The sequence below is a fragment of the Faecalibacterium sp. IP-1-18 genome (genome assembly GCF_023347355.1).
In the GTDB taxonomy this organism is placed as follows: domain Bacteria; phylum Bacillota; class Clostridia; order Oscillospirales; family Ruminococcaceae; genus Faecalibacterium; species Faecalibacterium prausnitzii.
On the sequence record NZ_CP094472.1, the window covers coordinates 2,689,123 to 2,746,793 of the forward strand.

Genomic DNA, 57,671 nt, shown 5'->3' on the forward strand with positions numbered 1-57,671 from the left:
ATGGGGGTCAGCACCGTGATGTCCGGGATCTTGAGCACATCCACAAAGTCGTTGAACAGCATCTTGGTGCGGCTGTATGTAAACGGCTGGTGGACGGCGATCAGGCGCTTGTAGCCCATTTCTTTGGCGGTGTTCAGGGTGGCGCGCAGTTCGGTGGGGTGGTGGGCGTAGTCGTCGATGACCAGCGCACCGTTGCACTCGCCGTACACCTCAAAGCGGCGGCCTGCGCCCTTGAAGTTCAGGGCAGCTTCGGCGCACTGCTCTGCGCTCAGGCCCACAAAGCGGCACACGGCGCACATGGCCAGTGCATTATAAATGTTGTGGCGGCCGGGCACGGACAGGCGGATACGGGTGGTGTCGGTCGTATTCCACTCCTTCAGGTCGAACTCGAAGAAGCCGGGCTTATACTCGTTGATGTTGACAGCGCGGTAGTCGCCGTGGTTGTCGATGGCAAAGGTGCGCACCCGGCGGTCCAACGTGTACATCACGTCCATGGTGTTCTTGTCGTCAGCGTTGGCAAAGATCATGAACTGGGTCATCAGGGCAAAGCGCTTGAAGGCGAACTTCAGCTCGCCCATGCTGCCGTAGTAGTCCAGATGGTCGTTGTCGATGTTCAGCACCACGGACAGGTAGGGGGTCAGCTTCAGGAAGGTCTCGGCGAACTCACAGGCCTCGATAACGATATCATCGCCCTTGCCGGCCTTGCCGTAGCCGTTGATGAGGGGCAGCTTACCGCCGATGACGGCAGAGGGGTCGCGGCCTGCCAGTTCCAGCGCAGTGGTGATCATGGAGGTGGTAGTGGTCTTTCCGTGGGTGCCGGACACGCAGATGCTCTGCTTATACAGGCGGCTCACATAGCCCAGCAGCACGCTGCGCTCCACGGTGGGAATGCCATAGGAGGCGGCTGCGTTCAGCTCCACGTTATCCTTGGAGATGGCGGCAGAGTACACCACCATGTCCGCACCGACAACGTTATCCGCATTGTGGCCAAGGCTGACCTTCACGCCCATCTCCCGCTCGTAGCGGATGATGCTGCCGTCCAGCACATCGCTGCCGGACAGCTCGTAGCCCTTGGCGGCAAGGATCTGGATCAGCGGGTACATTCCGCTGCCGCCGCAGCCGATAAAATGGATTTTCTTTACATGGTCCAGCAGATGCTGGCTATAATCCGAGTACATGAACATAGTAAGGCTCTCCTCCAAATATTAACGGCTGCAGCGCAGACCGATTCCTTCCAAACATAGGGACACACTCTTATTATATAATTTTTGCAGCATAAAATAAACAGGTAAGGCCGAATTTTCGGAAAGAACCATAATTTTTTTGTGAATTTTGTGATATGTGTACAACAAAATCCCGGCAGTATTACTTTGCCCGCCGCCGCAGGATCTCGTCCAGAATGGCATCAGCCACGTCTGCCTTGCTCATCAGGGGCAGCTCCCGGGTGCCGTCCGGGGTGATGAAGGTGACCACGTTGGTGTCCACCCCAAAGCCTGCACCGGCCACCTTGAGGTTGTTTGCCACCACCATGTCCAGATTCTTCTTGGCAAGCTTCGCGGAGGAGTTTTCCACAAGGTCCCGGGTCTCCATGGAAAACCCGCACAGGAACTGGTGGGTCTTGCGGGGGCCGATGGTGCCAAGGATATCCTCGGTGCGCTCCACCGGGATGGAGAGGTCGCCTTCCTTCTTTTTGATCTTGTCGTTGGCCACGGTAGCGGGGCGGTAGTCCGCCACGGCGGCGGCCATGATGAGCACATCGGTGGTGTCAAAGCGGTCAGTCACCGCCTCGTACATCTGCCGGGCGGTGGTCACCGGCACATCGGTGGTGAACTTGACCGGCGGCAGCGCGGTCTGCCCGTGGATCAGGGTCACTTCGGCGCCCCGCATGGCGGCGGCGCGGGCAAGGGCGTAGCCCATCTTGCCGGTGGAGTGGTTGGTCAGGTAGCGCACCGGGTCCAGCGCCTCCTGCGTAGGGCCGGCGGTCACCGCGACGCGCACCCCGGCCAGATCCTTCGGGCGGGCGATGGTGTGCAGGATGTGCTCCAGCAGTACCTCCTCCTTGGGCAGGCGTCCGCTGCCCACATCCTTGCAGGCCAGCACGCCGCTTTCGGAGGGGATGACGGTAAAGCCGTACCGCTCCAGCGTGGCAAGGTTATCCTGCGTGATGGGGTTTTCCAGCATGCCGGTGTTCATGGCGGGAGCCACCAGCTTCGGGCACTTGGCAGCCAGCACCACGGTGGTAAGCATATCGTCCGCAATGCCGTGCGCCATTTTGGCAATCACGTTGGCGGTGGCGGGGGCGACTAAAATCACATCCGCTTTTTTTGCCAGCGAGATGTGGGTGACCTCAAACTTGAAATCCCGGTCAAAGGTGTCCACCATGCACTTGTGGCCGGTCAGGGTCTCAAAGGTGAGAGGGGTAATGAACTGGGTGGCGTTTTTGGTCATGATGACCTCCACATCCGCACCCAGCTTGCGCAGTGCACTGGCCACGTTGGCCATCTTATAGGCGGCAATGCCGCCGCTCACGCCCAGCAGGACGCACTTGCCGTTCAGATCCATGGTTCGTTTACCTCCCGGAAAAACAGTTCTTTTCCACATATCTTACCTTAGTATAATGCAAAACTTCCACCAGCACAACAAAATCTTTGCCGGGAACTTGTATCCGGCGCAAAAATGCGGTAAAATACGCTTGACAAAGAGCAAACCGGTTCTTTTCTTTTATTTTGAAAAGGAAAACAGAATTATGATCTTAGCCATTGATATAGGCAACACCACCGTCGCCCTTGGGGGCATCCGGGACGGACGTGTATGCTTTGTGGCGCGCATGGACACGGTGCGCACCCGCACGGCTGCGGAATATCGTGCCGAAATGGATAAAATATTTGCGCACCGCCGCCATCCGGAGCGTCCCATGCGCTTTGAAGGTGCAGTGCTTACCAGCGTAGTGCCCCAGATCACCGGGGCACTGGCCGAGTGCGCCCGCCACTACACCGGCAAAAAGCCGGTCATCGTTTCGCCGGACATCCGCACCGGGCTGACCATGGGGGTGGACGAGCCCCGCGCCGTGGGCAAGGACCGGCTGGTGGATGCCGCCTATGCGGCGGCAAACTTTCCGCTGCCGGTCATCACAGTAGACCTTGGCACCGCCACCACCTTTAATGTGGTGGACAAGGATCGGGTGTTCCGGGGCGGCGTGATCTGCCCCGGCCTTTCCACCGGGCTGCGCGCACTGGGTGAGCGCTGTGCCCAGCTGCCGCAGGTGCATCTGGGCTCCCCGAAAAAAGCCATCGGCACCAATACCGAAAGCTGTATGCTGTCCGGCTCGGTGCTGGGCACCGCCGTGCTCATTGACGGCATGGTGCAGCGCATTGAAGAGGAATTGGGCAGCCCGGCTACACTGGTGGTCACCGGCGGTCTGGCAAAGTACGTCACCCCGCTGTGCCGCCACCCCCTGACCTATGACCCGGAGTTGCTGATGAAGGGGCTGGCACTGCTGTACCAGCTGAACGCCCCGCAGGAGCACGGCCGCAGCCATGGCGGCGGCAGGCATTACGGTCAGCAGGGACGCCTCCGGGCAAAGCACCCGCACCCCAACCGCCGCACCCGCCGCGAGCCGGAGGCGCTGGTAGGCTGAGGGAACAAGAGGATAAGGGAGAGCATTATGAAACTGGGCATTCTTGGCACGGGTAAGATCGTGCAGGAATTTTTGCCATGGCTTGTGGAGCACACGCCGTTTACTGTGCAGGCGGTGTGCAGCACCCCGCGCTCGGCGGCAAAAGCCGCAGAGCTGTGTGCACAATATCAGATTCCGCAGCACACTACCAATTATTTTGAGCTTTTGCAGTGGGTGGACGCGGTCTACATCGCCGTGCCCAACTTACAGCACGCCCGCTACGCCCGGGTGGCGCTGGAGGCAGGCAAGCACGTCATTGTGGAAAAGCCCATGGCGGTGACCGCCGCCGAGACCGAGGAGCTGGCTGCGCTGGCACAGCGCAAGCGGCTGTTCCTCTTTGAGGCGATGACCACCCAGTACCAGCCCAACTACGCCAAACTCCGGGAGCTGCTGCCCCGGGTGGGCACGGTGCGCATGGTACAGTGCAGCTTCAGCCAGTATTCCAGCCGGTACGACGCCTTTTGCGCCGGGCAGACCCCGCCGGTGTTCGACCCGCTGTGCGCGGGCGGTGCACTGATGGATTTGGGCGTGTACAACGTCAGCTACATCGTGGGTCTGTTCGGTGAGCCCAACAAGGCGGTGTATGCCGCCAACATGGAGCGCAATATCGACACCAGCGGTGTGCTGATGATGGATTACAGTGGCTTCAAGGCGGTAAGCCTTGCTGCCAAGGACTGCGCAGCCCCTGCCCGCTGCATCATTCAGGGCACGAAGGGCTACATCCTGCAAAAATCCACCCCGAACTACTGCGGCGGCGTGACCTTCCATCCCAACGAGGGCAAGGAGGAGCACTACAACCTGAACGGGGATCGTCCCCGGCAGGCGGCAGAGTTCGAGGCCTTTTACCGCGCCATGACCGCCGGAGACCAGGAGCTGTGCGCCCGCATGCTGGATACCAGCATCGCGGTGAGCCGGGTACTCACGGTGGCGCGCCGCAGCGCCGGGGTGCGCTTCCCCGGTGACAGATTTTAACGCATTTTTCTCTGGAACACGCCCTGACAACCACGCGCTTCCAAAGATTTGAATATTCACCTAAAACCCGCACAGAGCGGGCAGATTTGCGCCGTATCCGACAACAAAGGGCGGAACGGCAGCAGGAGGAAAACTGAATTATGAAGAATACCAATACCAAGACTCTGACTCGTGTGGCCCTGCTGGTGGCCATTGAACTGGTGATGAAGCTTGTCGGTCTGGGCAGTGTGCCCGTGGGCCCGCTGTACATGAGCTTCCTCACCCTGCCCATCGCCGTGGGCGCCATCACCATGGGCCCCGCCGTGGGTGCCCTGCTGGGCGGCGTGTTCGGCGCTGTGAGCTTCTACGATGCCATCACCGGCGCATCTGCCATGACCGGTGCACTGTTTCAGGTCAGCCCGCTGAACACCTTTATCCTGTGCGTAGGTATGCGTGTGCTCATGGGTCTGTGCTGCGGCCTGATCTTCAAGGCTCTGCAGAAGCTGGACAAGTCCCGCACCTGGAGCTACATCCTCAGCGCCATGACCGCACCCGCCCTGAACACCCTGTTCTTCATGGGCTACATCGTGCTGGCTTTCTACGGCTGCGACTATGTGCAGAATCTGGTGTCCGTCAAGGGCGCTGCCAACCCCTTCATGTTCGTAGTGCTGCTGGTTGGCGTGCAGGGCGTAGCCGAATTTCTGGTGTCCGGCATTCTGGGCGGCATCGTCGCCCGCGCCGTGGCAAAGTTCCTGAAGTAAGCCCGGCTGCGCACCATGTCAGGGCGGCGCATCCGTGTTTAGAATAGAAAAATGAATGCTCCTCCGGCAACTGCCGGAGGAGTTTTTTGTTGGGAACGGCTCCAATATCCTTCCTGTGAAAATGCAATGCCGGAGCGTCCTCAGACGCTCCGGCATTGCTCTATTCACAAAAATATCGTCCCGCCTGCCCGGCAGCCTTTACTTCTTTTCCCGCAGCTGTTCCAGATAGCCGTCGGCCTTGATGGCCTCCGGGGTGAAGGAGTTATTCTTCCACCAGTTCACAAGGGCGGCGGTCACGGTCAGGCCGGTGGTCACCAGCTGCTCCACGGTGGCACTCTCGATGGGCAGCATGGGCTTGCCGCAGGCGCTCAGCACCTGATTGGTCAGTGCCAGCGCCAGCGCAGCCGTGCGTGCCAGGGTGGCGGCAGAAATTTTGCAATGGGTATCGTTCATAGGTTCAGTTCCTCTCTTTCTCTAAATCTGCGATGCGGTGGTTGGCCACCTTCATCTGTTCTTCTAAAATGGGTACGCGGCGGGCAAAGTTGTTATGCTCCCGCACCTCCCGGGTCAGTTCTTCCAGCTTGGTGTCGGTCACCGCCTGGCTTTTTCCGTTGGCGATCAGCACGCCGATCAGGGTCACCGCGCCTGCAATGATGGCTGAGATGATGCCTGTCATCGCGCTCACCCCCTCCACCGGGCTTTGTCTGCCCGGGTGTCCACGTGCACCCAGCCGGCGGCGCGGCCCGCCTTGACGGGGTAGCGTCCCACGCCGCCCCGGTCCGGCATCAGGCTTTCAGCGTAGGCGGCCACAGCCTCCACGCTCACGCCCTGCACCCGGATGTCCGCTGCCCGGCCATACAGGTGCTGGCTGAACTTTGCCCCGCCTGCCTTGGCGTTGTGTGCCGGGGTGCGGTAGGCGCTGGTGATCGTCACCGGTTTTCCGAAGTGCTCCCGGATACGCTCCAGCAGTTCTGCCAGCGCCGTGTCGATGAAGACAGGGTCGCTGCCGTCCTTGCAGCGGAACTCCCGCACACAGAAGTGCGGCGAGAGGGCGGTGCTGCCGTCCCGGGCAAGAGAATACGCTTGCAATGCCATCGTGCGCCCCCTTACAGCCGTTTCAGCAGCGCTGCGATGGGCTCTGCATAAAACCGCTCGTAGCCCGCTGCGTTGGGGTGGGTGCCGTCGCTGGTGTACTTATCGCCCAGTTCGCTGACGCCGTGTTTTCCCATAGGCGGGGTGGTCTCCGCAATGTCAACGTAGGGCACGCCCCATTTTTTCAGCGCCGCAAGGATGGCAGGCTTATAGGTCTTGTACCAGTTTTCGCTGCCTGCAAACATCCCGCCGTGCGGGAACACATAGGCCACGCGCTTGTCGCTGTGATTCGTTGCCAGATCGTCCAGCATCTTCTCCAGTGCGCCGGTCATGGTCGTTTCATCGTAGGCAGCGGCAAACCCATCGGTCAAGGTGCCCACAGGGGCGTTGTTCCAGGCATCATTCACGCCGCCCTCCAACAGGATGTAGTCTGCCTTTGCAAGCGCTGTGGAGTTTGTCACCACTGTGCTGATGCAGCCACGGGTGCCGCCGTATACCTTATCGGTAATATTCGGGGTCAGCGTTGCGCCGTCCACCGCTTCATTGGTCAGGGTCATGCCGTACTTGTCTGCAATACATTTGCCGTAGCCGCCTGCGCTGCTCTTGCCGTAAGCGATGCTGTCGCCTGCAACGTACAGCGTTTTTCCCGCCAGCGGGCTGATGATCTGACCGCTGATGTCAAACACTTCCATTTTACCACCCCTTCTCGATGTAATCGTTCACCTTGTCGTCACTCAGCAGGCCTTTATACACTCTGCACTGATACAGCGTACCCAACCAGAACTGCTGCTTTTTGCTGCCGTCCGCGCTCTGCGCCGCACCGATCAGGAAGGTCTGGGGCACATCTATGATTGTGCCGTTTGTGGTTTTCCACTCCGTCAGCGGGCAGTAGGTACTGCCGCCGCGATATTTTCTGCCGTCGATCTGCACTGCATACCGCGTACGGGTCTTGAGGTGTTCGATGCTGTCTGACAGGGTCACGCCGCCGTAGTTGTAGTAGGCAAACTCGGTCTTATTGTTCAGCGGGCTGCTGGTGGAGTTGAAGCCGGGCAGATTGTCGGTATCGCCGGTCTCGGTCAGGCAGTGCAGGAAGGCAGGCCATGTGTTTGCATTAAAGTCGTCCCCCGCTTTCGCATCCACTAGGATCGTGTATTGCGGCGTCTCGGTGGAGGCGTGCTCCAGCAGCTTCAGGCCGGTGTCCAGTCCCTGGGTCAGCACGGTCTCGCCGGGCAGACTGTAGATCAGCTGTGCTGTCTCCACTACTTCCACCGTTACCGCGCAGCTTGCACTCTTACCGCCTGCTGTGGCAGTCACGGTGCAGTTACCTGCTTTGATGCCTGTTACCACGCCGTTTGTCACAGTGGCAAATCCGGTAGGCAGAACGCTCCACACCACCGCCCTGTCGGTTGCGTTCGCGGGCAGCACGGTGGCCGTCAGGGTCTTGCTCTCGCTCTCGTTCAGGGTCATGGTCACGGCGCTCAGGCTCACGCTCTGCACCGGAACTTCCTGTGCACTGCCGCCCCACTCTGCACGCAGAGCATTCAGGGTGGGCTGCATCGTGTCGGTCTTATAGGCTGCATTTTCAAACAGGTTCAGCAGCAGCGCCTTTGCGTTGGCGGTAAAGCCCTCGCCCGGGTCACCTTTTGCACCCGCCGGGCCGGGGTCGCCCTTTTCTCCCTTGTCGCCTTTTTCGCCCTGCGTTCCGGCAGCATTGGCAATGCCTGCTTCCATGTGGTTCAGCTGGGCGGCCGTCAGGGTCTGGCCGTCCACAAAATTCTGTTTTACGTAGCTCATTTGTTCCTCCCTAAGATCATTTTTCCAAGGATCGCCTGCCCCAGCACGGCAAAAACGTTCTCCTTCGGCGGCTGCGGGTTGTCCCACAGCGTCGCCAGACGGTCGCAGGCATCCATAGCTGCGTCATTGCCCGCCGCCAGCATGCGCAGTACTGTCAGCAGCGCCTGTTTTTCCGCGGTGGTAATACCGCTGCCTGTGCCCAGCAGCCCCACCAGCGCCTCCCACGCAGGCGTAGCCGGGGCAGGCATCGCGCCCTCTGCCGTGCCGCTGTTGGCGCATACTTTGCACCGCACATCAGCGCTGGTCACGGTGCGGCTGCCGTCCGTGCCCTCAAAGGTGAGGCAGCCCGCGCCGGGCACTGCCGTCACCGCCGCCGGTACGGTCAGGATTCCGTTTTCCACCAGCGTAGCCGCGCTTGCGCCGGGGGTGTGCCAGTGGGCGCACACGGTCAGCCCCTTCCACTCGCCCCGCTGCTCGATGCGCAGCCGGTAGTTGCCCCGGTTGCCCGCATACCCCAGCAGCAGCTGTCCGCCGGGCACCGCTGCCGCGCCGTTGCGTTCCAGCCGGATGGTCATCTCGTTCATGCTGCACCGCCCTTACACATACTGGTAGCCCTCCACGTTGAAGGGATAAGCGTTGTCATTGCTCGCCAGGTTTACATCGACCACGCCGATGTTCACCGTGCCGTTCGCAGCAAAACTCACCTTCACCAGTGCTTCGCCCTTGCAGTAAACGCCGTCCCGCAGATTGTAGGTGTTGCCGCCGCCCACTATGGCCACCGCCGTACCGCCCCGCACGATGCGGGTGCAGCCGTAGTCCGCAGCCGCCGCTGCGGCTACTCCGCCGGTGGTAGCGATCGTGGTACATTCCAGAGGGACCGCCATCCTTACCACAATATAATCCACCTCGTCCGGCACAGTCATCGTCTTGTTGCTTTTGCCCGCCGCACCGTCGCTTGTGTAGACAAGCTTTCCGTTCATGTCCGTCACTCCTCTCAGTTGATTCAGTTTTTCTGCCAGGCTAAAGCCCAGCACCGTGTCAAGGTTTTCCGCCGTCATTTCCAGTGTGCCGTCTGCGCTCACGGTCAGGCCCCGCCCCACCTTCACGCCGCCCAGCACGGCTGCGGTGGCACACGGCAGGGTGCAGCCCATGCCGAATTTCCGGTCTGCCTCAGCCTTGGAGTAAAACCGGTCGTCCGCGCCCAGCTGCAATAGTGCGGCGGCCTTTTCCTGCGCCGACCAGCCTGCTGCTCCGGCGGCACTGGTCAGCGCCTTTTTTACGCCGTAGGGCAGCAGCGCCGGGGTCAGGGGCGCATAGGCCTCGGTCATACGGTCCAGCTGCGCCGCCGTGGCGGGCACGGTGGTCAGGGTGGCATCTGCCCGCACCGCAACGCCGTACTGCCCGTCTGCCCGCACCGCGCCGGGCGTTGCCGCCGTAGGCACGGTCTCGCTGCGCACATAGGGGCGCAGGTCCGGCAGCGGGGTGGTATCGGTCTGCACCGCGCCGGTGGCGGCATCCACGCTGAGAATGCGCACCACCTCGCCGGGCAAAGGCTGCGCCGGGCTTGGCACCGCCCCCACATCCTGTGCGTTCAGCTGCACCGCGCCGCCCTTGCTGTTCACGCTCAGCACCTGCCCACCGGTGGGTGCATAGCTTTCTGCCCGCAGTGCGGCAGCCTCCGCCCGCTTTGCGCTGGCCTCGGCATCGGTACGGTCGGCCAGAATTTTGTCCGCAGTCTTTTGCGCCAGTGCCGCCTGCATGGCGGTATCTGCCGCACCGTTCTCGGCACGGCGGGCGCTTTCCGCTGCGGCGTGTGCGCTTTCCAGCACGCGCGCCACAAACTGCTCGTACACCGAGGGCGGCAGCTCCTCACTGCCGCCGTCCGTAGGCAGGGTGGCGTACGCATCGTAGCTGCCGGGGCGGGTGTAGGCGGTGTAACCGCCGCTGCCTATGGCGGCCAGCATCCACTGTCCCCGCACGCTGCCGGTCAGGCGGCGGTCCACCGTCACACTGTCGTCGGCGTCCAGCGGAATGGCGGCCAGCTGCACCCCATCGCTGCGGCGCAGATACAGCGCCAAGGTGCACCCCGCCCACGCTGCGGGCAGGATGAACTGCAGCCGGTCCACCCCCTCGGCGTTCTGTGCGCCAAGGTGCAGCCGGTGCGGCCGGGGCACAAATTCGGTGCCGCCGCACTGCTGCTCAAGGATTTCGATCTCCATGCAAAACCTCCTTTTCTGTTTGCTGTCCCGATTGTACCGCCGGGGGCGCAAAACTATCCAGTGTGTACTAAAAATGTGAAATTTTCTGTTCTTCGGCATTTTGCTAAACGGGGTTTTGGCACCGGAAATGCGAGCTTTTTCCCCCTGCCGGGACCGGGTAATTCCCCTGCAGGTTTTCCATGCAAAACCCGCGATGTGGGGCAGCTTGTTTTGGGCGCAGCGGCCGCTGCTGCGGCCTTATTCGCAGAGAAAAGAGCCGGTGCAAATGTTAAAAATTCATGAACGAATTGCCCCCAGAAAAAAGGAAAAAATCAGAAGGAAACCACCTAAAAACCAAAATATCAAAAGAAACACTGTGAAAATTGCACAAAAAATAATGTTATAAATCTAACAAAGTGCAAGGCGCAAATTTGACAGATGCTTTACGGTCTGGTAAAATAACGTTTGCGCAACGAACGTTGCAGCGTTTAAATTCTATCTGGATGAAGTAAAAAGCCGTCCTGCGTACGGCACGGCATGGGCAGATGCGGCCTGTGCCGGGGCAGTTTTGTGGTCTGCCCGAAGCGGATTCCAACCTGTAATACGGTGCTCATTCTTTTTACCCGAAGAGAGCATCGTATTTGACTGTGAGACGCTTATACTCAGAGCAGCCACAGTCCGGGCGGCCGGGGTGCTGATGCAATCCAGACCCGCGGCCGCGCCAAATACGACAAAGAGAGGAGTTGTCTCGTATCGCTTCCGTTAAATTGAAGGAAGCAGTTACTGCCGCAAAGCAGGCAGTATCTCCCCGTGTGCTGGCATTTTGTGTCATGGTGGTATGCCTTGTGGCTACCCTTGGCGTCACCGCTGCAAATCTGCGGCTGACCTACGTCACCGACTCCAATGGTGCACGGCAGGTCCTTCTGACCGATGCCGATGCTTCCCCCGCACAGGTCATGCACCTTTCCGGCATCCGCTCTGAAGAGGGCGATGAGGTCTACTACACCGCGTTCAGCGGCAATCTTGCCTCCCTGAACATCGAGCGCGCATTCTCCGTCAGCATCACCGCCGACGGGCAGGAATACCCTGTAAAGCTGGTGTTCGGCACCGTAGCCGATGCACTGGAGCGCGCCGGTATCACCCTTGAAGGGGACGACTACACCGAGCCGGCGCTGGATCACGTTGTGACCGCCGGCAGCAAGATCGTGGTCCACCGCGTGGACTACGAAGAGCGTGTGGAAACTCAGGCCATCCCCTACGACACCCAGTATGTCTACACCAGCCTGTACTTCCGCAACACCGGCCGCACCACCACCCTGCAGCACGGTGCAGCCGGTCAGCAGACCGTGACCACCCGCGACCGCTATGTAGACGGCGAGTTGGAGAACAGCACCGTTGTGGATACCACCACCACCGTGGAACCCACCGACCACGTTATCAAGACCTACGGCGCAGGCGCGCCAGTGTCCCCCCTGACCGGCGCGGACGGCACCACCAACGCCCCCACCTCTTATAGCAAGGTGCTCACCGGCAAGGCCACCGGCTACTATTCCCGCAGCGGCAAAGGCTCTTCCGGTCTGGGTCTGGGCTATGGCACCGTGGCTGTGGACCCGGACGTGATCCCCTACGGCACCAAGCTCTACATCACCTCCACTGACGGCAAGTTCGTCTACGGCTATGCCGTAGCCACCGACACCGGCATCGCCGTCCAGAAGGGGCAGATCCTTGTAGACCTGTTCTACGAGACCTACGCCGAAAGCGTCATCAACGGCGCCATTCAGGTCAACGTCTACGTTGTGGGCTGAGCTGTAAACAAAACACAATAACCACGCAAAGAGACCGCTGTACAAACTGTGCAGCGGTCTCTTTTGATGTTAATCAGAATACTATTTTTATTTCGGGGTCGGGGAAAGTCTGTGGGCTTTCCCCGACCCCTTTTCTGTTTTCGCAACGCTTTCGCTGAAACCGTTTGTCAAATGAGCAGTTTACACGATGTTGAGCTGCAAATTTTGGATGATATGCCCACAACATACAGAGAATGCCAGAAAATTTGTGTTAATTGTATTTGTTTTTCGGACAAAAAGTCTTGCAAAACTGGTCAAAACCTTTTAATATAAAAGAGTACAAAGCTGCGGAAGCCGCTTTCGGCTTCCGCACGGGGAGGAGCAGTCTATGAAACCGACCGAAGAAAAGATTCAGAGCAACACATCGGACCTGCCGGTGTACCTGTTCAAGCAGGGCAACAACTGCGAGGCTTACCGCTACTTCGGCGCACATCTGGAAACACGGGTCGGGGAGTCCGGCGTTGTGTTCCGCGTATGGGCACCGCACGCCGTAGCCATCAGTGTTGTGGGCGACTTCAACAGCTGGAAGCCCGGCAGCCATCCCATGCACAAGGTGGATGGCGATTCCGTGTGGGAATTGTTCATTCCCGGCATGAAGGAATACGATGTTTATAAATATTGCGTGACCACCCGTGCAGGCGACCTTGTCTACAAGGCCGATCCCTACGCCTTCCACGCCGAGACCCGGCCGTCCAACGGCAGCAAGGTCTACGATCTGTCCGGCTTTGCATGGCACGACGCCGCCTGGCAGGCCGCACAGAAAAAGGCGGACGTGATCAACGGCCCGATGAATATCTACGAGATGCACGCCGGCAGCTGGAAGATGAAGGAGGGCGGCAAGCCCTACAACTACTCCGAGCTGGCGGACGAGCTGATCCCGTACATCAAGGATATGGGCTACACCCATGTAGAGCTGCTGCCGGTGATGGAATATCCGTTTGACGGCAGCTGGGGCTATCAGGTCACCGGCTATTTTGCACCCACCAGCCGCTACGGCACCCCCAAGGACTTTATGGCCTTTGTGGATAAGATGCACGCCGCAGGCATCGGCGTCATCATGGACTGGGTGCCCGCCCACTTCCCCAAAGACCAGTTCGGCCTGTACAATTTTGACGGCGAGGCCTGCTACGAGGATCCCAACCCCAAGCGCGGCGAGCACAAGGAGTGGGGCACCATGGTGTTCGATTTCGGCCGCAACGAGGTGCAGAGCTTCCTCATTTCCAGCGCACTGTACTGGCTGGAGCAGTACCACATCGACGGTCTGCGCGTGGATGCCGTGGCCTCCATGCTGTATCTGGATTACAACCGTAAGCAGGGTGAATGGGAGCCCAATAAGGACGGCGGCAAGGAGAACCTTGAAGCCATCGCTTTCCTGCGCAAGCTGAACAACACCGTGCTGGGTCGTCACCCCCACAAGTACATGATCGCCGAGGAGTCCACCGCGTGGCCCATGGTCACAAAGCCCGCTTCGGACGGCGGTTTAGGCTTCAACTTCAAGTGGAACATGGGCTGGATGAACGATATGCTCAGCTACATGAAGACCGACCCGCTGTTCCGCTCCGGCAACCACAACAAGGTGACTTTCAGCTTCTTCTACGCTTTCAGTGAGAACTTTGTCCTGCCCATCAGCCACGATGAAGTGGTGCACGGCAAGGGCAGCCTGCTGAATAAGATGCCCGGCGAATATGACGACAAGTTTGCCAATCTGCGCACCTTCTTCGGCTACATGATGGCACACCCGGGCAAGAAGCTGCTGTTCATGGGACAGGAGTTCGGTCAGTTTGCCGAGTGGAACGAGGCAAAGCAGCTGGACTGGATGCTGCTGGATTACGACAAGCACGCCGAGCTGCAGAACTACGTCCGTACCCTGAACGCCTTCTATAAAGAGCACCCCGCCCTCTGGCAGATCGATTACAGCTGGGAGGGCTTCCAGTGGATCGTACCGGATGACTCGCAGCAGAGCGTCATCGCCTTCCTGCGCAAGGACGCCGCCGGTAAGCAGATCCTTGTCATCTGCAACTTCAACCCCGTCCTGCGCGAGGGCTACACCCTCGGCGCACCGGTGTCCGGCACCTATAAAGAGATCCTGAACAGCGACGATGCCGCTTTCGGCGGCTCCGGTACCGTGCACAACAAGCCGGTGCGTACCCACAAAAAGCCGCAGCACGGCTTTGAGCAGAGCATCACCGTTACCCTGCCGCCCATGAGCACTTTGTACTTTGAGGTGCCCACAAAGCGCACCCGCAAGGCAGCAGAGGACAGCGCGGACAAGCCGGCAAAAAAGACCGCCAAAAAGGCCACCGTCAAGGACGCCGACAAGCCGGTAAAAAAGACCCGCACCACCAAGGCCAAGGCCGCCAAAACGGCGGATGAAAAACCGGAAAAAGCAAAAAAGACCGCTGCCAAGTCCAAGGCAAAACCCGAGGCCGCAGCGGACAAGCCGGTAAAGAAAACCGCCGCCAAGGCAAAGACCGCGGCAAAAGCAAAGCCTGAGACCGAAGCAGAAACCAAACCCGCAAAGCGCACCCGCAAAGCAAAAGCACCCAAGGAATAAGGATGCCCACACGGATGCACGCACGAACATTCTGAACTGTTGACTATCATTTCCAAAAAGGAAATGCTAAAGGGGAGAATAAAGCTATGGCAAAAGAAATCGTGGCAATGATCCTTGCCGGTGGACGTGGCTCGCGCTTATACGCGCTGACACAAAAGACGGCAAAACCTGCGGTGTCCTTCGGCGGTAAGTACCGCATCGTGGACTTCCCGCTGTCCAACTGCGTCAACTCCGATATCGACACCGTTGGTATCGCAACGCAGTACCAGCCCCAGAAGCTGAACGAGTACATCGGTAACGGTCAGCCTTGGGATCTGGACCGTCTGCACGGCGGTGTGCACACCCTGCCTCCTTACGAGCAGGCAAACGGCACCGACTGGTACAAGGGCACTGCAAACGCCATCTATCAGAACATTGGCTTCATCGACAGCTATAATCCCGAGTACGTCATTATCCTGTCCGGCGACCAGATCTGCAAGCAGGACTACGCCGACTTCCTGCGCTTCCACAAGGAAAAGGGCGCAGAGTTCTCTGTGGCCGTTATGGAAGTGGACTGGAAGGAAGCTTCCCGCTTCGGCCTGATGGTGGCGGACGAGACCGACCGCATCACCGAGTTCCAGGAGAAGCCCCCTGTGCCCAAGTCCAATCTGGCCTCCATGGGCATCTACATCTTCAACTGGGATGTGCTCAAGAAGTATCTGATCGAGGACGAGGCTGACCCCAACTCCAAGAACGACTTCGGCATGAACATCATCCCCGCCCTGCTGCGTGACGGCCGCAAGATGTACGCCTACCGCTTTGCCGGTTACTGGCGCGACGTGGGCACCATCGACAGCCTGTGGGAAGCCAACATGGAAGTGCTAGACCCCGAGAACTCCGGCATCGATATCTTTGATAAGACTTGGAAAATTTACAGCCGCAACCCCGTGCTGCCCGCCCAGAAGATCGGCGAGCGCGCCGTTGTGCAGGACTCCCTCATCACCGAGGGCTGCAAGATCTACGGCAACGTCAAGCACTCTGTGCTGAGCGCAGGCGTTGTTGTGGAAGAGGGCGCTACCGTTGAGGACGCCGTGCTGATGGACGGTGTCGTGGTCAAGGCAGGTGCCGTGGTCAAGCGCTGTATCCTTGCTGAGGACGTTGTTGTGGGCGCAGGTGCAAAGGTCGGCGGCGAGGGCGCTATTGCCCACGTTGGCACCGGTCTGACCATCGGCGCAGGCGCTACCGTCAAGGAGGGCGCAAAAGTGTTTGAATCCGTCAAGGAGGGTGTGGAAGTATGCTGAGACAGAACACCAATGCGTTGGGTATCATTTTCCCCAACAGCTATGACAATACCGTTCCCGAGCTGGTGACCGAGCGCGCAATGGCCTCGATCCCCTTTGCGGGCCGTTACCGCATGGTAGACTTTGTGCTGTCCAGCATGGCCAACTGCGGCATTTCCAACGTTTCCATCGTGGTGCGTAAGAACTACCACTCCCTGATGGATCATCTGGGCACCGGCCGCGAGTGGGATATGGCCCGCCGTCACGGCGGCCTGAACATCGTGCCTCCCTTTGCAGAAAAGGGCGTGCGCATCTACTCCGGCCGTGTGGAGGCGCTGGGCTCCATTCTGAGCTTCCTCGAGCACCAGAAGGAGAAGTATGTGGTCATGAGCGATGCCAACATCGCCGTCAACTACGACTTCAACGCCCTGCTGGCTGCCCATCAGGCCAGCGGTGCCGATGTGACCGTGGCCTATCAAAAGACCGAGATCCCCGAGGGCCGCAAGAACGACAACTACACCCTGACCATTGATGCCGATGGCCGCGTGACCGAGCTGCTGTTCAACGACTACCGCTCCGGCGTGCAGAATCTGGATCTGAACATCTATGTGCTGGAACGCGAGACCCTGATCAAGCTGGTCAAGGACGCCACCGCCCGCGGTCTGATCTACTTCGAGCGCGATATTCTGGCACACAACGTCAACATCCTGAACATCCACGCTCTGGAGTACACCGGCTATGTAGCTCATGTCTGCGACATGAAGAGCTACTTTGACGAGAACCTGAAGCTGATCAAGGACGAGAATCTGGAGGCACTGTTCCCCAAGGGCTGCCCCATCTACACCAAGATCCGTGACGATAACCCCACCCGTTACGTCACCGGCTCCAAGGTTTCGAATTCCATTCTGGCCGATGGCTGCGTCATCGAGGGCACCGTGGAGAACTGCGTGCTCTTCCGCGGCGTCAAGGTCAAGAAGGGTGCTGTGGTCAAGAACTGTGTCCTGATGCAGGATACCGTGGTCGAGCCCAACGTGGAGCTGGATTGCGTTGTCACCGATAAGAACGTGAAGATCACCGCCGGCAAAAAGCTGTCCGGCACCGAGAGCTTCCCGGTCTACGTCCAGAAGAACCACACCGTCTGATCGAGCAATATCCATAGGGGCGGCTTCCTCCCCGGTAGCCCCTCTTGAGAGGGGCGGGGGCACTTGTGTGCCCCCGCCTGCTCTTTTGTATGCAAGGTTCGCGCCGCTTTTCATGGCGGCGGGGAGCGCGAACATCTGTCTGTATCATGGAAGGAGCGAATCCTATGAAGATCCTGTATGCTGCTTCGGAAGCCAATCCCTTTGCCAAGTCCGGCGGTCTGGCCGATGTGGCAGGCGCCCTGCCCAAAGCACTGGTCAAGGACGGCGTGGACGCCCGCGTCATCATGCCCCTGTACGGCGATTTGAAGTACCGCGATAAGCTGGAATACGTCACCAACTACTCCGTGCCTGTGGGCTGGCGCAGCCAGTACTGCGGTTTGTTCAAGGCCGATGTGGACGGCGTGACCTACTACTTCCTGGACAACGAGTATTACTTCAAGCGCCGCGGTCTGTACGGCTTCTACGATGACGGCGAGCGCTTCGCCTTCTTCTCCCGTGCGGTGCTGGAGACTTTGTTCTACATCGACTTCACCCCCGATATCATCAACTGCAACGACTGGCAGACCGCTCTGGTGCCGGTGTACCTGAACCTGTACTATCGTCATCTGGACAAGTTCAACCGCATCAAGACCGTGTTCACCATCCACAACATTGCCTATCAGGGCAAGTACGGCACCGATATTCTGGAGGACACCTGCGGCATCGGCCACCGGGACCAGCATATCGTGGAGTACGACGGCTGCGCCAACTTCATGAAGGGCGCTTTCGAGACTGCCGACAAGATCACCACCGTCAGCCCCACCTACGCACAGGAGATCTTGGACCCGTGGTTCAGCTACGGTCTGGACGCCCTGCTGCGTGAAAAACAGTACAAGCTGTGCGGCATCCTGAACGGCATCGACATGGACGCCAACGACCCCGCCACCGACAAGAACATCCCCTTCAATTACAGCATCAAGACCTTTGAGACCGGCAAGGCCAAGTGCAAGGAAGCTTTGCAGGACAGGTTCGGTCTGAATAAAGACGGCAGCCCCGTCTTTGGCATGGTCAGCCGCATGGTGGGCATGAAGGGCTTTGACCTTGTGCAGAGCATTGCCGACGGTCTGGTGGACCGCGGCATCCAGCTGGTCATTCTGGGCAGCGGCGAGAGCCAGTACGAGAACTTCTTCTCCGACCTGTGCGGCCGTCACCCGGGCCGCGTAGGCACCTATATCGGCTTTGAGCCCAAGCTCTCGCAGGAGATCTACGCCGGTGCAGACGCCTTCATCATGCCCTCCAAGAGCGAGCCCTGCGGTCTGGCACAGATGGTGGCCTGCCGCTACGGCACACCTCCCATCGTCCGCGAGACCGGCGGTCTGCGCGACTCCATCCACGACAGCACCATGGGTGACGGCAACGGCTTTACCTTTGCCGGTTACAACGCCCACGAGCTGTATGTGGCCTGCTGCAACGCACAGGATGCCTACAACAACAAGGAAAACTGGAAGAACCTCGTGCGTCACTGCATGGAGTGCGATTTCAGTTGGGACGTTTCCGCCAAGAGCTACGAGGGTCTGTACAACGAGACCGCAAACCTCTGGTAAGCGTCTGAATCCCAAAGTACCCGCCGGGGCTGCCGCACAAACGTGCGGCAGCCCCTTTTGCGTGGGACGATTTAAAATGTGCTCCGCGTTGCTCTGCACATAGTTCAAGGAAGAATTATTTATAGTTTCGGAATTTCGGAGCGTCTGCGGACGCTCCGAAATTCCCTTTTCACCGGAAAAGCCCCAAAGGAAAACGGCAGCTGCCGTTTTTCGTTACGACCCCTCCCGTGAAAATGCGTTTGGAGCGCTCCGCAGAGCGCGACAAACGCGAAATAAAAATTTAATTCCTCTAATTATGGCTAGAGCACAGCGGAAGCCATTTTAAATCGTCCTCCCCGCCGGGAGCCGACCTTTCACTGTTTTTTACACTCTGCACAAACTTTTCTGAAAAGTTTGTGCAATGATGCAATCATCGGCGCACAATGTGTGTTATAGGTGCACATTTATGGAATCAGTCTTAACAAACTATGAAATTTTACTATATTTCGGTGGAGAATTGATTGCAATATCCGACGCTTTGAAGTATACTGAGGGCATAGACTTTTTGGCTGCCTGTCCGTCTCCGGCATTTTTTCCAAATGCTGGAATGCGGGCGGCACCCGCAGAAAGGAGCGGCGCAGAACTTGAAGGGCTGGTACAAGGCTTTGGAAGATCTGGTCTGGCTGACCCAGCTAGGGCTGAATATGCTGCTGCCGCTGGTGCTCTGCCTTGCCGGATGCTGGTGGGCTGTGGAGCACTGGGGCTGGCCGGAATGGCTGTTTTTGCCCGCTGTGGGTCTGGGGCTTGCCGCCGGGGCGCAGAACTTCTGGGTGTTCTGCAAGGAACGGCTGGAGCGCTCCAAACACGAAAAAAATCATCGGGTGGGCTTCAACTCCCACCAGTAATGGAGGTTCGTTTTTATGAAATTGCAGCCGGAATCCAAAAAGGAGCTGCTGCGCATCGCCTGCGGCGTGTCTCTGTGCACTGCCGTGATGTGGGTGGTGTTTGCAGCGCTGCATCTGGTGGGCTGGGTGGTCTTTGACTACCGGGTGCTGCTGGGCGGCATCATCGGCGCGCTGGTGGCTATCGGCAACTTTGCCGGCATCTGCTTCGTGGTGCAGAAGGTCATTGACGAGCCGGACGAAAAAAAGCGTAAAGCGCAGCTGCAGATATCCTATAATACAAGGATGCTGCTGCAGGCGTTGTGGATCATCATAGCCATTGCGGCTCCGTGCTTCCAGGCGTTTGCAGGCGTTCTGCCGCTGCTGTTCCCCAGAGTTACGATCTATTATCTCCAGATAACCGGGAAGTACAAGCCGCTCACACCCCCGCAGGAGCCGGTGGACATCGCTGTGGAAGATGACCCCGCCCCTGCTGAGGCGTCTGCGGTGCAGCCCCGTGACGAAGGGGGTGAACAAGAATAAATGGAACTGAACGGCGCAAAGATCCTGTATACCATTCACACCAATATCCCTCTGCTGGGTGATTTTAAAATTACCCAGACCTTGGTAAGCACTTGGATCGTCATGGCGCTGCTCTCGGGTTTTGCCATCTGGCTGGGGCACGACCTCAAGCTGGAAAATGTGTCCAAACGACAGGCCGCAGCCGAGTTCATCGTAACGCGGCTGGAACAGTTCGTGCACGACAACATGGGCTTCCACTTCGATCAGTATATCCCCCTGGTCGGTGCTATTTTTGCACTGAGCATCGGGTGCAACCTGATCAGCGTTGTCGGCCTGTGGAGCCCCACGGCCGACCTGAACACCGAGGCAGCGTGGGCCATCGTGGTGTTTGTTCTGATCATGTACTACAAGATCAAAACGAACGGCATTCTGGCCTACCTCAAGGGTCTGCTCGATCCGATCTTTATCATGGCACCCATCAATGTGCTGTCAGAGATCTCTACCCCTGTCAGCATGGCGTTCCGTCACTTCGGCAACATCCTGTCCGGTACGGTCATCTCCACACTGCTGTACTGGGCACTGGCAAGCCTGAGCCATGTCATCTTTGGCTGGCTGCCGGGCTTCCTGAGTCAGATCCAGCTGTTCCAGATCGGCATCCCGGCCTTTACCGGTTTGTATTTCGACTGGTTCGGCGGCTGCATTCAGGCGTTCATCTTCTGTACCCTGACCACAATCTTCATCAAACGTGCTGCCGGTGAGGACTAAGGCCTTCCGGCATCCCCCAAAACACAAACACATTTTAGGAGGACAAATCTTATGACTGATTTCCAGTATCTGGCTCGTGGTATCGCTCTGGCAGGCTGCGGCATCGGCGCAGGCTGCGCACTGATCGCAGGTATCGGCCCCGGTATCGGCGAAGGCAACGCTGCTGCTGCTGCCTGTGAGGCCGTTGGCCGTCAGCCGGAGTGCAAGAGCGACGTTACCAGCACCCTGATCCTCGGTGTTGCCCTTTCCGAGACCACCGGTATCTACGGCTTTGTTACCGGCCTGCTGCTGATTTTCCTGGCTCCCGGTATGTTCATGAAGTATCTGGCATAAGCCTCCCGATCCGAAAAAATAACGAAAGGAGACGCTTATGGAACTGTATCAGGCGTTGATCACGCTGGATGGCTGGACCTTTCTGGCCCAGATCTGCAACCTGATGATCCAGCTGGTCATCTTCAAAAAGTTCCTGCTGAAGCCGATCAAACAGGTGATCGCCGACCGCAAGGCCAAGGCCGACAGCGAGATCGCAGATGCGCAGAAGCTGCGCACCGAGGCTGAAGCCATGAAGGCGGAGTACGAGCAGAACCTGCAGAACGCCCGCACCGAGGCCAACCAGATCGTAGCTACGGCGCAAAAGACCGCCACCGCCCGCTCGGAAGAGATCGTGGGCGAGGCCCGCGCACAGGCCGCTGCCCTGAAGCAGAAGGCTGAGGCCGACATTGCGCAGGAGCGCAAGAAGGCCGTGAACGAGGTCAAGGACGAGATCGGCGGCATTGCCATGGAGATCGCATCCAAGGTGGTGGAGCGCGAGATCAGCGAGAAGGACCACAAGGACCTGATCGACGAATTTATCAAAAACGTGGGTGAAGCATCATGACCGAAACTGCAAAGATGTACGGCGGCAGTCTGTACGATCTGGCGGCAGAGGAAGGGCTGGAGACCCGCATTCTGGGAGAACTTGACGAGGTGCAACAGCTTCTCAAGCAAAACCCGGACTACCTGCGGCTGCTCAGCACCCCCAGCATCCCCAAAAAGGAGCGCTGCGGCCTGCTGGACGAAGCCCTGCGCGGGCAGGTCCACCTCTATGTGCTGAACTTTTTAAAGATCCTGTGCGAGAAGGGCACCCTGCGGGAGCTGTCCGGCTGCGCACGGGCTTACCGCATCCGCTACAATCAGGCGCACGGCATTCTGGAAGCCACGGCCATCTCGGCTGTTCCGCTTACCGAGCAGCAGCGCGCGGCGCTGCACGCCAAGCTGGAAAGCCTGACCGGCAAGACCATCGACCTTAAAACCAAGGTGGATGCCAAGGTGCTGGGCGGTATCCGGCTGGATATCGAGGGCACCGAGCTGGACGGCACCGTCCAGAACCGTCTTGCCTCCCTGCGCCGGGATATTGCGGCGGTCACTCTGTAACATTCCCCTGCCCTTTGCAAACGGGGCAGAGCACAGAACGAATTTCCACCCGAAATGACTATTATGAATTGAGTGGTGAACAAACAAAGATGCAACTGAAACCTGAAGAGATCTCCAAGATCATCCGTGCGCAGATCAAGCATTACGAAAATGCCATCGAGCAGAGCGAGACCGGCACGGTCATTATGGTGGGCGACGGCATCGCCCGGGCCAGCGGTCTGGAAAAGTGCATGGCAGGCGAGCTGCTCCAGTTTGACAACGGCGAATACGGTATGGCCCAGAACCTTGAGGAAAATACCGTTTCCATCGTGCTGCTGGGCTCGGATGCCGGCATCAAAGAAGGCAGCATCGTCAAGCGCACCGGCAAGGTGGTTTCCGTGCCGGTGGGCGATGCCATGATCGGCCGCGTGGTCAACGCACTGGGCCAGCCCATCGACGGCGCAGGCCCCATTGAGACCACCGAGTACCGCGCCATCGAGAGCCGCGCTCCCGGCATCATCGAGCGCCAGCCCGTCAAGGAGCCGCTGCAGACCGGTATCAAGGCCATCGACTCCATGATCCCCATCGGACGCGGTCAGCGCGAGCTGATCATCGGTGACCGCCAGACCGGCAAGACCACCATCGCCTCCGATACCATCATCAACCAGAAGGGCAAGGACGTCATCTGCATTTACGTTGCCATCGGTCAGAAGCGCTCTACCGTGGCAAACCTTGTGCAGAGCCTGACCGAAGCCGGTGCCATGGGCTACACCATCGTGGTGTCCGCTACCGCCTCCGAGCTGTCTCCCCTGCAGTATATCGCCCCTTACTCCGGCTGCGCCATGGGCGAATACTTCATGCAGCAGGGCAAGCACGTCCTCATCATCTATGATGACCTTTCCAAGCACGCTGTGGCTTATCGCGCCCTGTCGCTGCTGATCCGCCGTCCTCCGGGACGCGAGGCTTACCCCGGCGACGTTTTCTATCTGCACTCCCGTCTGCTGGAGCGCGCTGCCAAGCTTTCCAACGAGCTGGGCGGCGGCAGCCTGACGGCTCTGCCCATCATCGAGACGCAGGCGGGCGATGTTTCCGCCTACATCCCCACCAACGTCATCTCCATCACCGACGGTCAGATCTTCCTGGAGACCGAGTTGTTCCACTCCGGCGTTATGCCGGCAGTCAACCCCGGTATCTCGGTGTCCCGTGTCGGCGGCAACGCCCAGATCAAGGCCATGAAGAAGGTGGCAGGCACCCTGAAGCTGATCTACTCCCAGTACCGCGAGCTGCAATCCTTTGCACAGTTCGGCTCTGATCTGGACGCCGACACCAAGGCGCGTCTGGCACAGGGCGAGCGCATCGTGGAGGTGCTCAAGCAGAACCGCTCCGCGCCCGTACCTGTGGAAAAGCAGGTCGCCATCCTGTACGCCACCATCCACGATTATCTTGTCAACGTCAAAGTGCCGGATGTGGCAGAGTACGAGAAGAGCCTGTACGAGTATCTGGACAACGATGCCGCCGGGGCTGCCGTGATGGACACCATCCGCACCACCGGCAATCTGGATAAGGACACCGAGGAGCAGCTCAAAGCCGTGCTGACCCGGTATACCGAAAGCTTTGTCAAGGCGCATTAAAGGGAAGGAGGCGTAACGCATGGCTGGTTCCATGAAGGACATCAAGCTGCGCATCAAAAGCGTAGAGAGCACCATGCAGATCACCAAGGCCATGGAGCTGGTGGCTTCCTCCAAAATGCGCCGTGCCAAGGAGCGGGTCGAACACAGCCGACCCTATTTTGAAACGCTGTACAAGACCCTGACCGAGATCGCGGCAGCGGACCCCCGGGCCCGCAACCCCTACCTGCGCCGCAGCGAGATCAAGCGCACGCTGCTGGTGGTCATTGCCGGTGACCGCGGCCTTGCCGGCGGTTACAACGCCAATGTGCTCAAGCTGGCCGCACAGGAAAGCGGCAACGTGGAGGTGCTGCCCATCGGCAAGCGCTCGGCAGAGTACTTTGCCCACCACGAGGCCGAACTGTTCACGCAGGAGGTGCTGCTGGCCGCCGATATTTCGGTGGGACAGTGCTTCCAGCTGGCGCGTCAGATCACCGAAGGGTACCGCAAGGGCGAGTTTGACGCCGTAAAGCTCTGCTACACCCGGTTCGATTCCATGATGACCCAGACGGCAGTTTCCATCGAGGTGCTGCCGCTGGCTATGGAGCCCACCGAGCAGCAGAAGGCGGAGGCACGCCGCAGTCAGATCCTGTACAAGCCCAGCAGCGAGGAAGTATTCAGCGCGATCATCCCGGAGTATGTGGCCGGTGTCGTCTACGGTGCCGTGTGCGAGAGCGTAGCCAGTGAGCTGGCCGCCCGCCGCACCGCCATGGACGCTGCCACCAAGAACGCCGGTGAGATGATCGACCATCTCAACCTGTATTATAACCGTGCCCGTCAGGCTGCTATCACGCAGGAGATCACCGAGATCGTGGCCGGCGCGGAGAACTAAAACCCTCTCAGCCGCCTGACGGCGGCAGCTTCCCCGAAGGGGAGCTTGAGCGGAAAAACCTATCAAGAAGGAGTTGTAGCCTATGTCCGAAAAACATATCGGCAAGGTGATCCAGGTCATTGGCCCGGTGCTGGACATCCAGTTCAAGGATGGCGAGCTGCCGGAGCTGCTCAACGCCATTGAGATCGACAACCACGGCCAGAAGCTGGTGGTGGAGGTCGCTCAGCTGACCGGCGACAATGTGGCACGCTGCATTGCCATGAGCAGCACCGATGGTCTGGTGCGCGGCACAGATGCCGTGGACACCGGCGAGTCCATCAAGGTGCCCGTAGGCGACCAGTGTCTGGGGCGCGTGTTCAACCTGCTGGGCGAGCCTGTGGATAACAAGCCCGCCCCCACCCCGGATGCCTACTGGCCCATCCACCGTCCCGCTCCCAGCTACGAGGAGCAGCAGTCCACCACCGAGATCCTTGAGACCGGTATCAAGGTGGTTGACCTGATCTGCCCCTACGCCAAGGGCGGTAAGATCGGCCTGTTCGGCGGCGCCGGTGTCGGCAAGACCGTTCTGATTCAGGAGCTGATCTATAACATCGCCACCGAGCACAACGGTTACTCGGTGTTTACCGGCGTTGGCGAGCGCACCCGCGAGGGCAACGACCTGTACGGCGAAATGACCGAGAGCGGCGTTATTAACAAGACCGCACTGGTCTACGGCCAGATGAACGAGCCCCCGGGAGCCCGTATGCGCGTGGCACTGTCCGGCCTGACCATGGCAGAGTACTTCCGCGATGTGAAGAATCAGGACGTGCTGCTGTTCATCGATAATATCTTCCGCTTCACGCAGGCCGGTTCCGAGGTGTCCGCACTGCTGGGCCGTATGCCCTCTGCCGTTGGTTACCAGCCCACGCTGGCCACCGAGATGGGTGCCCTGCAGGAGCGCATCACCTCCACCCGCAAGGGCTCTATCACCTCGGTGCAGGCCGTCTACGTTCCCGCCGATGACCTGACCGACCCTGCCCCTGCCACCACCTTTACCCATCTGGATGCCACCACGGTTCTGAGCCGTGACATTGCATCACAGGGCATCTACCCCGCTGTGGACCCGCTGGACTCCACCAGCCGCATCCTCAGCCCGGAGGTCGTGGGTCAGGAGCACTACGAGATCGCCCGCGCCGTCCAGAAGGTGCTGCAGCGCTACAAGGAGCTGCAGGACATCATTGCCATCATGGGCATGGACGAGCTGAGCGAGGAGGACAAGCGTACCGTCAGCCGCGCCCGCAAGGTGCAGCGCTTCCTGAGCCAGAGCTTCCATGTGGCAGAGCAGTTCACCGGTATGCCCGGCCAGTATGTGCCGCTGAAGGAGACCCTGCGGGGCTTCAAGATGATCCTGAGCGGCGAGTGCGACGAGCTGCCCGAGAGCGCATTCCTGTTCGCGGGCACCATCGACGACGTGTTCGCAAAAGCGAAGAAGGGGTAAGCCATGACGACCTTTCATCTGACGGTGGTCACGCCGGACGGCTGCGCCTTTGAAGGTCAGGCCGAGCGCATCGTCTGCCGCGCCATTGATGGCGACCTCGCCATTCTGGCAAAGCACGGCGATTACTGCACGGCACTGGGCATGGGCGAGGCGCACATTGTGGATGCCGACGGTCAGCGCCGCCGTGCAGCCTGCATGGGCGGCCTGCTCAGCGTGCTGGACGGGGACGTGCGTCTGGTGGCTACCACTTGGGAATGGGCCGAGGACATCGATCAGGCGCGTGCGGAGGCTTCCAAGAAGCGCGCCGAGGAGATCCTTGCCCGCAAGAACCTGAACGACCGTGAGTACGAGCTGGCACAGGCGCGCCTCAAGCGCGCGCTGGTGCGCACCTCTGTCCGTTAAACCTGTATGAAAAAAGGCACCCGCAGCCGGATGGCTGTGGGTGCCTTTTGTTTTGTGATGGACAATTGGGAATGCGCTCCGCAGGAGAAGTTACTACCTGCCGTCAGCGTGCAGGGACGCTCCGCTGGGCCAGAGGCAGGGAGGGGTGTTCCGAGTCCCCCCTCCCTACCTCTGGACTCCACCCACCCCACAACGGGCCAAGGGCTGCTCGCCCTTGACAATCCTAAAGAAGAAGTCGAAGCACAAAAAAGCTAGCGCTGCGCCAGTCGGCGCTATCGCTTTAACGCTTTTTCGCTTCTCCATTTAAAGCCCCTCAGTCGCTGCGCGACAGCTCCCCCCCCCGGGAGCGAGCGCTTGCCCGCAGCGCCGCGCTTTCACAGAAAGCGGCGCTGCAAATGCCGTTTTCCTCTACGACCCCACCTGTGGAAATGGGGTTCTGAAAAGCCCGCAGGCTTTTCAGAACCCCAAAATTAAAAATATTCTTTCCGCTGAACATGGCTAGAGCGCAGCGGAAGCCATTCTAAATCGTCTTACCCCCGGTTCGCTTTCTCGATCAGGGTGCGGATGTGGTGCGCAAGCATCTCCACAGCGGTGCTGTTCTCGCCGCCGTTTGGCACAATGATGTCCGCGTTGCGCTTGCTGGGCTCTACAAAGGCCTCGTGCATCGGCTTGACCGTGGTAAGGTACTGGTCGATCACGCTGTCCAAGCTGCGCCCGCGCTCCTTTACGTCCCGTAGGATGCGCCGCAGGATGCGCTCGTCTGCGTCCGTGTCCACGAAGATCTTGTAGTCGAACAGGGCGCACAGTTCCGGCTCTACAAAGGGCAGAATGCCCTCCACGATCAGCACCGGGGCAGGCTCGATGTGCTGCACCTCGTTGCTGCGGTTGTGGTTGGAGTAATCGTACACCGGGCAGTCGATGGCGCGGCCTGCCTTCAACTCCTGCAAGTGGTAGATGAGCAATGCGTTGTCGAAGGCGTCCGGGTGGTCGTAATTCAGCTTGCAGCGCTCTTCAAAGGGCAGCTCGTCGTGACGCTTGTAGTAGCTGTCGTGGGAGATCAAGCGCACCTCGTCCTCCCCAAAGCGCTCCTTCAGCCGCAGTGCAAGGGTGGTCTTGCCGCTGCCCGAGCCGCCCGCAATGCCAATGATCAGATTGTTCATGATGCAAACTCCTTCTGTACAAAATCTGCCGGTTTCTGTGGAAAAACCGGCCGGAATGGATTATAATAGACTTGTATATGCTCTGTTGCCGCCCGGCAGCAGTTCTTCCCCTTTATCATAGCACAAAATGTGTCATTTGGACAGGGCTTGCAGGCTATCCTCCGACACATTCCAAAAAAAGGACGGTCAAAATGTCAAAAGAAACATTGCAGCACACCATGAGAAGCAAGGTCCGGGTATTTGAGGACGGCGGCATCCGTCTGCTCCGTAAAGGCCAGAAAGGGCTCATCCATGCCATCTTCAGCCGCTTTGGGCTAGTGCTGGTACTGCTGGTGCTGCAATTCGGGGCGCTCTTCAGCCTGATGCGCTGGTTCAGTAACCTGCTGCCCCACTACTTGGGCGGCACCTTGCTGGTCACGGCGGCCATGATGGTCTACCTGCTCAATCAGGACATGAACAACAGCGTGCGCATCCCGTGGCTGGTGGTCACGGCGCTTGCCCCGGTGCTGGGCGTGTTGCTGTTCTGCTACACCAAGGAGGATGTCGGCCACCGGATGCTCAAAAAGCGCCTGCTGGAGCTGGAGGGGCAGACCCGCGGCCAGCTGGCGCAGGACAAAAAGGCGAGCACGGCGCTGGACGCGGACTGCCCCGGCGCGGCCTCTCTGGCGCAGTATCTGCGCGGACGGGGCGGCGGCTTCCCGGTGTACGAAAACACGCAGGTGACCTATTTCCCCAGCGGAGAAGCCAAGTTCGCTGCGCTGCTGCCCCAGCTGGAAAGCGCCACCCAGTACATTTTTCTGGAATACTTCATCATTGACGAAGGGCTGATGTGGGGGCGTATTCTGGAGATACTGGCACGCAAGGCCGCGCAGGGCGTGGATGTGCGGGTGATGTATGACGGCACCTGCGAGTTCTCCACCCTGCCCCGGGACTACCCCAGACGGCTGGAAGCGCTGGGTATCCGCTGCAAGGTGTTTGCGCCGGTCACGCCCTTTGTTTCCACCCACTACAACTACCGCGACCACCGCAAGATTCTGGTCGTAGATGGCCGCGTGGGCTTTACCGGCGGCGTGAATCTGGCCGATGAGTACATCAACCACGTTGAAAAATACGGCCGCTGGAAGGACGCTGCCGTCATGCTGGAGGGCGAGGGCGTGCGCACCATGACCGCCCTATTTTTGCAGATGTGGAGCATCCAGCGGGAGCCGGAGTTTGCCCAGTTCCTCACCCGCCCCCTCCCGGAAACGCAGACAAAGGGCTTTGTCACCCCCTACGGGGACTGTCCGCTGGACGGCGAGCGTGTGGGCGAGATGGTGTATATTGACCTGCTCAACCGCGCCCGGCACAGCGTACATATCATCACGCCCTACCTCATTCTGGACGGTGAGCTGGAGACCGCCCTGCGCTTTGCCGCCGAGCGCGGCGTGGATGTGCACCTGATCCTACCCGGAAAGCCGGACAAGTGGTTTGCTTATGCGCTGGCTAAAACGCATTACCTGCCGCTGCTGTCCTCCGGTGTGAAGATCAGCGAGTGGACCCCCGGCTTCACCCACGCCAAGGTGATGATCATGGACGGGCAGGAGGCGGTCGTGGGCACCATCAATCTGGATTACCGCAGCCTGTACCACCACTTTGAAAACGCGGTCTGGATGCGCGGCGTGGACTGCCTGCCCCGCATTGAAGCAGATTTTCAGGATACGCTGGCACAGTGCCGCACGGTGGAACCCACCCGCCAGAGCATCTGGCAGGGCAAAAAGCTGCTGCATCTGGTGGGCATTATGCTCAAATTCATCGCCCCGCTGATCTAAACGAAAAACGCCCCGGAAACGCTGTCAAACGTTTCCGGGGCGTTCTTTGCTTATGCTTTTGCGCCTGCCGGCACTCTTCCCTTTTTCAGCGTGGAGGGCATCGCCTTCAACGGGTCGCCCACCACATGATGATAGACCTCCTCGTAACGGTCTAACATCACCTCATACTCAAAATTTGTATGGATGTACTGGATTTGCTGCTGCCGCATTGCGTCCGGGTACTCCTGTGCACATTCCCGTTCCAGCGCCCGGGCAAGGTCGTCCGTATCCTCCGGTTTGAAGGCCGCGCCGTAAATGTCGGTCACGACCGTATTCTCGGGGATATCGCTCACCAGACACCGTGCCCCGATGGACAGTGCCTCCAGCAAAGACAAGGAAAGCCCCTCGGTGTGGCTGGGCAGAACGAACAGCCCGCAATTGCTGTAAAGTTCCTTCAGCGGGTCGCCCACCACATAGTCGGTCATGATGATATTAGGGTCATTCTGCGCCTGCTGCTGTACTGCTCTGCAATATTCGCTGTCATCCAGCGGGCCGACCAGTACAAGCTTTTTCCCTGTCTTGGCCTTGCGGTATCCCTCCACCAGATCCAGCGTGCCCTTTTCCGGCGAGATGCGCCCCACATACAGGATGTACTCTCCCCTCGCCAGCCCGTATTTTTCCCGGATCAGGCTGCACGCGCGCTTTTCGTAAAAGCGGATGGCATTGGGGATCAGTATGGATGCACGGTCGTATTTCTGCAAAAAATAGTTCCACTCCGTCTCCGAAAGCACCACCAGATCATCCGCATATTTTGCGGCGATCCGCTCTCCCAGCTTCATATAACGGCTTGCAAAGCCGCGCCACTTGTCCACCTTCCAGTTTAGTCCGTGCACTGTACATACGGTGTGCTTGCCGAATATCTTAGCGATCAGCAGCGGTACGCTGGGTCCGATGGCGTGGTAATGGAGCACATCATAGCCCCGGAACAGCGCATCAAAAGTTGCCAGAAAAGAGTAGATCGTGGCATTCAGTGCAGGCTTTTGCAGGGTAAATACCCGCCGCGCGTGAACGCCGTCCACATCGTACACATTATGGTGCTTTTCCAAGCCGCGGTTATACACGGTAACGTCATAGCCTCGTTCCACCAGACTTCTGGCCAGCCCGCCAACCATGACCTCCACACCGCCCGAGCGACTCGGAAAATCCTTGTGCCCGATCATCGCCACCTTCACCACAACTACTTCCTTCCGTTCTGTAATATATCCCCGACCGATCCCATTTCCACCACATTGATATATCTTTATTGTAACATAAGCGTCACTTAGTCGCAACTAATTCCCACGAAATATTTTAACAAAATATGAATTTTCAGTTATATCTTGTTCTATTTGTAGATATTTCATCTTTTTCACTCAAAAAAACGCTCCAGGAATTCTCCTGAAGCGTTTTTGTTAAGTCGGCGACTACCTATTTTCACAAGCCGTTTCCAGCTAACTATCTTCGGCACAAGTAAGCTTAACTTCTGTGTTCGGAATGGGAACAGGTGGAACCTTACCGTCATCGACACCGACCGATTTGACTGAATCAGTATAGCACATTTCTGTGTATCTGTCCAGCATTTCTTAGAAGGACGTGCCTTCAAAACTGAATAATCACTGCTAACATTTTTTCGTTGACTTAAAAGTCTCAAGCGAATTGTGGTCAAGCCCTCGACCTATTAGTACACGCTTGCTGAATGGATCGCTCCACTTACACATCGTGCCTATCAACCTTGTAGTCTTCAAGGGGTCTTACTTGTTTGAAACAATGGGATATCTTATCTTTGGGTCGGCTTCACGCTTAGATGCTTTCAGCGTTTATCCGATCCGTACATAGTTGCCCAGCTATGCCCTTGGCAGAACAACTGGTGCGCCAGAGGTACGTCCGCTCCGGTCCTCTCGTACTAGGAACAGCTCCCATCAAATATCCTGCGCCCACGACAGATAGGGACCGAACTGTCTCACGACGTTCTGAACCCAGCTCGCGTACCGCTTTAATTGGCGAACAGCCAAACCCTTGGGACCGAATACAGCCCCAGGATGCGATGAGCCGACATCGAGGTGCCAAACCTCCCCGTCGATGTGGACTCTTGGGGGAGATCAGCCTGTTATCCCCAGGGTAACTTTTATCCGTTGAGCGATGGCATTTCCACTCACATACCACCGGATCACTAACTCCAACTTTCGTTACTGCTCGACCCGTCAGTCTCGCAGTTAGGCTCGCTTCTGCGTTTGCACTCTTTTGCTTGATTTCCGTTCAAGCTGAGCGAACCTTTGAACGCCTCCGTTACTCTTTAGGAGGCGACCGCCCCAGTCAAACTGCCCACCTAACAATGTCCCCCGCCTTGATTCAAAGGCGCAGGTTAGAATTCCAATATCGCAAGGATGGTATCCCAACGGCCACTCCACAAATGCCAAAGCACTTGTTTCCCTGTGTCCCATCTATCCTGTGCATGCAACATCGAAACCCAATATTAGGCTACAGTAAAGCTCCATGGGGTCTTTCCGTCTTGTCGCGGGTAACCGGCATCTTCACCGGTACTACAATTTCGCCGGGCGGGCTGTCGAGACAGTGCCCAAATCATTACGCCTTTCATGCGGGTCAGAACTTACCTGACAAGGAATTTCGCTACCTTAGGACCGTTATAGTTACGGCCGCCGTTCACTGGGGCTTCGATTCAATGCTTGCACATCTCCTCTTAACCTTCCAGCACCGGGCAGGCGTCAGCTCGTATACGTCATCTTTCGATTTAGCACAAACCTGTGTTTTTGGTAAACAGTTGCTTGGGCCGATTCTCTGCGGCTCCATCTCTGGAGCACCCCTTCTCCCGAAGTTACGGGGTCAATTTGCCGAGTTCCTTAACAACCCTTCTCCCGTTGGCCTTAGAATCTTCTTCCTACCTACCTGTGTCGGTTTGCGGTACGGGCACCGCAGAAATACACACAGCTTTTCTCGCCATCTTCCATCCCGGACTTCGGTACTAACTTCCCTCGATCGCTACCGGAACCAACACCCGGCTCCGAGACTTCAAATGTGTCCCTGTGCTTAACTCTTTTGGTGGTGACGGAATCTCTACCGTCTGTGCATCGGCTACGCCGTTAGGCCTCACCTTAGCTCCCGACTAACCTGGAGCGGACGAACCTTCCTCCAGAAACCTGAGGCTTTCGGCCATGCAGATTCTCACTGCATTCGCGCTACTCATTCCGGCATTCTCACTTCTATACACTCCACAGCCGCTTGCGCTACTGTTTCACCGCGTATACAACGCTCCCCTACCCAATACATTGCTGTATTGCCTAAGCTTCGGTGTCAGGTTTAGCCCCGTTAAATTCTCCGCGCAAAGACGCTCGACCAGTGAGCTATTACGCACTCTTTGAATGTGTGGCTGCTTCTGAGCCAACATCCTGGTTGTCTACGTATCTTCACATCGTTTTCCACTTAACCTGACTTTGGGACCTTAGCTGTAGATCTGGGCTGTTTCCCTTTTGACAATGACATTTATCTGACACTGTCTGACTCCCAAGCATCAATACTCTGGCATTCTGAGTTTGATAAGCTTCGCTAACCTCTCGGCCGCTAGGCTATTCAGTGCTTTACCTCCAGGTATCTAACTTGAGGCTAGTCCTAAAACTATTTCGGGGAGAACCAGCTATCTCCGGGTTCGATTGGAATTTCTCCGCTACCCACAGTTCATCCGCCGCCTTTTCAACGGAGGTCGGTTCGGTCCTCCATGGAATTTTACTTCCACTTCAACCTGACCATGGGTAGGTCACCCGGTTTCGGGCCCATTGTATGCAACTTAACGCCCTTTTCAAACTCGCTTTCGCTTCGGCTCCAGACCTTAAGTCCTTAACCTTGCTGCATACAATCGCTCGCCGGACCGTTCTACAAAAAGTACCCTATCACACATTGACGTGCTCTAGGTGCTTGTAGGCACAGGGTTTCAGGTTCTTTTTCACTCCCCTCCCGGGGTGCTTTTCACCTTTCCTTCACAGTACTATACGCTATCGGTCACTGGGTAGTATTTAGGGTTGGAGGGTGGTCCCCCCGTATTCCGACCAGGTTTCACGTGTCTGGCCGTACTCTGGAACTCGCTCAGCTCTTGTCGTTTTCACCTACGTGGTTCTCACACTCTCTGACCGGCCTTCCCATGCCGTTCGGTTAACAACTTAAGTCCTAAATGCGGTCCGTACCCCGGAAGTATTTCTACTTCCGGTTTGCCCTCTTCCGCGTTCGCTCGCCACTACTTACGGAATCTCGTTTGATGTCTCTTCCTCGCCCTACTTAGATGTTTCAGTTCAGGCGGTTCCCTCGATATACCTATTTTTAAGTTCAGTATAACGTACCTGAGTATGAACCCAGGTGAGTTTCCTCATTCAGAAATCTCCGGATCAATGCTTATTTGCAGCTCCCCGAAGCTTATCGCAGCTTATCACGTCTTTCATCGGCTCCCAGTGCCAAGGCATTCGCCCTGCGCCCTTGTTCGCTTGACCTTTCAAACGTTCTTTAAGAACATTTGGTATCCTCTTGATTCTCTCTTGCCAACGAAGATTATTGTTACCCTTCCTTTTGAAATTGTAATATTTCTTAAAAAAGAACTTACTATAATCTTTGTTTCGCAGTTATTATTCAGTTTTCAAGGTACGTCTTGGTGATGTCCCTCAAAGCCCGGTCTCCCGGAACTCTGATTTTCACCACATGGTGGGCCAAAATGGACTCGAACCATCGACCTCACGATTATCAGTCGTGTGCTCTAGCCAGCTGAGCTATTGGCCCATGTGGTGGAGATTAAGGGAATCGAACCCTTGACCCCCTGCTTGCAAAGCAGGTGCTCTCCCAGCTGAGCTAAACCCCCACATAAGGTTTTGAGTAACCCCTTTTCAGGGCCCTCAAAATCGAACAATATCTACTTAAACTTTAACTTGTCACCTGTTCCAATGACCGATCATCTTAGATGCTCTGTCATTGCCTGACTCCTTAGAAAGGAGGTGATCCAGCCGCAGGTTCTCCTACGGCTACCTTGTTACGACTTCACCCCAATCACCAGTTTTACCTTCGGCGGCGTCCTCCTTGCGGTTAGACTACCGACTTCGGGTCCCCCCGGCTCTCATGGTGTGACGGGCGGTGTGTACAAGGCCCGGGAACGTATTCACCGCAGCATGCTGATCTGCGATTACTAGCAATTCCGACTTCGTGCAGGCGAGTTGCAGCCTGCAGTCCGAACTGGGACGTTGTTTCTGAGTTTTGCTCCACCTCGCGGTCTTGCTTCTCTTTGTTTAACGCCATTGTAGTACGTGTGTAGCCCAAGTCATAAAGGGCATGATGATTTGACGTCATCCCCACCTTCCTCCGTTTTGTCAACGGCAGTCTGGCCAGAGTCCTCTTGCGTAGTAACTGACCATAAGGGTTGCGCTCGTTGCGGGACTTAACCCAACATCTCACGACACGAGCTGACGACAACCATGCACCACCTGTCTCTGCGTCCCGAAGGAAAAACATATTTCTATGTCCGTCGCAGGATGTCAAGACTTGGTAAGGTTCTTCGCGTTGCGTCGAATTAAACCACATACTCCACTGCTTGTGCGGGCCCCCGTCAATTCCTTTGAGTTTCAACCTTGCGGTCGTACTCCCCAGGTGGATTACTTATTGTGTTAACTGCGGCACTGAAGGGGTCAATCCTCCAACACCTAGTAATCATCGTTTACAGTGTGGACTACCAGGGTATCTAATCCTGTTTGCTACCCACACTTTCGAGCCTCAGCGTCAGTTGGTGCCCAGTAGGCCGCCTTCGCCACTGGTGTTCCTCCCGATATCTACGCATTCCACCGCTACACCGGGAATTCCGCCTACCTCTGCACTACTCAAGAAAAACAGTTTTGAAAGCAGTTCATGGGTTGAGCCCATGGATTTCACTTCCAACTTGTCTTCCCGCCTGCGCTCCCTTTACACCCAGTAATTCCGGACAACGCTTGTGACCTACGTTTTACCGCGGCTGCTGGCACGTAGTTAGCCGTCACTTCCTTGTTGAGTACCGTCATTATCTTCCTCAACAACAGGAGTTTACAATCCGAAGACCTTCTTCCTCCACGCGGCGTCGCTGCATCAGGGTTTCCCCCATTGTGCAATATTCCCCACTGCTGCCTCCCGTAGGAGTCTGGGCCGTGTCTCAGTCCCAATGTGGCCGTTCAACCTCTCAGTCCGGCTACCGATCGTCGCCTTGGTGGGCCATTACCTCACCAACTAGCTAATCGGACGCGAGGCCATCTCAAAGCGGATTGCTCCTTTTCCCTCTACCCGATGCCGGGTCGTGGGCTTATGCGGTATTAGCAGTCGTTTCCAACTGTTGTCCCCCTCTTTGAGGCAGGTTCCTCACGCGTTACTCACCCGTTCGCCACTCGCTTGAGAAAGTAAACCTCCTCTCGCTCGTTCGACTTGCATGTGTTAGGCGCGCCGCCAGCGTTCGTCCTGAGCCAGGATCAAACTCTTTATAAATGATATTTATCACTTAAAAGTGTTAAATCTTGTTTCGCTCAGCACGCAATCGCTTGCGTCCTGTGTGAATTACTTTTGTTTGGAATTGTTTACCGTGTTTTTCCAACACGAAAATAGGTTCCGTTACAAGTTCTTTCGATATTGTTCAATTTTCAAGGTCCTGTGCGCCTCAGCCTTTCGGCTGACGACTTGATTATTTTACCACAGAAGCGGTTTTTTGTCAAGCACTTTTTTGAGAAGCTTTTGAACTTTTCTGAACTTGGAGCGCTTCAGGTTTCTCGGTATCAGCCGGAACTTTTCAGCGTCTATTGGTTCTTTTCAAGGGCTTCCTGCTGAGGCTTCAGAAGTCATTCTTTTGTCTCAGCGCTTGGCGCTCAAGTATAATACCACACCCCGGCAATCTTGTCAACACTTTTTGACATCTTTTTTCCAATTTCTTTGCGCGGGGGTAAATGCTCCTGTTTTTCTCCTATTATAATAACCTCCTTTTCTTGACAAGGCGGCGGGTAGAACGTATTATGGAGTCATTCCAGTATCCTGTATTATGTAGCTATACTTATTATATAAAGGAGAAGCACCATGTCCTGTGTCAACATCCGCGGCTGCCGCATCGGGGAGGGCCGCCCCAAGGTCATTCTGCCCATTGTGGAGCGCACCGAAGCTGCTATTCTGGAAAAGGCCGCGCAGTTTTCAACCTTGTCGGCCGATTGTGTGGAATGGCGGGCAGACTGGTTCGAAGGCTTTCAGTCCCCCGCTGCCATTGCCCGCTGCGTACAGAAACTGCGGGTCACCCTGCGGGACAAGCTTCTGCTGGTGACCTTCCGTACCAAGGCAGAGGGCGGCGAGCAGGCGCTCTCCCATAAGGAATACCTTGCCTTTCTGCGCCTGATCCTCGACACTGACTGCGCCGACCTGCTGGACATCGAGTTCTTCACCGCCGGGGCAGACCTGCCCGCACTGATAGAGCAGGCACATTCTGCCGGGGTGGCGGTAGTGTGCTCCAGCCACGATTTTGCCAAAACCCCGCCCCGGGCAGAACTCGTCTCCCGCATGGTACAGATGCAGCAGGCCGAAGCCGACCTGCCCAAGCTGGCCGTAATGCCCCGGTGCCGCACCGATGTACTGGAGCTGCTGGCCGCCACCGTTGAGATGGCCGACCTTCACCCGGAAACACCGGTCATCACCATGAGCATGGGGGCGCTGGGTGCGGTGAGCCGTCTGGCTGGGGAGGCCTTTGGTTCTGCCATGACCTTTGCCAACCCCGGGCAGGCCAGTGCCCCGGGGCAGGTATCGCTGGACATCGTAAATGAAGTGCTGGACGCACTACATTTGTAACCAACAAATCGGAATTCAAGGAGGTTCTGTTATGCGCACGGAGAAGAAATCCCACCGATCCAGGATGGATCCTATTGTTGCTTTAGTTTTGATTTTCGCTGTACTAAAAGTAACAGGATTGATTTCGTGGTCATGGCTATGGGTACTCAGCCCGATTTGGATTACCCTTTTGATTTTCGCTGCTATTTTTTCTTCCATTTTGGTCGGTGGACGAATCGTTAAAGGAAAATGGTAACTTCCAGTTTGTCGCACATCCTGCCTAAAACACAAACCGGAACGATCTTCCCTTTTTCGGGTGGATCGTTCCGGTTTTTATGTTATATTGAAAATCGTTTTATGCCAGCTTGGCTTCCAGACGCTCACGGATGGCCTTGATAAAGCCCTCGCTGTCCACGGCGGTGGGGGTGATGCCCTCTGCCAGACCGCACAGGTCCTTGGTCATGATGCCCTCGTTCAGGGTCTGCAGGCTTGCGGCTTCCAGTGCCTCGCCAAAGTGCACCAGCTCCGGCAGGTTATCCAGCTCGCCGCGCTTCTTGAAGGCGCCCGACCACGCAAAGATAGTAGCCATGGGGTTGGTAGAGGTCTTTTCGCCCTTCAGGTACTTATAATAATGGCGGGTGACGGTGCCGTGGGCGGCCTCGTACTCGTACTTGCCATCCGGGCTGACCAGCACACTGGTCATCATGGCCAGTGAGCCAAAGGCGGTGGAGACCATATCGCTCATCACATCGCCGTCGTAGTTCTTGCAGGCCCAGACAAAGCCGCCCTCGCTGCGGATGACGCGCGCCACGATATCGTCAATCAGGCTGTAAAAGTAGGTGATGCCGGCAGCTTCAAATTTTTCCTTGTACTCGGCATCGTAAGTTTCCTGGAAGATATCCTTGAAGGTGTGGTCGTACTTCTTGGAGATGGTATCCTTTGCGCCGAACCACAGATCCTGCTTCACGTCCAGTGCGTAGTTGAAGCAGCTGCGGGCAAAGCTGCGGATGGAATCGTCCTTGTTGTACTGCCCCTGCAGCACACCGGCACCCTCAAAGTCAAAGACGGTGGCACGCTGCTGGCTGCCGTCTGCGCCGGTGAACACCAGTTCCGCCTTGCCCGCACCGGGAATGCGGAACTCGGTGCACTTATACACATCGCCGTAGGCGTGGCGGGCGATGGTGATGGGCTTTTTCCAGTTCTTGACCACCGGCTGGATGCTGTCGATCATAATGGGTGCGCGGAACACGGTGCCGTCCAGCACAGCGCGGATGGTGCCGTTGGGGCTCTTCCACATCTCATGCAGCTTGTACTCCTCCACGCGCTGAGCGTTGGGGGTGATGGTGGCACACTTGACCGACACGCCGTACTTCTTGTTGGCGAGGGCGGCATCCATGGTCACCTGATCTGCGGTGGCATCGCGGTTGGGCAAGCCCAGATCGTAGTACTCGGTCTTGAGGTCCACAAAGGGGAGGATCAGCTCGTCCTTGATCATCTTCCACAAAATGCGGGTCATCTCGTCGCCGTCCATCTCCACCAGCGGGGTCGTCATCTTGATCTTTTCCATAGCAGGGTTCCCTTTCCTCTATTGGTTGTGTATTTTATGCCCCATGCAGGGGCGTTCCGGTTACTTGCGGTAGGCGGCTGCCAGCTTTTCAAAGGCGGGCAGGCTGCGCTTTACCTTTTCGGTGTCGATGCAGTAGGCAAGGCGCACATAGCCCTTTACCCCAAAGCTGTCACTGGGCACCAGCAGCAGATCAAATTCCCGGGCTTTCTGGCAGAAGGCGTTGGCGTCTTCTTCCAGTGCCTTGGGGAAGATATAAAAGGTGCCGCCCGGGCGCTCCACTTCAAAGCCCAGCGCGGTGAGTTTTTCGTACAACAGTTCCATGTTGGTCTGGTAGACCGAAAGGTCGCTGGTCACCTTCTGGCAGCAGCTGACCGCCCGCTGGATGATGCTGGGCGGGCAGTTGTGGCCGGTAAAGCGGGAAATCTGGCTCATCATGTCCACAAGGATGTCCTCGCCCTCGCACCCCGGGCGCACTGCCACATAACCCAGACGCTCGCCGGGCAGGCTCAGGCTCTTGGAGTAGGAGAAGCAGGTCAGGGTGTGGGGGTAGAACGCCGCCGGGTAAGGCACGGTCTTGCCGTCAAACACGATATCCCGGTAGGGTTCGTCACTGACCAAGAAGATATTGTGGCCGTACTGGGCGCTTTTTTCGGTCAAAATCGCCGCCATGCGGGTCAGGGTATCGGCAGAGTAGACCACGCCGGTGGGGTTGTTGGGGGTGTTGATGAGCACGCAGGTGACCTTTTCGGTCAGCATCTGTGCAAAGGCATCCAGATTGGGCTGGAAGGTGGGCGCCTGCGGCGGCACCACCCGCAGCACTGCGCCGGTGCCCGCCACATAGGGGCCGTACTCCGGGAAGTAAGGCGCAAAGGTCAGCACCTCGTCCCCGGGCTGGGTCACCGCCCGGATGGCGTGGGCGATAGCACCCGCCGCGCCGGTGGTGGGGAAAATGTGCTTTTGCGCGTAGGGCAGACCGAAGGTCTCGGTCAGATGCGCCGCCACAGCGGTGCGGAAGCCCGGGTCGCCCTGACTGGGACAATAGCCGTGCAGGCTTACCGGCTCTTCCTGTGCCAGCAGGGTCTGCATGGCCTCGGTGAACTCCGGCGGGCAGGGCACGCTGGGGTTGCCCAGTGAATAATCGAACACATTCTCGCTGCCGATCTGGGCAGCGCGCTGTCTGCCATACATGAAGGTCTCGCGGATGACGCTTTTGTTGTTCAGCATGGCGCGGTAGGTCTCGTTCAGCATACTACTTTCCCTCTGCTTTCCTTATATCTGCACAGAGCCTGTGCGGGGCGGCTTCCCCTCATTTATGAGCCGCAGCCGTATAGCTCTGTTCCAGCTTGATGATGCAGTTATAGGTGGGATCCTGCTCTTTGATGAACTGCTCCATCTGGGTCAGCAGTTCCACCTTGTCCCCGGCATAGCCCGCGGGGAGCACCAGATCGAAAAGCACATTGGTGTGGGTCTTGCCCGGCACGATGCGCAGATCATGCAGCGAAAGCGCCGGGTCCAGCTGGCGCAGCTTTTCGGTCAGGCGGCTGCGCAGCACCCCCACGGCGGCGTCCGAGGTGACGATGGGGTCATAGTGGATGGTCACCATCAGATGGTCGTGCTTCATAAAGTCCCGCTCGATGTTGTCGATCAGGTCGTGCGCTTCCAGCGGGTCCTGCTCGGCGGGCAGTTCTACATGGATGGACGCAAACTGATGGCCGGGGCCGTAGTCGTGCACCATCAGGTCATGTACGCCCAGCACGCCGGGATAACCCATCACGGTCTGTTCGATATGCTCCACCAGATCCTCGCTGGGGCTTTCACCCAGCAGCGGGCTCAGGGTATCCATCACCAGACCCCAGCCGGAGATCAGGATGAACACCGCCACGCCTACGCCCATCAGGCCGTCCAGCACGTCCCAGCCGGTCACCCGGCAGAGGATGGCAGCCACCAGCACGGCAGCGGTGCTCAGCACGTCGTTGCGGCTGTCGGCGGCGGTGGCGATGAGGGTCTCGGAGGAAATGATACGTCCGATGGCACGGTTGAAGCCGCTCATCCACAGCTTGACCAGAATGGACACCACCAGCACCGCCACGGTCAACCAGCCGAACTGCACCGGGGTGGGGTGCAGCGCCTTGGTGACCGATTCCTTCAGCAGGGAGAAGCCGATGCCCAGAATGGTCACGCTGACCACCAGCCCCGCCAGATACTCAAAGCGGGCGTGGCCGTAGGGATGCTCGGCATCCGGTGCCTTGGCAGCCAGCTTGAAGCCCACCAGACTGACGATATTGGAGGAAGCATCCGAAAGGTTATTCAGTGCATCGGCAGTGATGGCGATAGAGCCGAACAGGGTACCCACCACAAACTTGCCCAGACAGAGCAGGATATTGCACACCATGCCCACCACACTGGCCAGATTGCCGTAGGCGGCACGGACACGGGGATCCTGCGGAGAATTGGGACGGCGTATAAACAGACGAATCAAAAGCTGCGTCATAAAAGCTCCTTTCAGGCTGCGCATTTTCAGCGCACCCAATGTCCTTCTAGTATAGCATTTTACTTTATGGTTTTAAAGGCGTTTCAGAAATTTCATCCCATTACGCCGGATATCAAACCGGGTTGCCGCACAAAAAGCCCCGGCGGCCATGCGGTCGCCGGGGCTTTTCGGAGATTTTGGGACTGTCTGTTCACAGTCTCTTGTAATTAAGGAGGAGTGCGCAGGTTTTTATCACAGGATCGGGCTTTCAAGGTCGCCGGTATCGGCAATGCCGTGCTTCTCGGCGTAGCCGGTCAGCATCAGGGTCAGAGCGCCGTCACCGGTCACGTTGCAGGCGGTGCCGAAGCTGTCCTGCAGGGCGAAGATGGCCAGCATCAGAGCGGTACCGGCGTTGTCGAACATCAGGACACCGGTGATCAGGCCCAGAGAAGCCATGACAGTGCCGCCGGGCACGCCGGGTGCGCCGATAGCGAAGATGCCGAGCAGCAGGCAGAACAGGATCATGGTGCCAACGCTGGGCAGCTTGCCGTACAGGATCTTGGAAACGGTCATGCAGAAGAACACCTCAGTCAGCACAGAGCCGCACAGGTGGATGTTTGCAAACAGGGGGATGCCGAAGCTGACCATGTCCTTACGCAGGACCTTGCTCTTGCGGGCGCACTCCAGCGCCACACCCAGCGTAGCGGCACTGGACATGGTGCCGACAGCGGTCAGGTAAGCGGGGCCGTAGTGACGCACCACTTCCCAAGGATTCTTGCCGGAGTAAGCACCGGCCAGCAGGTACAGCACAGCCAGCCAGATGTAGTGACCGGCCATAACGATGACGATGATCTGCAGGAAGGCGGGCAGCTGATGGGTGATGGTGCCCTCGTAGCTCAGGCCGCAGAAGGTGGCGGCAATGTAGAAGGGCAGAACGGGGATGATGACCTTGCTCACGATGTCCAGCACGATGTTCTGGAACTCGGCCAAAAAGTCGCAGGTCAGCTTGCTGTTGGTCCAGGTAGCAGCCAGACCCACCAGAACGCTCAGCACCAGAGCGCTCATGACGCTCATGATCTGGGGAATGTTCAGCTCAAAGACGACGCCCGGCAGCTCGCGCAGACCGGCAACGTTGTTGTCGATGGACAGGTGAGGGATCAGGCCGTAGCCGGCGCCCATGCTCATGAAGGCTGCGCAGACAGAGGACACATAGGCGATGACGATGGCCACTGCCAGCAGACGGGAGGCGTTTTTGCCCAGCTTTGTAATGGACGGGGCAATGAAGCCGATGATGATCAGCGGCACACAGAAGGTAATGAGCTGACCCATGATGTACTGCAGGGTCACCACAACGCCCATAGTGCTCTCATTGAATATCTGACCAAGGATGATACCAACAAAAATGCCCAGCAAAAGCCGGAAGGGCAGACTATGGAATAGCTTTTTCATAACTTTAGTACCTCTTTCTTTTTCCCCGGAAAGGGGCTGGGTGGGGAGACTTATTCCGTCTCCGGGAGGTGTTTGTTCAGCATCAGATCAAGGATCACGCTGTCGCTGGTGCCGTGGGTGCTCAGGGTGGCAAAGTTGTCCAGCGTATACTCCACATTGTGCTCCACGATGCCGTCGGTGCTCTGCACCCGCACGCCGCGCACACCCATGGCAGCTGCCTGACAGGCAGCGTTGACGCAGGTAGAGATCTTCAGTGCACAGTCGGCCTTTGCGCCGTCGCATACCATGCCGGTGATGTTGCCCACCATGTTCTGGATGGTGCAGCATACCTCATGGTAGCCGCCACCCAGCAGATAGGCAATGCCGCAGGCTGCGCCGGTGGCAGCAACCGTTGCACCACAAAGGTTGCTCAGACGGCCGAATTTAGCCTTGATGCGGATCGCGATCAGGTTGGAAAGGGTCACGGCGCGGAGCATCTTCTCCTCGTCGATGTCCAGCCAGCGGGCAGTTGCCACCACAGGCATGGTAGCCGTGATGCCCTGATTGCCGCTGCCGGAGTTTGCCACCACCGAAACCGGTGCGCCTGCCATGCGGGCGTCCGCACCGGCAGAAGCGATGACCATGGCGTTGGTGGTCAGGTCGCGGGTCATCAGACCCTTGCGGCAGTTCAGCTCCAGATTGCGACCGATAGCAAGGCCGTATTCCTTGGAAAGACCCTCGTTGCTGATAGTCGTGTTCACCTGTACGGCGCTGCGGATGATGTCGATGGGATCGTGCATGGGGTCCAGCTCCTCAGTGCAGTAATCCTAGATGGAGCGGACGGTCAGAAATTCTGCGATCTGCTCCGGGGTCACCACATCGCTGTCCCCTGCTGCGGCGGGGTCGGCGTGCTGTTTGTCCAGCGTAGCCACGCCGTCCTGCTCCACCAGCACCACGTTGGTGTGCAGATCCCGCACCACCGCACGGCCGGTGTGGCCGTCGGCAGTAACAACCACCTCAACGTAGAGCTTCTGCGGCACCTGTGCCACCTCTACCTTGACCTTGCCTGCCTTGACAAGGGCTGCGGCTTCCTCCATCTGCTCCCGGGGCACATAGTTCATGACCTCCAGCAGGTGGACGGGGTCGCCGCCTACGGCACCAATGGCGGCGGCGTAATCCATGCCCTGATACGAGGTGCCCGGAATGCCTGCCGACATGGCGTTTTTGATAATGTTGATGCTGGCGCGGACGGTCACGGCTTCTACCCGTGTGCCGCCCGCCTTGCGGAGTGCTGCGCCCGCCTCTGCGGCGGTGAGAGCGACTGCGCCGGGCTCCGTACAGCCGGTGGCCAGCTCCATCTCACTGTTCAGGATGCGAACGAACATCTGTTTATCCATTTGGTTCACCGTTTCTTTTCTTCCCGTGCGGGGGAACTTACTTTACAGCAATGCACTCGATCTCCAGCGGAGCGTCCTTGGGCAGCTTGCCCACCTGCACCGCGCTGCGCGCGGGGTAGGGCTGCGCAAAATACTCGCCGTACACCTTGTTCATCTCTGCAAAATCGTTGATGTCCGCCAGAAACACCGTGGTCTTGACCACATTGGCCAGCGTCATCTCCTGCTGTGCCAGAATGGCCTGGATGTTCTTGAGGGACTGTGCAGTCTGGGCGGCGATGCCTTCCGGGATCAGGCCGGTGGCCGGGTCGATGGGCAGCTGCCCGGATACATAGACGGTCTGCCCCGCAGCGATGCCCTGCGAATAGGGGCCGATGGCAGCGGGAGCATTGGGGGTAACGATCACCTGTTTCATCCGATTTTTCTCCTTTTCCATTTGTTGGGAAGGGCTGTCCTTCCCTCGCTGACACTATCCTAACGCAATGAGAATATTTTGTCAATAATATTTTCTTACCATGAGAATAAATTGTCGCGCATGACAAAAAGTCCCGATAAATGTCATCACTTTGACGAAACAATGGATACAACGCACCTTCTTATTGTAAAAAACTGTCATTTCTGCTATGATAGCAATAGAACACGCATGAGAATTTTTTCTTACGCGCTCCAGCAGTACAAAAGAGGTGAACGGGATGGATGCAAGACTTGAGCCTTATCGCGTAGTGGTATCTTTTCTGGGGGAGGCGCTGGGTCCGGACTACGAGGTAGTTCTGCACGACCTTACCAGTGAGGACGGTACCATTGTTGCCATCGTCAATAACCACATCAGCGGACGCACCGAGGGTGCGCCCCTTTCCAACATGGCGCTGCGCTTCATTCAGGAGCGGATGTATGAAAAGCAGGATTACCTGGCGGGCTATCAGGGCGCTTCGCAGGCCAAGGGGCGGCTGCGCTCCTCCACCATGTTCATCAAGGATAACGGCCAGCTCATCGGGATGCTCTGCATCAACTTTGACGCCGGCAAGTACAGCCGCATCGCGCAGGAGCTGCTTGCCCTTTGCGGGGCACACACCGAGCCTTCCTCCACCGGCATCGGAGTGGAGAACTTTGTCAGTTCCCTGCCGGATGCCGTGCAGAATGCCATTGCCGAGGTGACCGGCAGCGCCGGGCTGCCGCCCGACCGGCTGACCATGGAGGAAAAGATCCGCATCGTGGAGTCCTTGCACCACGCGGGCATCTTTTATATGAAGGGTGCCGTCAGCGAGGTCGCCGCCCAGCTGGGCTCCTCGGAGGCCACCATCTACCGCTACCTGAGCAAGCTGAAGTGAGCTGTGAACGAACTGCTCCCTGAAAAAGAAATCGCCCACTTGAGCGAAGAGGGGCAGTATCTTTGTGCCAATTGCCACGGCTATGAAAGCCTTTTCGAATTGCAAAATGATTTTTCAGTTGCTATACTGGGCTTATCAAAATTTTTTCGGGAGGATGCCGCAGTGACCGCACAGACAATGCAAATTGGGAACAAACCTTGCCGCATTTACGGCGAGCCCCATGCAGAATACCTACTGCTCCAAATGACCGGCGAACATGAGCTGCAAAGCATGGAAAGTGAGGTTACCGCTATTGCACAAAGTGCGCACCACTTTCTGTTTGCAGCTATTCCAGTGGAAAGCTGGAATGATGCACTTTCTCCGTGGGAAGCCCCTGCTGTTTGGGGAAAGCAAGGTTTCGGTGGCAATGCTACGGAAACCCTGTGCTTTCTGACGGAGCAGGTCATTCCCACGCTAAAGTGGCAGCTTGATCTCCCGGAAAACGTCAAAATCATTCTGGGTGGCTACTCACTGGCCGGACTGTTTGCTTTGTGGGCGTCCACCCAGACTGATCTGTTCTATGGTGTCGCCGCCGCCTCGCCCTCTGTGTGGTTTCCGGACTGGATGGAGTTTGAACAGCAGCACCCGATACAGGCACAGCGCGTTTATCTAAGCCTTGGCGACAAGGAGGAACACACGAAAAACACCGTCATGGCTGCGGTGGGCGATAACATCCGTGCCCTGCACAGCCGGCTTGCAGAGTGTGGCGCAGACTGCACCCTTGAATGGAACAGCGGCGGGCATTTCAAAGACGCCGACCTGCGCACGGCGAAAGCCTTTCGGTGGGTGATGGAGGAAAGTCGATGAATATTTTGATCGATGCCGACGGCTGCCCAGTCGTTAATCTGACGTTGCAGATTGCAAAGCGGTTTGGCGTTCCGGTCATCATCCTGTGCGACACCTCTCACCAAATCGAGCGAGAAGGTGCGCAGACATTGGTGTTCGATAAAGGAGCGGACAGCGTGGATTTTGCTCTCGTCAACCGGGTAAAGTCGGGAGATGTGGTTGTGACGCAGGACTACGGGCTGGCGAGTATGTGCCTTGCCAAGTGTGCCCGGGTGCTGAATCAGAACGGTTTGGAATACACCGCTGATAATATAGACGCTCTCATGCTACGGCGTTATGAAAACAAAAAGCTCCTCCGTGCCGGAAAGCACCCCAAGGGGAGCCAAAAGCGGACGAAGGAGCAGGATGTCAGGTTTGCAGATACGCTTGAGAAAATCTTGAACTACAACCATTGATACATACTTTTGGAAGGCTGGAAAAATCCGGTTGGATATGCAAAAAAGCACCAGCCTGAGCCGGTGCTTTTTGTTGGCGGAGATGGTGGATATTCTCCCGCGGGCTAAGCAACAGCAACGGGTTGCGTTTGCTGATTTTTCCGCAGCCCCTTGGCAGGGCTTTGAAAAATCAGAACGCTGCCCCAACAACTCCTCCCTGTTTCTGCCACAGGCAGCGGTCGTCGTCGTTGCACTGGGCTGATTGCTTGCGGTCTGCGGACCGTCGCCCTGTTCTCATCCTCACCATCTTAGCCGCAAAAAAAGCACCAGCCTGAGCCGGTGCTTTTTGTTGGCGGAGATGGTGGGATTCGAACCCACGTGCCCGGTTAAGGACAAAACGATTTCGAGTCTTTAAAATTGTTGGATGAAGCTGGTCCCGCGCGGCCGTCATTGGCAGCTGAGGGCATTTTTGTAACCTCAAAAAAGGCACGTCACACCGCAATTTGCAGGCAAAAATCAGCCGCTTTTTGCGAAATGACGTTAGAAAAAGCCTTTTTCACACGGGCCGTCAGCGGCTGCATTTCAGGTGTAGTTGTGTTAGATGTCCGTTAGAAATATGCAGTGCTGCCGTTGCTGTGCCAGCTCACAGCAGGCTTCCCTGTCTGAACGCAGCGTTTCCCGAAAGCCGGGAGATGCTGCGTTTTCTCTTGCCCGCATTGGGCTGAAAGGGAAGCCGCCATGTCAACATTCCGCGTCAATAAAAATGTCAACTACACCGTCATGAGCAACCACCACCTGCAGGATAAGAGGCTGTCCCTGAAGGCCAAGGGACTGCTGTCCTATATGCTCTCCCTGCCGGACGATTGGGATTACAGCCTTAAAGGGCTGACAACCGGGTGCAGGGATGGCATCGACAGTGTGAGAAGTGCGGTTCACGAACTGGAAGATGGCGGGTATCTGTGTCGGAGCAAAGTCCGTGATGCCCGTGGCCGCATTATTGACTACAACTATGAAGTCTTTGAACTGCCGCAGAAAGAACGGATTGAAAAACGCCCTGCTCCAGCGCCAAATTCACCATCATTGGAAAATCCAATGTCGGGTTTTCCAACGTTGGAGAATCCAACACAACAAAATACTAATAAACAAAATACTAAAAGACAAAGTACTAATCTATCAGGGCAGACGGACGAATCTGCGGATTTTGACCAGATGGAAGCACAGGTACGGGAGGAGTTCCGGGAACGGCTGGAGATCGACACTCTTGCCCAGCGGTACGACCCCGACAAGCTGGAGGAACTGCTGGACAACATTGTGGAGATGTACTGCTGTCCACGACAGACTCAGTACGTCGGCAAGCAGCCGCAGACCACTAAAGCCATTCGGCTGCGGCTGGACAAGCTGACCAGCCAGCACGTTGAGTACATCTTCGATGTGATGTCCAACACCACCCAGCCCATCAAGAACATCATGGCCTATCTGCGCACCACCATCCTGAACGCACCCACCACGATGGAGCACTACTATCAGGCGCAGGGCAACTGGCTGACCGCACAGAATCGGAAGAAGTAAGCGCTGTTTTCCACAAAGGCCATAACACACGTTGAAAATGCAAAGGAGAATTCCCATGAAGAGCACGAACGCCGTCCGCACCGAGATCCATTACGCACAGGTCGGGGAGTATCAGCTGCCCCTGCTCACCCTGCCGCAGACCGATGATTCCGAACCGCTGGGCAAGTATGGCCGGATGCGGCTGGCCTATCTCAAGAATCAGCGTCCTGTGCTGTACAGCCGGATGTTGCTGAACGGTACGCTCTGGCCGCATTTGCAGGATGTCCAGAAAACGGCCTACGCGTGGCTGGAACGCACGATGACCACTCTGTTAGACAAGTACCCCGCGCCGGACAAAGAGCGCGCACAGCTTCTCTGGGTGGCGCACATGAACGGGCTGAAAGCGCAGGCTGAAGAGGTAGTGGTGAGGGAAGTCGTGTATGCAGAATGATCCCTGATAGCATCCGAATGGTATCAAAATCCGATATTTTAGATTTTATTCTTGATTTTTGCGGAATATTTGCAAATTTCAAAATCAAAATTTGACTTTTCGCCCAGAATAGAGTACACTGGATTCAGAAAATCATCTGGGAGGAATCGCGATGCTGCTTCAATTTTCAGTCACCAACCACCGCTCCATCAAGGACACGGCTATTATCAGCTTGAAAGCATCTACGGATAAAAGTCTGTCTGATTGCCTGATTTCGCCGGACGAGAAGAAACAGCTTGTGCCTGTGCTGGCACTGTACGGCGCAAATGCAGCCGGGAAGAGCAATGTTCTCCATGCCCTCCTGCTCATGCGGGAAATGGTCTGTGGCCGATATGCCAAGCTGCTGAAAGGTGAGTCCCTTCCGCAAGAGCCGTTTGCTTTCACCGACCAGCCTACACAGCCGACCAGCTTTGAAGCCATCTATTTTTATGGCGGCATCAAGTATGCCTATGGGTTCTCGTTTGACAAATCCAAAGTCCTGACCGAATATCTCTATCACTGGCCGAATGGCCGGGAAGCCTTGATTTTTTCCAGAGAGGGAAACGACTACCAATTTCGTGAAAACATCCAAGAACAGCTTACGCTTTCTGGACGCACCGCAGAAAACCGGCTTTACCTGTCCAGCTCCAACGAGTGGAACTGCCCCCAGACTGAAAAGGCGTATCTGTGGTTCTTTGAAAAACTGACAGGCTTTATGGGAACCGAAATGCGGCTGGATGCTACATTGTCTGCCATCCGGCAGGGCGGCTCTGAAAAGAGCCGTATCCTGCATGAAATGCTGTATGCAGACCTCGGTATCAAAGACATCCGCATTACAGGCTCCAAGGAAGAGCCTATCATCTCCGCACTGCACATTCTCGATGCCGAAGATGGCGCTTCTGAGGGGTTCTGGCTCCCGTTGGGTCAGGAATCTGTTGGGACACAGCGTTTCTTCTCTCGCATCGGTATGTGGCTTGCGGCTTTGGAATCCGGCTCTGTTTTGGTAGTAGACGAGATAGAATCCAGTATGCACCCGCTGCTGACAAGGCATCTGATCGAGATGGTGCAGGATGACGCTATCAATACAAACCATGCACAACTCATCTTTACAACACACGATACCGGACTTCTCGACCTGACGTTGCTGCGGCGCGATCAGATCTGGTTTGCAGAGAAGAACGAAAAGACCATGCAGACCGATATTTATGCCCTGACCGAGTTTTCTCCCCGGAAAGGTGAGAACATCGCCAAAGGCTATCTGCAAGGCCGGTATGGGGCGATCCCATTCATTGGAGGGAATGCAGTATGGGCAGAATAAAAGAACTCAGCCGCAAACCCGCCCGAACCAGAAAGCGAAATCCTGTCGTATACCTCATCTGCGAAGGCAGTGAAACCGAGATTCGGTATTTCAAGCATTTCCGAAGTCGGGGCTGTAACATCGACATCATCCCGATTTCTTCTCAGTATAAATCTGCCGACAGGCTTGTGCAGAAAGCCAAAGCCACTATGGGCAACAATCCCTACTATCCCGATGAAGGCGATTCCATCTGGTGCGTCTTTGACCGTGACGATAATTCTAACGAGGTACTTCTGCGCGCCAAACAGTCCGCTCAAAAGGAAGGCTACCATCTGGCCTACTCCAATCCATCCTTTGAGCTGTGGTTCCTACTACATTTTGTAAATCAGCAGACAGAGGTTGAAGATTGCCAAGCATTGATTCGATTGCTGAAACAGCCGGGCAGACTTCCTGATTATGAGAAAAACAAGGATTACTTTGACGTTTTGAAGCCTTTGCAATCCACTGCAATCCAGCGAGCTAAAACTCGTGCCGGCCAGCTTCAGAATCAGGATATCGAGCCGATTTCACGGCAAAGTAACCCGTTGACAACGGTTTGGGAACTGGTAGAGTATTTGAACTCTAGAATTTGAAAATACAGCAAAGCCCACAGGCTAGATAGCCTGTGGGCTTTATTGTAGTCAACTACTATTTTTAAGATACAGGAATCAATGCCTCATTTGGCTCATACCAATCATCCGGGATGAGTTTTTTATCGTCTTTCCACCAGCTCTCTGTGACAAACTGATGGGACTGATCTTCTTCTCCGGCAGTATGATCTACCACTATGACCTGCAACTGGCCATGAAGTTCCTCCGTCCTGTCAATTATGAACTTGTACATTTTATTAACTTCATCTTCGTCTATCTTTTGTTCATCAAGTTCTGAAGGAAAATAAACCTGCGAGGGCTGATCGAGAAAAAGAAATCTTGGAACAGGACGATTTGATTCGATAAAATAATATTGGAGTGCAAAATAGGTTATAAGATGTACTCCAACCCAGTTAGAGCCACTTCCTAGTTGTTTTAGCGGCACAGGGCGATCTGATTTGTCTACAACTACAGTCATCTTGTTCAAGTCAAGTCTATAGGGACTATCGCTATGCTCCAGCTGCAGCTCTTCTGCCCATTTTGTCATATACTGCTGTATCCGCGACAGTGCTGACTGCTTACGCTCCTCAACAGAATCTCTATTTAGCGCACCATCTATTTCATTTAGTCTCTCCTCAATCTTTTTTATGTGCTGCTCTTGAGCTTCCGATGTAGCATCATTCTGCACACTTTCAAGCCAAAGACTAATCCGACCAATAACTTTTCCTCTACGGACGTTCAAATCACGAAGTTTTTCTTTTTCATCTTCCTGCTGGTATAAGCTATCAATCTCGGTTTTTAATCTTTTTATTTCTTCTTGCTTCTGTTGTTCATCATTTTCCAACTTTGAAATAAAAGTTCGCAACTTTGGTTGTTCTCTTGTAACGCTCTCGATCGATTTATCCAAAGCAGTGATAGATTTTTTTATCATTTCAACACTTGGAAGAGGTTGTGTCAATTTTCCAAAACATAATGGGCATTCTCCCGGATTAAAGTCCAATTTCTCAAACAATCCGATTGATTCAAGTCTTAACTTTTGGTGTTCAACTTCACTTGTGTAACCAGTTGTTTCTCCCCAATAGCGTTTTGCACTATTAAGATTTTCTTTGATTTCATTCAAATCATTTTGAGCTTCATGCAGTTTACTTTGCAAGGAGGTCAATTCGTCCATTCCATCGTCAAAATCTTCCATACTTGGATTCCACTTTTCAACACTTTCAAGAACGGATTGCAATTTTCCATAGTTTTGATAGTCAATGGGAATATTTGCATCAAGCAAGCCGACCTGTTGCGCTTCTGTAATCAACACAGCTGCTCGTGTTGAACCGCCACCCATCAAGTATCTATTCTCTTCAAGTTTTCGCTTTTCAATAACCAACTGCCGTTTAAGAATGCTTCGCTCATTTTCTAAAGCCAAAGCCCCTTCACTAACTGCACCTAAAAAATACGGGATAGTATCCTTAATAGCCTGTGTAATGAAATTCTCTGACTGGCGATGAAACAAAAAGTTCTTGGCTGCAATTTCGTCCTGTCCTTGAAAACAATAATACAGCGCATGTCGAATGTTTGCAGCCAACGACTTTCTGCTTTGACCTTCTGGTGGAATATTCAAATTTTCAGAAATTCCTACTCTTCGGGTAAGTGTTTCTTCTATTCCGTCTACATTTGTGTTAGAAGAAAATTCGCCCGTTTGTGGGGATTCGATTTCTTTGCCTACTTCAATGTAACAGTCACTCGTTGTTTGCTGTCCTTTTTCTGGGTTCTTTCGAGCCACAAAAACTCGTTCATCTTCAAATTGTAAAAGCAATCCGTACCAGTCAACCGTATCTCGCACCACACCATCGGCAATATTACAAGATGATCCACCCATACAGTAATCAATAATATCACCAACAGCAGATTTTCCCGATTTTGATTTTCCAGTAATAATATTCACCGTTCCAAGTGAAAAGGGTAAATGGCGGACTTTTCCATTGCGTCCATATAGCACAAGTTCTCGTATTTGCATCATGGTCTTACCCCCAAACTGATGTAAATGTTTTCGACTTTCCCAGCATCTTCAAACCACCTTGCGATATGTGCACATTTCGTAAGGCATTCCGCAATTTCAGAATCGGTATACTTTTCTCTATTCAGAATTTTCGACCTTGGAGGAACTTCCAGTTCGCCAGATGGTGTCAAAATAATTTTTCTTGTCTGAAGTAACATTTCAACCGCTTCATTTGTAATAGGAATCAACTCACTCGCTCTTCGAGGAAAGTCTATCAAAAGCTGCGGATTTTGTTGAGCCCATATATGCAGATGTGTTCTACTGGATATTATAGCTCTCGTTTCTTTATGTAAGACCAAGGGTAAAACCAAATAAACCAGCGGAAATGGAAATGCCCGATGCGACTTTTCGTTGTACGCCCGAATCGTGGTATATAGTATTCTTCCGCAAAAGGCTGGATTGAGAAGATATGCGATTTCCCTTGTTCGCATTTTCCACTCTTGCATATCCGCCGCCTCCTTTTATATGCCCAACAACTGTTTCAGACGTTCTTCAAAGTCGATATGCCAACCCACTTTCCGTTGGTCAGCTAATATATGATAACTTCCTCGCATAACGAAGGGTGCTTGACACTTTTCTCGAATCCGAATATCTTTCTCTTCCATTTTAGTAAGAAGCTGTTTTCCTGCTTTTACTTTTTCATCTTCTGCAAGATTCGGATTTTCCTCAAGTGCATCTGCCATCATCGCAAACTCACGTTCCCATTCATCAATTAGTCGTCGCTCGTATTTATCCAATTCATCAATGTATAGCAAATTATTTCGCACCCAACTTGCACGTTGATTAAATGCACGATAATAGTCATTCACTGCAACTTTTAGGTGATGGTTTCCAAGACAAATCAATTTTAGCTGCTGGTAAAATGTTTTGTCGATAGCACTCGATTCGTTTGTCTGGTCATCGCCTAAATCAAAAATATCTATTGGCAAATTATCAGCAGCATACTCCTGCCCTGTAGATACAATATAAGATCTGACTTGATCTTGTAATATAAATATTGGTGTATCTGAGCAAAGTCCTTCGATAGCTTTTCTATACCACCAACCCTCCAAGCGTTCCATAACTTTGTCTTCATATTTGCGATCACAACTATACCGAACTTGCTTTCGTATACTTTTTTCTACATCGACTATATTGCTTGCATTATCAAGAATATAAATTTTGTTTATCAAACCTTTGACAAGTTTTTCATCTGCTGCCAAAAATGCTTCATAAAATTTTTGGTTGCCTTGGCTTTCTGAATCTGTACATACACCTTTTAGTTTTTCATACAGTGCATCTATCATATCCGCATCTCTTTGTAACCTATTTTCTTTTCTTAACGAAAAGGCGACAGTGTTATTGGGAGCGGATGCTGTTGTGATAATAAGAAATTCCGTTCCTTCGATTATATCCGGTGATTTGGATACCACATCGAGCCATACCTTTAGCGTTCTCCATAAATCAGTGCTCTTATCTGTAAGATTTCCAGCTTTTCTTACATGATGCTTTAACTGTATACGTTCTATAGGCGTATTCCCGTCAACAAATGCGACATCATCAAACTTTTCTATGCTTATTTGGGAATCGGAGTTATCATCATCCAACAACAACGCCAAGGCATATCGCACCTGATAAAGATAGCCCACCATTTGCTCAGATGCCTGATGATCAGACATTTATGGCCTCTCCTTTCCAATCTTAAATAATTACGTTTATTCGATAATATTTTACAAAATTTTGTCTAACGGAATAGTCTATCTATTACAACTCCCTCAACAGCGTCAAAAACTCATCAAAGCGATATGCTCCCTCCATTTGCAAATCCTTATTCTGGAACACCATATAATAGCGGTATGCCTGCTTGCCAGCGGCATCCTGCCATGCACGACCCAGCCGAATTTTTTCTCTGGACTCTGCATTTTCCAGCTGGTCGCCTTTGGTTTCAATCAGCAAAATCTTTCCGCTGGTCGTGCGGACGATAAAATCCGGGTAATGGTTGCGGAAGCCGTTCAAACAGAACGAGAACTTGTTACGCTCCGGGTTGCGATGCCACCAGCGGATATTGTCCATGTTGGTCATTGCCAGAGCCATTTTGTATTCCAGCCCATCCATCTTGCCCTCAGTCTGGTACAGGCTCTTGCTCATTGAAGAAGTGCTATCCGGGAGGGTGATATACTCCGTCAACTGAAAGCGGGGTTCACATACGATTTTCTCCGTTTCCAGCCACTTGTAGAAGTTTTCTCGTGCAGTTTCCTCTTGAAGCTGCATGACGTATGCACGAATTTTTGCTGCAAAGCTAACAGGCATCCGTTCCAGCGCGTCCAGCTCTTCGCGGTTCATATTATCAACGATACCATCGACATAACGCCGCAGTTCATTATCATCCACCGCGTTCATCTTGCAAAGGCTCTTGTGGATAATATCCTTGCAGATACGCAGTTTATCCTCGCCCGGAAGCAGCGGAAACTGCCTGTTCATGTACTGCTGATAATCATCTTTCAGCTTGGAGATGCGCGGTGTCGTGGTATCGCGGTCTTCCAAATCGACCTGCGCCAAATCGTCGTCTAGATGGCCGAAGTCGATTGCACTCGGTTTTCCTTTCAGAGAAAAATCCAAAAGCAGCTGGGCTTTATCTAGCTCCGTTTTTCCTTCCGGATCTAAAAGGCTTGGCAACGTTTTTAAGTAGAATTTCGGCAATTTAAGGGTGCGCACATCTTCCAGAAATTCTGGATTTACATGGGAAACATCCACTTTGTCCTGCACCTCCAGCGGCAAATCGCTCAACGGGTCATTCTGGTGCTGCTGCATAGCAACATCAAAATCGTTCTGTTCCTTTTCAGATCGGTCAAAAATATTCTGCACCGAGGGAGAAACACTTGCCTTTGCCAAGGTGCTGCCCAACAGTGTCGGGTCGAAATCAAAAAACTCTTCCTCTTCCGCCGATGCCGCGGGCATTGCTTCGTTTGTCGGCTGTGCCGGGAAGATGGTCTGCTCCACTTTGGGCAGCGGCTCGACCGGGGCAGCTTCTTCCTGCACACGGTAATCGTGGTCAGTGAAGCCTGCGTTATTCAAGCCCTTGACGATGCCGTCCAGCGTACGCTTGAAGTCCACAGACGAGGTCAGAACATACGAAGTATTCAGAATCGGAGAAGAATGTTTCCGGGTGTAGGGCAGGCGCAGAATACGCCCCACGATTTGCTCCACATCCACCTGACTGGTGCGGTTCGCCAGCGAAGCAAGGATATACGCAAAGGGGCAGTCCCAACCCTCTTTCAAGGCATTGACTGTAATGATAAAGCGAATCGAACACTTTTCCGACAGCAAATCCACATTTTTCAACTCGTTGATCTCCGCCGTCTTGATGGCAATTTGCTCTGCTGGAATGTTGGCTGCAATCAGGCGTTGGCGCAGTTTTTCAAAGGTTGTTGCATTTTCTGTGCTCTTGGGTTGCGCCTGAAACAGCACGATGGGGCGAATGTAGCTGCCGCCCCTTTCGTAGGCATCTTTTGCGTGAATTTCCAGTGTCCGCTGCATCTCGATGGCATCATGCAGCACATCCTGCTGGCTGTTGCGGTTCATCACGATGACAGGCAACTTGACCATGTTCTCGCGTTTCAAGTGAATCGCATCCACAATGGAGATGATATTGCTTTCCTTAGTGGGCGTTGCCGTCAGATCCAGCACAAAGCAGGGATTGAAGTTTTGCAGCATCTGCTTGCTCGGGTTACTGCGCGCATGGTGGCTTTCGTCCACAATGACCAGCGGATGCAGCTGATTAATGACCTGCATCAAGGCGGTCGGGTCGGTATCTTCCAGCGGCATATCAGGTTCGCCCAGTGCATTTGCCAGCGCAACAAGGCTGCTGTTCTCCTGCTTGGCCTTGAGCCGCTCCTTCTTGCCACGGAACGAATCGTAAGACAGCACCATGATGGAAAGCTGCTCGTTGACCGCAGAGATATTGAAGTGCTGCCCCATCAAAAGCTGTTCTTTGGTATACACTTCTACACGGCTGCCAAAGGCAACATCAATTTTCTGGCGGTAAGGATGTGCAGGGTCACGCAATGCAGCCAAGGTTTGGGTCAGGATAGCATCTGACGGAACCAGCCAAACCACTGCACGGCGTTTTACCACACCCAGTGCGGAGAAAATCGGCTCGATGGCATTTGCAGCCAAAAATGTTTTGCCGCCGCCCGTAGGAACTTTCAGGCAGACATTTGGCACACCGGGCAGAATATTCTGATACTTGGGCATTCCGCCAAATCCGACTTTTACATCTTTCTCCTGCCAGAGCCGAGTATAGGCCGTTTCGATGTTCTTTGTCTGCATCAGAATTTCCAGATAGCGTTCCAAATCCCGAATGACGGCTTTCTGATAATTTTTCAATTCCATAAGAGCCGTCCTCCTTACACCCGCGCAATGTCGCGCGGAATTTTCTTAAACGTAATACCAAACCGCAGCAGGTCATTCTCACTCAATGCACAGCGGTCAGCATAAATCAGATAGTTTTCCGCTTTTTCCGGAATGGTAGACAAAAAAGCATAGTCCAACACGCACATCTGGTCGGGCTCATAGTAGAAATAGTAAGCGGTGTGGTTGTTCTCACCGAGGAAATATGGGCTTCCGTTCTGTTGATTCACCGCAGGTTTCTTCGTTTCCGTATACCAGATGTAGTCACGAATTTTGTCTA

General features: G+C 55.7%; 52 protein-coding genes, 2 tRNA genes and 3 rRNA genes (2 of these 57 only partly in view). 29 read left to right on the forward strand and 28 right to left on the reverse strand.

The features are described from left to right. Together murC and coaBC are read right to left on the reverse strand one after the other, a co-directional pair. On the reverse strand, positions 1-1,184 hold the 5' portion of the coding sequence (gene murC / locus MTP43_RS12760; RefSeq protein WP_015537359.1) for a UDP-N-acetylmuramate--L-alanine ligase. It extends 202 nt beyond the left edge of the window; the window shows 1,184 of its 1,386 coding nt (coding positions 1-1,184); its start codon is at positions 1,182-1,184; its stop codon lies beyond the left edge, outside the window. Between the two features lie 181 nt (positions 1,185-1,365). Further along, positions 1,366-2,562 carry a bifunctional phosphopantothenoylcysteine decarboxylase/phosphopantothenate--cysteine ligase CoaBC gene (gene coaBC / locus MTP43_RS12765; RefSeq protein ID WP_112122047.1) on the reverse strand — a complete coding sequence of 399 codons (1,197 nt, stop codon included), beginning with the start codon at positions 2,560-2,562 and terminating at the stop codon, positions 1,366-1,368. Positions 2,563-2,746: 184 nt separating this feature from the next. On the opposite strand from coaBC, the gene MTP43_RS12770 reads away from it, so the two are divergent. The 3 genes from MTP43_RS12770 to MTP43_RS12780 all read left to right on the forward strand — a co-directional run bounded on the left by MTP43_RS12770 (position 2,747) and on the right by MTP43_RS12780 (position 5,388). After that, positions 2,747-3,637 carry a type III pantothenate kinase gene (locus MTP43_RS12770; RefSeq protein WP_097783037.1) on the forward strand — a complete coding sequence of 297 codons (891 nt, stop codon included), beginning with the start codon at positions 2,747-2,749 and terminating at the stop codon, positions 3,635-3,637. 27 nt (positions 3,638-3,664) lie between these two features. Next, on the forward strand, positions 3,665-4,648 hold the full coding sequence (locus MTP43_RS12775; protein ID WP_005921556.1) for a Gfo/Idh/MocA family protein: 984 nt from the start codon (positions 3,665-3,667) through the stop codon (positions 4,646-4,648). A gap of 140 nt (positions 4,649-4,788) precedes the next feature. Next, positions 4,789-5,388: an ECF transporter S component gene (locus MTP43_RS12780; protein ID WP_097783036.1), complete on the forward strand. Its 600-nt coding sequence runs from the start codon at positions 4,789-4,791 to the stop codon at positions 5,386-5,388. A gap of 198 nt (positions 5,389-5,586) precedes the next feature. On the opposite strand, the gene MTP43_RS12785 is transcribed toward MTP43_RS12780, so the two are convergent. Genes MTP43_RS12785 through MTP43_RS12815 form a run of 7 tightly spaced genes read right to left on the reverse strand, consistent with a single transcriptional unit; the run spans position 5,587 to position 10,493 of the window. Beyond that, positions 5,587-5,841: a phage holin gene (locus MTP43_RS12785; RefSeq protein WP_015537355.1), complete on the reverse strand. Its 255-nt coding sequence runs from the start codon at positions 5,839-5,841 to the stop codon at positions 5,587-5,589. A gap of 4 nt (positions 5,842-5,845) precedes the next feature. After that, a complete protein-coding gene (locus MTP43_RS12790; RefSeq protein WP_015537354.1) occupies positions 5,846-6,064 on the reverse strand; it encodes a hypothetical protein in 219 nt (72 codons plus the stop codon). Between the two features lie 5 nt (positions 6,065-6,069). Beyond that, complete coding sequence (locus MTP43_RS12795; RefSeq protein WP_005921548.1) at positions 6,070-6,483, reverse strand: YcbK family protein; 414 nt, start codon at positions 6,481-6,483, stop codon at positions 6,070-6,072. An 11-nt stretch (positions 6,484-6,494) separates the two neighbouring features. Then, on the reverse strand, positions 6,495-7,172 hold the full coding sequence (locus MTP43_RS12800; protein ID WP_113621531.1) for an SGNH/GDSL hydrolase family protein: 678 nt from the start codon (positions 7,170-7,172) through the stop codon (positions 6,495-6,497). Between the two features lies 1 nt (position 7,173). Continuing rightward, complete coding sequence (locus tag MTP43_RS12805) at positions 7,174-8,274, reverse strand: Ig-like domain-containing protein (RefSeq protein WP_113621532.1); 1,101 nt, start codon at positions 8,272-8,274, stop codon at positions 7,174-7,176. Beyond that, on the reverse strand, positions 8,271-8,858 hold the full coding sequence (locus MTP43_RS12810; protein ID WP_015537350.1) for a hypothetical protein: 588 nt from the start codon (positions 8,856-8,858) through the stop codon (positions 8,271-8,273). Before MTP43_RS12810 ends, MTP43_RS12805 begins: the two co-directional genes overlap by 4 nt. 12 nt (positions 8,859-8,870) lie before the next feature. Beyond that, positions 8,871-10,493 (reverse strand): hypothetical protein, encoded by a 1,623-nt coding sequence (locus MTP43_RS12815; RefSeq protein ID WP_113621533.1) that lies wholly within the window; start codon positions 10,491-10,493, stop codon positions 8,871-8,873. A gap of 791 nt (positions 10,494-11,284) precedes the next feature. Between MTP43_RS12815 and MTP43_RS12820 the strand changes: the two genes are divergently transcribed. The 15 genes from MTP43_RS12820 to atpC all read left to right on the forward strand — a co-directional run bounded on the left by MTP43_RS12820 (position 11,285) and on the right by atpC (position 26,771). Continuing rightward, the gene (locus MTP43_RS12820) at positions 11,285-12,277 is read left to right on the forward strand and encodes a 3D domain-containing protein (protein WP_242993153.1); all 993 of its coding nucleotides are present in this window, start codon (positions 11,285-11,287) and stop codon (positions 12,275-12,277) included. Between the two features lie 367 nt (positions 12,278-12,644). Then, a complete protein-coding gene (glgB, locus tag MTP43_RS12825) occupies positions 12,645-14,870 on the forward strand; it encodes a 1,4-alpha-glucan branching protein GlgB (RefSeq protein WP_117528139.1) in 2,226 nt (741 codons plus the stop codon). A gap of 86 nt (positions 14,871-14,956) precedes the next feature. Beyond that, positions 14,957-16,150, forward strand: coding sequence for a glucose-1-phosphate adenylyltransferase (locus MTP43_RS12830; protein ID WP_117528141.1), 1,194 nt, complete (start codon positions 14,957-14,959; stop codon positions 16,148-16,150). Further along, a complete protein-coding gene (glgD, locus tag MTP43_RS12835; protein WP_249234875.1) occupies positions 16,144-17,271 on the forward strand; it encodes a glucose-1-phosphate adenylyltransferase subunit GlgD in 1,128 nt (375 codons plus the stop codon). The genes MTP43_RS12830 and glgD overlap by 7 nt, the downstream gene beginning before the upstream one ends. Before the next feature lie 164 nt (positions 17,272-17,435). Next, positions 17,436-18,854, forward strand: a complete 1,419-nt coding sequence (gene glgA / locus MTP43_RS12840) for a glycogen synthase GlgA (RefSeq protein WP_113993175.1) — start codon at positions 17,436-17,438, stop codon at positions 18,852-18,854. Positions 18,855-19,477: 623 nt separating this feature from the next. Continuing rightward, positions 19,478-19,738: an AtpZ/AtpI family protein gene (locus MTP43_RS12845; protein WP_172679811.1), complete on the forward strand. Its 261-nt coding sequence runs from the start codon at positions 19,478-19,480 to the stop codon at positions 19,736-19,738. Positions 19,739-19,753: 15 nt separating this feature from the next. Next, a complete protein-coding gene (locus MTP43_RS12850) occupies positions 19,754-20,257 on the forward strand; it encodes an ATP synthase subunit I (protein WP_015537346.1) in 504 nt (167 codons plus the stop codon). Continuing rightward, complete coding sequence (locus tag MTP43_RS12855) at positions 20,258-21,001, forward strand: F0F1 ATP synthase subunit A (RefSeq protein WP_015537345.1); 744 nt, start codon at positions 20,258-20,260, stop codon at positions 20,999-21,001. A 51-nt stretch (positions 21,002-21,052) separates the two neighbouring features. Then, positions 21,053-21,334, forward strand: coding sequence for an ATP synthase F0 subunit C (gene atpE, locus MTP43_RS12860; RefSeq protein WP_005921517.1), 282 nt, complete (start codon positions 21,053-21,055; stop codon positions 21,332-21,334). Between the two features lie 37 nt (positions 21,335-21,371). Beyond that, the gene (gene atpF / locus MTP43_RS12865; protein ID WP_015537344.1) at positions 21,372-21,878 is read left to right on the forward strand and encodes a F0F1 ATP synthase subunit B; all 507 of its coding nucleotides are present in this window, start codon (positions 21,372-21,374) and stop codon (positions 21,876-21,878) included. Beyond that, on the forward strand, positions 21,875-22,414 hold the full coding sequence (gene atpH, locus MTP43_RS12870) for an ATP synthase F1 subunit delta (protein WP_112090726.1): 540 nt from the start codon (positions 21,875-21,877) through the stop codon (positions 22,412-22,414). Before atpF ends, atpH begins: the two co-directional genes overlap by 4 nt. 89 nt (positions 22,415-22,503) lie before the next feature. Further along, positions 22,504-24,024: a F0F1 ATP synthase subunit alpha gene (atpA, locus tag MTP43_RS12875; RefSeq protein WP_005921512.1), complete on the forward strand. Its 1,521-nt coding sequence runs from the start codon at positions 22,504-22,506 to the stop codon at positions 24,022-24,024. A gap of 19 nt (positions 24,025-24,043) precedes the next feature. Further along, positions 24,044-24,892, forward strand: a complete 849-nt coding sequence (gene atpG / locus MTP43_RS12880) for an ATP synthase F1 subunit gamma (protein ID WP_055186785.1) — start codon at positions 24,044-24,046, stop codon at positions 24,890-24,892. An 82-nt stretch (positions 24,893-24,974) separates the two neighbouring features. Continuing rightward, complete coding sequence (gene atpD, locus MTP43_RS12885; protein WP_005921508.1) at positions 24,975-26,369, forward strand: F0F1 ATP synthase subunit beta; 1,395 nt, start codon at positions 24,975-24,977, stop codon at positions 26,367-26,369. 3 nt (positions 26,370-26,372) lie between these two features. Further along, positions 26,373-26,771: an ATP synthase F1 subunit epsilon gene (atpC, locus tag MTP43_RS12890; protein ID WP_097783026.1), complete on the forward strand. Its 399-nt coding sequence runs from the start codon at positions 26,373-26,375 to the stop codon at positions 26,769-26,771. A 530-nt stretch (positions 26,772-27,301) separates the two neighbouring features. Here the strand turns inward: atpC and udk are convergent. After that, positions 27,302-27,931, reverse strand: coding sequence for a uridine kinase (udk, locus tag MTP43_RS12895; RefSeq protein ID WP_015537343.1), 630 nt, complete (start codon positions 27,929-27,931; stop codon positions 27,302-27,304). A 191-nt stretch (positions 27,932-28,122) separates the two neighbouring features. On the opposite strand from udk, the gene MTP43_RS12900 reads away from it, so the two are divergent. Beyond that, positions 28,123-29,739: a phospholipase D-like domain-containing protein gene (locus MTP43_RS12900; RefSeq protein ID WP_113621536.1), complete on the forward strand. Its 1,617-nt coding sequence runs from the start codon at positions 28,123-28,125 to the stop codon at positions 29,737-29,739. Positions 29,740-29,789: 50 nt separating this feature from the next. On the opposite strand, the gene MTP43_RS12905 is transcribed toward MTP43_RS12900, so the two are convergent. From MTP43_RS12905 to MTP43_RS12930, 6 genes are all read right to left on the reverse strand, one after another. Next, positions 29,790-30,950: a glycosyltransferase family 4 protein gene (locus MTP43_RS12905; protein ID WP_113621537.1), complete on the reverse strand. Its 1,161-nt coding sequence runs from the start codon at positions 30,948-30,950 to the stop codon at positions 29,790-29,792. A 222-nt stretch (positions 30,951-31,172) separates the two neighbouring features. After that, a 5S ribosomal RNA gene (gene rrf / locus MTP43_RS12910) occupies positions 31,173-31,289 on the reverse strand. Between the two features lie 126 nt (positions 31,290-31,415). Continuing rightward, positions 31,416-34,250: ribosomal RNA gene (locus MTP43_RS12915) — 23S ribosomal RNA — on the reverse strand. Between the two features lie 206 nt (positions 34,251-34,456). After that, positions 34,457-34,533 (reverse strand) — tRNA-Ile (locus MTP43_RS12920). A 3-nt stretch (positions 34,534-34,536) separates the two neighbouring features. Continuing rightward, positions 34,537-34,612, reverse strand: a tRNA-Ala gene (locus MTP43_RS12925). A gap of 126 nt (positions 34,613-34,738) precedes the next feature. Further along, positions 34,739-36,249, reverse strand: a 16S ribosomal RNA gene (locus MTP43_RS12930). The 16S, 23S and 5S rRNA genes sit together here with 2 tRNA genes alongside, the layout of an rRNA operon. Before the next feature lie 579 nt (positions 36,250-36,828). On the opposite strand from MTP43_RS12930, the gene aroD reads away from it, so the two are divergent. After that, a complete protein-coding gene (aroD, locus tag MTP43_RS12935) occupies positions 36,829-37,584 on the forward strand; it encodes a type I 3-dehydroquinate dehydratase (protein ID WP_097782297.1) in 756 nt (251 codons plus the stop codon). Between the two features lie 31 nt (positions 37,585-37,615). Further along, complete coding sequence (locus tag MTP43_RS12940) at positions 37,616-37,819, forward strand: hypothetical protein (protein WP_097782296.1); 204 nt, start codon at positions 37,616-37,618, stop codon at positions 37,817-37,819. Between the two features lie 99 nt (positions 37,820-37,918). Here the strand turns inward: MTP43_RS12940 and MTP43_RS12945 are convergent, their stop codons facing one another. The 7 genes from MTP43_RS12945 to MTP43_RS12975 form a co-directional block, all read right to left on the reverse strand. Beyond that, positions 37,919-39,130: an NADP-dependent isocitrate dehydrogenase gene (locus tag MTP43_RS12945; RefSeq protein WP_005925517.1), complete on the reverse strand. Its 1,212-nt coding sequence runs from the start codon at positions 39,128-39,130 to the stop codon at positions 37,919-37,921. 60 nt (positions 39,131-39,190) lie between these two features. Then, positions 39,191-40,378, reverse strand: coding sequence for a pyridoxal phosphate-dependent aminotransferase (locus tag MTP43_RS12950; protein WP_117526163.1), 1,188 nt, complete (start codon positions 40,376-40,378; stop codon positions 39,191-39,193). Between the two features lie 58 nt (positions 40,379-40,436). Beyond that, complete coding sequence (locus MTP43_RS12955) at positions 40,437-41,621, reverse strand: cation diffusion facilitator family transporter (RefSeq protein ID WP_044960569.1); 1,185 nt, start codon at positions 41,619-41,621, stop codon at positions 40,437-40,439. A gap of 231 nt (positions 41,622-41,852) precedes the next feature. Then, positions 41,853-43,049: a dicarboxylate/amino acid:cation symporter gene (locus MTP43_RS12960; RefSeq protein ID WP_097782293.1), complete on the reverse strand. Its 1,197-nt coding sequence runs from the start codon at positions 43,047-43,049 to the stop codon at positions 41,853-41,855. Positions 43,050-43,099: 50 nt separating this feature from the next. Further along, positions 43,100-43,828, reverse strand: coding sequence for an L-serine ammonia-lyase, iron-sulfur-dependent, subunit alpha (locus MTP43_RS12965; protein ID WP_249234876.1), 729 nt, complete (start codon positions 43,826-43,828; stop codon positions 43,100-43,102). Positions 43,829-43,855: 27 nt separating this feature from the next. Beyond that, positions 43,856-44,425: a hypothetical protein gene (locus MTP43_RS12970; RefSeq protein WP_249234877.1), complete on the reverse strand. Its 570-nt coding sequence runs from the start codon at positions 44,423-44,425 to the stop codon at positions 43,856-43,858. A gap of 37 nt (positions 44,426-44,462) precedes the next feature. Then, positions 44,463-44,837 (reverse strand): RidA family protein, encoded by a 375-nt coding sequence (locus tag MTP43_RS12975; RefSeq protein WP_005925500.1) that lies wholly within the window; start codon positions 44,835-44,837, stop codon positions 44,463-44,465. A gap of 277 nt (positions 44,838-45,114) precedes the next feature. Between MTP43_RS12975 and MTP43_RS12980 the strand changes: the two genes are divergently transcribed. From MTP43_RS12980 to MTP43_RS13015, 8 genes are all read left to right on the forward strand, one after another. Further along, entirely contained in the window at positions 45,115-45,750 is a 636-nt protein-coding gene (locus MTP43_RS12980) for a helix-turn-helix transcriptional regulator (protein WP_005925497.1), read from the forward strand. A 3-nt stretch (positions 45,751-45,753) separates the two neighbouring features. Next, a complete protein-coding gene (locus MTP43_RS12985; RefSeq protein WP_420484799.1) occupies positions 45,754-46,596 on the forward strand; it encodes an alpha/beta hydrolase-fold protein in 843 nt (280 codons plus the stop codon). Then, the gene (locus MTP43_RS12990; protein WP_113621544.1) at positions 46,593-47,030 is read left to right on the forward strand and encodes a YaiI/YqxD family protein; all 438 of its coding nucleotides are present in this window, start codon (positions 46,593-46,595) and stop codon (positions 47,028-47,030) included. The genes MTP43_RS12985 and MTP43_RS12990 overlap by 4 nt, the downstream gene beginning before the upstream one ends. Positions 47,031-47,061: 31 nt before the next feature. Then, a complete protein-coding gene (locus MTP43_RS12995; protein WP_097782289.1) occupies positions 47,062-47,271 on the forward strand; it encodes a hypothetical protein in 210 nt (69 codons plus the stop codon). Between the two features lie 476 nt (positions 47,272-47,747). Continuing rightward, entirely contained in the window at positions 47,748-48,578 is an 831-nt protein-coding gene (locus tag MTP43_RS13000) for a DUF6017 domain-containing protein (protein ID WP_249234878.1), read from the forward strand. A 55-nt stretch (positions 48,579-48,633) separates the two neighbouring features. Then, on the forward strand, positions 48,634-49,008 hold the full coding sequence (locus tag MTP43_RS13005; RefSeq protein ID WP_249234879.1) for a TnpV protein: 375 nt from the start codon (positions 48,634-48,636) through the stop codon (positions 49,006-49,008). A gap of 151 nt (positions 49,009-49,159) precedes the next feature. After that, the gene (locus MTP43_RS13010) at positions 49,160-50,344 is read left to right on the forward strand and encodes an AAA family ATPase (protein WP_249234880.1); all 1,185 of its coding nucleotides are present in this window, start codon (positions 49,160-49,162) and stop codon (positions 50,342-50,344) included. Continuing rightward, complete coding sequence (locus MTP43_RS13015; protein ID WP_249234881.1) at positions 50,332-50,955, forward strand: RloB family protein; 624 nt, start codon at positions 50,332-50,334, stop codon at positions 50,953-50,955. The genes MTP43_RS13010 and MTP43_RS13015 overlap by 13 nt, the downstream gene beginning before the upstream one ends. 61 nt (positions 50,956-51,016) lie before the next feature. On the opposite strand, the gene MTP43_RS13020 is transcribed toward MTP43_RS13015, so the two are convergent. The 5 genes from MTP43_RS13020 to MTP43_RS13040 form a co-directional block, all read right to left on the reverse strand. Continuing rightward, a complete protein-coding gene (locus tag MTP43_RS13020) occupies positions 51,017-52,963 on the reverse strand; it encodes a DUF3732 domain-containing protein (RefSeq protein WP_249234882.1) in 1,947 nt (648 codons plus the stop codon). Beyond that, positions 52,960-53,448 (reverse strand): three component ABC system middle component, encoded by a 489-nt coding sequence (locus MTP43_RS13025; protein ID WP_156059550.1) that lies wholly within the window; start codon positions 53,446-53,448, stop codon positions 52,960-52,962. Before MTP43_RS13025 ends, MTP43_RS13020 begins: the two co-directional genes overlap by 4 nt. Before the next feature lie 15 nt (positions 53,449-53,463). Further along, positions 53,464-54,660 carry an ABC-three component system protein gene (locus MTP43_RS13030; protein WP_249234883.1) on the reverse strand — a complete coding sequence of 399 codons (1,197 nt, stop codon included), beginning with the start codon at positions 54,658-54,660 and terminating at the stop codon, positions 53,464-53,466. An 85-nt stretch (positions 54,661-54,745) separates the two neighbouring features. Beyond that, positions 54,746-57,373: a DEAD/DEAH box helicase gene (locus MTP43_RS13035; RefSeq protein WP_249234884.1), complete on the reverse strand. Its 2,628-nt coding sequence runs from the start codon at positions 57,371-57,373 to the stop codon at positions 54,746-54,748. 14 nt (positions 57,374-57,387) lie between these two features. After that, positions 57,388-57,671, reverse strand: partial view of a site-specific DNA-methyltransferase gene (locus MTP43_RS13040; protein WP_249234885.1) — the final stretch only. The gene runs 1,297 nt beyond the window's last position; the window shows 284 of its 1,581 coding nt (coding positions 1,298-1,581); the start codon falls outside the window, past its right edge; its stop codon occupies positions 57,388-57,390.

What these genes read in the sequence shown, in the direction of transcription:
- coaBC (WP_112122047.1), bottom strand. Translation starts at nt 2,562, where the DNA reads ATGGATCTGAACGGCAAGTGCGTCCTGCTGGGCGTGAGCGGCGGCATT.
- MTP43_RS12770 (WP_097783037.1), top strand. Translation starts at nt 2,747, where the DNA reads ATGATCTTAGCCATTGATATAGGCAACACCACCGTCGCCCTTGGGGGC.
- MTP43_RS12775 (WP_005921556.1), top strand. Translation starts at nt 3,665, where the DNA reads ATGAAACTGGGCATTCTTGGCACGGGTAAGATCGTGCAGGAATTTTTG.
- MTP43_RS12780 (WP_097783036.1), top strand. Translation starts at nt 4,789, where the DNA reads ATGAAGAATACCAATACCAAGACTCTGACTCGTGTGGCCCTGCTGGTG.
- MTP43_RS12785 (WP_015537355.1), bottom strand. Translation starts at nt 5,841, where the DNA reads ATGAACGATACCCATTGCAAAATTTCTGCCGCCACCCTGGCACGCACG.
- MTP43_RS12790 (WP_015537354.1), bottom strand. Translation starts at nt 6,064, where the DNA reads ATGACAGGCATCATCTCAGCCATCATTGCAGGCGCGGTGACCCTGATC.
- MTP43_RS12795 (WP_005921548.1), bottom strand. Translation starts at nt 6,483, where the DNA reads ATGGCATTGCAAGCGTATTCTCTTGCCCGGGACGGCAGCACCGCCCTC.
- MTP43_RS12800 (WP_113621531.1), bottom strand. Translation starts at nt 7,172, where the DNA reads ATGGAAGTGTTTGACATCAGCGGTCAGATCATCAGCCCGCTGGCGGGA.
- MTP43_RS12805 (WP_113621532.1), bottom strand. Translation starts at nt 8,274, where the DNA reads ATGAGCTACGTAAAACAGAATTTTGTGGACGGCCAGACCCTGACGGCC.
- MTP43_RS12810 (WP_015537350.1), bottom strand. Translation starts at nt 8,858, where the DNA reads ATGAACGAGATGACCATCCGGCTGGAACGCAACGGCGCGGCAGCGGTG.
- MTP43_RS12815 (WP_113621533.1), bottom strand. Translation starts at nt 10,493, where the DNA reads ATGGAGATCGAAATCCTTGAGCAGCAGTGCGGCGGCACCGAATTTGTG.
- glgB (WP_117528139.1), top strand. Translation starts at nt 12,645, where the DNA reads ATGAAACCGACCGAAGAAAAGATTCAGAGCAACACATCGGACCTGCCG.
- MTP43_RS12830 (WP_117528141.1), top strand. Translation starts at nt 14,957, where the DNA reads ATGGCAAAAGAAATCGTGGCAATGATCCTTGCCGGTGGACGTGGCTCG.
- glgD (WP_249234875.1), top strand. Translation starts at nt 16,144, where the DNA reads ATGCTGAGACAGAACACCAATGCGTTGGGTATCATTTTCCCCAACAGC.
- glgA (WP_113993175.1), top strand. Translation starts at nt 17,436, where the DNA reads ATGAAGATCCTGTATGCTGCTTCGGAAGCCAATCCCTTTGCCAAGTCC.
- MTP43_RS12850 (WP_015537346.1), top strand. Translation starts at nt 19,754, where the DNA reads ATGAAATTGCAGCCGGAATCCAAAAAGGAGCTGCTGCGCATCGCCTGC.
- MTP43_RS12855 (WP_015537345.1), top strand. Translation starts at nt 20,258, where the DNA reads ATGGAACTGAACGGCGCAAAGATCCTGTATACCATTCACACCAATATC.
- atpE (WP_005921517.1), top strand. Translation starts at nt 21,053, where the DNA reads ATGACTGATTTCCAGTATCTGGCTCGTGGTATCGCTCTGGCAGGCTGC.
- atpF (WP_015537344.1), top strand. Translation starts at nt 21,372, where the DNA reads ATGGAACTGTATCAGGCGTTGATCACGCTGGATGGCTGGACCTTTCTG.
- atpH (WP_112090726.1), top strand. Translation starts at nt 21,875, where the DNA reads ATGACCGAAACTGCAAAGATGTACGGCGGCAGTCTGTACGATCTGGCG.
- atpA (WP_005921512.1), top strand. Translation starts at nt 22,504, where the DNA reads ATGCAACTGAAACCTGAAGAGATCTCCAAGATCATCCGTGCGCAGATC.
- atpG (WP_055186785.1), top strand. Translation starts at nt 24,044, where the DNA reads ATGGCTGGTTCCATGAAGGACATCAAGCTGCGCATCAAAAGCGTAGAG.
- atpD (WP_005921508.1), top strand. Translation starts at nt 24,975, where the DNA reads ATGTCCGAAAAACATATCGGCAAGGTGATCCAGGTCATTGGCCCGGTG.
- atpC (WP_097783026.1), top strand. Translation starts at nt 26,373, where the DNA reads ATGACGACCTTTCATCTGACGGTGGTCACGCCGGACGGCTGCGCCTTT.
- udk (WP_015537343.1), bottom strand. Translation starts at nt 27,931, where the DNA reads ATGAACAATCTGATCATTGGCATTGCGGGCGGCTCGGGCAGCGGCAAG.
- MTP43_RS12900 (WP_113621536.1), top strand. Translation starts at nt 28,123, where the DNA reads ATGTCAAAAGAAACATTGCAGCACACCATGAGAAGCAAGGTCCGGGTA.
- aroD (WP_097782297.1), top strand. Translation starts at nt 36,829, where the DNA reads ATGTCCTGTGTCAACATCCGCGGCTGCCGCATCGGGGAGGGCCGCCCC.
- MTP43_RS12940 (WP_097782296.1), top strand. Translation starts at nt 37,616, where the DNA reads ATGCGCACGGAGAAGAAATCCCACCGATCCAGGATGGATCCTATTGTT.
- MTP43_RS12945 (WP_005925517.1), bottom strand. Translation starts at nt 39,130, where the DNA reads ATGGAAAAGATCAAGATGACGACCCCGCTGGTGGAGATGGACGGCGAC.
- MTP43_RS12950 (WP_117526163.1), bottom strand. Translation starts at nt 40,378, where the DNA reads ATGCTGAACGAGACCTACCGCGCCATGCTGAACAACAAAAGCGTCATC.
- MTP43_RS12955 (WP_044960569.1), bottom strand. Translation starts at nt 41,621, where the DNA reads ATGACGCAGCTTTTGATTCGTCTGTTTATACGCCGTCCCAATTCTCCG.
- MTP43_RS12960 (WP_097782293.1), bottom strand. Translation starts at nt 43,049, where the DNA reads ATGAAAAAGCTATTCCATAGTCTGCCCTTCCGGCTTTTGCTGGGCATT.
- MTP43_RS12965 (WP_249234876.1), bottom strand. Translation starts at nt 43,828, where the DNA reads ATGCACGATCCCATCGACATCATCCGCAGCGCCGTACAGGTGAACACG.
- MTP43_RS12970 (WP_249234877.1), bottom strand. Translation starts at nt 44,425, where the DNA reads ATGGATAAACAGATGTTCGTTCGCATCCTGAACAGTGAGATGGAGCTG.
- MTP43_RS12975 (WP_005925500.1), bottom strand. Translation starts at nt 44,837, where the DNA reads ATGAAACAGGTGATCGTTACCCCCAATGCTCCCGCTGCCATCGGCCCC.
- MTP43_RS12980 (WP_005925497.1), top strand. Translation starts at nt 45,115, where the DNA reads ATGGATGCAAGACTTGAGCCTTATCGCGTAGTGGTATCTTTTCTGGGG.
- MTP43_RS12990 (WP_113621544.1), top strand. Translation starts at nt 46,593, where the DNA reads ATGAATATTTTGATCGATGCCGACGGCTGCCCAGTCGTTAATCTGACG.
- MTP43_RS13000 (WP_249234878.1), top strand. Translation starts at nt 47,748, where the DNA reads ATGTCAACATTCCGCGTCAATAAAAATGTCAACTACACCGTCATGAGC.
- MTP43_RS13005 (WP_249234879.1), top strand. Translation starts at nt 48,634, where the DNA reads ATGAAGAGCACGAACGCCGTCCGCACCGAGATCCATTACGCACAGGTC.
- MTP43_RS13010 (WP_249234880.1), top strand. Translation starts at nt 49,160, where the DNA reads ATGCTGCTTCAATTTTCAGTCACCAACCACCGCTCCATCAAGGACACG.
- MTP43_RS13015 (WP_249234881.1), top strand. Translation starts at nt 50,332, where the DNA reads ATGGGCAGAATAAAAGAACTCAGCCGCAAACCCGCCCGAACCAGAAAG.
- MTP43_RS13020 (WP_249234882.1), bottom strand. Translation starts at nt 52,963, where the DNA reads ATGATGCAAATACGAGAACTTGTGCTATATGGACGCAATGGAAAAGTC.
- MTP43_RS13025 (WP_156059550.1), bottom strand. Translation starts at nt 53,448, where the DNA reads ATGCAAGAGTGGAAAATGCGAACAAGGGAAATCGCATATCTTCTCAAT.
- MTP43_RS13030 (WP_249234883.1), bottom strand. Translation starts at nt 54,660, where the DNA reads ATGTCTGATCATCAGGCATCTGAGCAAATGGTGGGCTATCTTTATCAG.
- MTP43_RS13035 (WP_249234884.1), bottom strand. Translation starts at nt 57,373, where the DNA reads ATGGAATTGAAAAATTATCAGAAAGCCGTCATTCGGGATTTGGAACGC.